Origin of the sequence: Leucobacter sp. USHLN153 (assembly GCF_037145615.1) — a bacterium.
Taxonomy (GTDB): domain Bacteria; phylum Actinomycetota; class Actinomycetes; order Actinomycetales; family Microbacteriaceae; genus Leucobacter.
In genome coordinates, this window is record NZ_JBBCXE010000003.1 from 172,563 (window position 1) to 229,945 (window position 57,383).

Annotated in this window: 51 protein-coding genes and 1 tRNA gene (2 of these 52 cut by a window edge); 24 read left to right on the forward strand and 28 right to left on the reverse strand. The window is 68.0% G+C overall.

The annotated features are described in order from the left end of the window. From WFH00_RS06605 to WFH00_RS06615, 3 genes are all read right to left on the reverse strand, one after another. On the reverse strand, positions 1-1,232 hold the 5' portion of the coding sequence (locus tag WFH00_RS06605; protein ID WP_336659915.1) for an amidohydrolase. 418 nt of this gene lie to the left of the window's left edge; the window shows 1,232 of its 1,650 coding nt (coding positions 1-1,232); it begins with the start codon at positions 1,230-1,232; its stop codon lies beyond the left edge, outside the window. Between the two features lie 11 nt (positions 1,233-1,243). Beyond that, positions 1,244-2,926 carry a thiamine pyrophosphate-dependent enzyme gene (locus WFH00_RS06610; RefSeq protein ID WP_336659917.1) on the reverse strand — a complete coding sequence of 561 codons (1,683 nt, stop codon included), beginning with the start codon at positions 2,924-2,926 and terminating at the stop codon, positions 1,244-1,246. An 85-nt stretch (positions 2,927-3,011) separates the two neighbouring features. Further along, entirely contained in the window at positions 3,012-4,343 is a 1,332-nt protein-coding gene (locus WFH00_RS06615) for an MFS transporter (RefSeq protein WP_336659919.1), read from the reverse strand. Between the two features lie 157 nt (positions 4,344-4,500). Here WFH00_RS06615 and WFH00_RS06620 point away from each other — a divergent pair, with 157 nt between their 5' ends. After that, on the forward strand, positions 4,501-5,694 hold the full coding sequence (locus WFH00_RS06620; protein WP_336659921.1) for a PucR family transcriptional regulator: 1,194 nt from the start codon (positions 4,501-4,503) through the stop codon (positions 5,692-5,694). A 140-nt stretch (positions 5,695-5,834) separates the two neighbouring features. Here the strand turns inward: WFH00_RS06620 and WFH00_RS06625 are convergent, their stop codons facing one another. From WFH00_RS06625 to yczE, 3 genes are all read right to left on the reverse strand, one after another. Beyond that, positions 5,835-7,202: a M20/M25/M40 family metallo-hydrolase gene (locus tag WFH00_RS06625; protein ID WP_336659922.1), complete on the reverse strand. Its 1,368-nt coding sequence runs from the start codon at positions 7,200-7,202 to the stop codon at positions 5,835-5,837. 45 nt (positions 7,203-7,247) lie between these two features. Beyond that, positions 7,248-8,045: an alpha/beta fold hydrolase gene (locus WFH00_RS06630; RefSeq protein WP_336659923.1), complete on the reverse strand. Its 798-nt coding sequence runs from the start codon at positions 8,043-8,045 to the stop codon at positions 7,248-7,250. Between the two features lie 147 nt (positions 8,046-8,192). After that, a complete protein-coding gene (gene yczE / locus WFH00_RS06635) occupies positions 8,193-8,846 on the reverse strand; it encodes a membrane protein YczE (RefSeq protein ID WP_336659924.1) in 654 nt (217 codons plus the stop codon). A gap of 333 nt (positions 8,847-9,179) precedes the next feature. On the opposite strand from yczE, the gene WFH00_RS06640 reads away from it, so the two are divergent. Continuing rightward, a complete protein-coding gene (locus WFH00_RS06640; protein WP_336659925.1) occupies positions 9,180-9,632 on the forward strand; it encodes a CoxG family protein in 453 nt (150 codons plus the stop codon). A gap of 12 nt (positions 9,633-9,644) precedes the next feature. Here the strand turns inward: WFH00_RS06640 and WFH00_RS06645 are convergent, their stop codons facing one another. Beyond that, on the reverse strand, positions 9,645-11,075 hold the full coding sequence (locus tag WFH00_RS06645) for a glucose-6-phosphate dehydrogenase (protein WP_336659927.1): 1,431 nt from the start codon (positions 11,073-11,075) through the stop codon (positions 9,645-9,647). Positions 11,076-11,150: 75 nt separating this feature from the next. Here WFH00_RS06645 and WFH00_RS06650 point away from each other — a divergent pair, with 75 nt between their 5' ends. Together WFH00_RS06650 and WFH00_RS06655 are read left to right on the forward strand one after the other, a co-directional pair. Continuing rightward, on the forward strand, positions 11,151-12,947 hold the full coding sequence (locus WFH00_RS06650; protein WP_442918806.1) for a glycoside hydrolase family 15 protein: 1,797 nt from the start codon (positions 11,151-11,153) through the stop codon (positions 12,945-12,947). 145 nt (positions 12,948-13,092) lie between these two features. Then, on the forward strand, positions 13,093-13,311 hold the full coding sequence (locus WFH00_RS06655; protein ID WP_336659930.1) for a DUF2945 domain-containing protein: 219 nt from the start codon (positions 13,093-13,095) through the stop codon (positions 13,309-13,311). A 78-nt stretch (positions 13,312-13,389) separates the two neighbouring features. Here WFH00_RS06655 and WFH00_RS06660 read toward each other — a convergent pair whose 3' ends face one another. From WFH00_RS06660 to aztA, 4 genes are all read right to left on the reverse strand, one after another. Further along, positions 13,390-13,788 (reverse strand): DUF779 domain-containing protein, encoded by a 399-nt coding sequence (locus WFH00_RS06660; RefSeq protein WP_336659932.1) that lies wholly within the window; start codon positions 13,786-13,788, stop codon positions 13,390-13,392. 85 nt (positions 13,789-13,873) lie between these two features. Next, positions 13,874-15,397 carry an acetaldehyde dehydrogenase ExaC gene (gene exaC, locus WFH00_RS06665; protein ID WP_336659933.1) on the reverse strand — a complete coding sequence of 508 codons (1,524 nt, stop codon included), beginning with the start codon at positions 15,395-15,397 and terminating at the stop codon, positions 13,874-13,876. A 76-nt stretch (positions 15,398-15,473) separates the two neighbouring features. Then, positions 15,474-16,781 (reverse strand): GAF domain-containing protein, encoded by a 1,308-nt coding sequence (locus WFH00_RS06670; RefSeq protein ID WP_336659934.1) that lies wholly within the window; start codon positions 16,779-16,781, stop codon positions 15,474-15,476. 275 nt (positions 16,782-17,056) lie between these two features. Then, positions 17,057-17,731 (reverse strand): zinc ABC transporter ATP-binding protein AztA, encoded by a 675-nt coding sequence (gene aztA / locus WFH00_RS06675; RefSeq protein WP_336659935.1) that lies wholly within the window; start codon positions 17,729-17,731, stop codon positions 17,057-17,059. A gap of 55 nt (positions 17,732-17,786) precedes the next feature. On the opposite strand from aztA, the gene aztB reads away from it, so the two are divergent. The 4 genes from aztB to aztD all read left to right on the forward strand — a co-directional run bounded on the left by aztB (position 17,787) and on the right by aztD (position 22,109). Further along, positions 17,787-18,653, forward strand: a complete 867-nt coding sequence (aztB, locus tag WFH00_RS06680; protein WP_336659936.1) for a zinc ABC transporter permease AztB — start codon at positions 17,787-17,789, stop codon at positions 18,651-18,653. A gap of 62 nt (positions 18,654-18,715) precedes the next feature. Beyond that, entirely contained in the window at positions 18,716-19,945 is a 1,230-nt protein-coding gene (locus WFH00_RS06685) for an ABC transporter (RefSeq protein ID WP_336659937.1), read from the forward strand. 3 nt (positions 19,946-19,948) lie between these two features. Then, the gene (gene aztC, locus WFH00_RS06690; RefSeq protein WP_336659938.1) at positions 19,949-20,866 is read left to right on the forward strand and encodes a zinc ABC transporter substrate-binding protein AztC; all 918 of its coding nucleotides are present in this window, start codon (positions 19,949-19,951) and stop codon (positions 20,864-20,866) included. A 28-nt stretch (positions 20,867-20,894) separates the two neighbouring features. Then, positions 20,895-22,109 carry a zinc metallochaperone AztD gene (gene aztD, locus WFH00_RS06695; protein WP_336659939.1) on the forward strand — a complete coding sequence of 405 codons (1,215 nt, stop codon included), beginning with the start codon at positions 20,895-20,897 and terminating at the stop codon, positions 22,107-22,109. Positions 22,110-22,269: 160 nt separating this feature from the next. On the opposite strand, the gene nrdF is transcribed toward aztD, so the two are convergent. From nrdF to WFH00_RS06735, 8 genes are all read right to left on the reverse strand, one after another. Next, positions 22,270-23,238 (reverse strand): class 1b ribonucleoside-diphosphate reductase subunit beta, encoded by a 969-nt coding sequence (gene nrdF, locus WFH00_RS06700; RefSeq protein WP_336659940.1) that lies wholly within the window; start codon positions 23,236-23,238, stop codon positions 22,270-22,272. A 68-nt stretch (positions 23,239-23,306) separates the two neighbouring features. Next, positions 23,307-25,412: a class 1b ribonucleoside-diphosphate reductase subunit alpha gene (gene nrdE / locus WFH00_RS06705; RefSeq protein WP_336660229.1), complete on the reverse strand. Its 2,106-nt coding sequence runs from the start codon at positions 25,410-25,412 to the stop codon at positions 23,307-23,309. A 62-nt stretch (positions 25,413-25,474) separates the two neighbouring features. Continuing rightward, positions 25,475-25,876, reverse strand: coding sequence for a class Ib ribonucleoside-diphosphate reductase assembly flavoprotein NrdI (gene nrdI, locus WFH00_RS06710; RefSeq protein WP_336659941.1), 402 nt, complete (start codon positions 25,874-25,876; stop codon positions 25,475-25,477). A 132-nt stretch (positions 25,877-26,008) separates the two neighbouring features. Continuing rightward, positions 26,009-26,242 (reverse strand): glutaredoxin-like protein NrdH, encoded by a 234-nt coding sequence (nrdH, locus tag WFH00_RS06715; RefSeq protein WP_336659942.1) that lies wholly within the window; start codon positions 26,240-26,242, stop codon positions 26,009-26,011. A gap of 249 nt (positions 26,243-26,491) precedes the next feature. Continuing rightward, positions 26,492-26,872, reverse strand: coding sequence for a hypothetical protein (locus tag WFH00_RS06720; protein WP_336659943.1), 381 nt, complete (start codon positions 26,870-26,872; stop codon positions 26,492-26,494). Between the two features lie 59 nt (positions 26,873-26,931). Continuing rightward, entirely contained in the window at positions 26,932-27,390 is a 459-nt protein-coding gene (locus tag WFH00_RS06725; protein ID WP_336659945.1) for a 23S rRNA (pseudouridine(1915)-N(3))-methyltransferase RlmH, read from the reverse strand. A 121-nt stretch (positions 27,391-27,511) separates the two neighbouring features. After that, positions 27,512-28,735: a pyridoxal phosphate-dependent aminotransferase gene (locus WFH00_RS06730; RefSeq protein WP_336659947.1), complete on the reverse strand. Its 1,224-nt coding sequence runs from the start codon at positions 28,733-28,735 to the stop codon at positions 27,512-27,514. 41 nt (positions 28,736-28,776) lie between these two features. Next, a complete protein-coding gene (locus tag WFH00_RS06735; protein WP_336660230.1) occupies positions 28,777-30,645 on the reverse strand; it encodes an ABC transporter ATP-binding protein in 1,869 nt (622 codons plus the stop codon). Positions 30,646-30,971: 326 nt separating this feature from the next. On the opposite strand from WFH00_RS06735, the gene mvk reads away from it, so the two are divergent. The 6 genes from mvk to WFH00_RS06765 are packed head-to-tail and all read left to right on the forward strand — an operon-like array spanning position 30,972 to position 37,519. Then, the gene (gene mvk, locus WFH00_RS06740) at positions 30,972-32,012 is read left to right on the forward strand and encodes a mevalonate kinase (RefSeq protein ID WP_336659948.1); all 1,041 of its coding nucleotides are present in this window, start codon (positions 30,972-30,974) and stop codon (positions 32,010-32,012) included. Then, the gene (gene mvaD / locus WFH00_RS06745) at positions 32,009-32,983 is read left to right on the forward strand and encodes a diphosphomevalonate decarboxylase (RefSeq protein ID WP_336659949.1); all 975 of its coding nucleotides are present in this window, start codon (positions 32,009-32,011) and stop codon (positions 32,981-32,983) included. The genes mvk and mvaD overlap by 4 nt, the downstream gene beginning before the upstream one ends. Further along, the gene (locus WFH00_RS06750; protein ID WP_336659950.1) at positions 32,980-34,074 is read left to right on the forward strand and encodes a phosphomevalonate kinase; all 1,095 of its coding nucleotides are present in this window, start codon (positions 32,980-32,982) and stop codon (positions 34,072-34,074) included. Before mvaD ends, WFH00_RS06750 begins: the two co-directional genes overlap by 4 nt. Beyond that, on the forward strand, positions 34,064-35,251 hold the full coding sequence (gene fni, locus WFH00_RS06755) for a type 2 isopentenyl-diphosphate Delta-isomerase (protein WP_336659951.1): 1,188 nt from the start codon (positions 34,064-34,066) through the stop codon (positions 35,249-35,251). Before WFH00_RS06750 ends, fni begins: the two co-directional genes overlap by 11 nt. A 58-nt stretch (positions 35,252-35,309) precedes the next feature. After that, a complete protein-coding gene (locus WFH00_RS06760; RefSeq protein ID WP_336659952.1) occupies positions 35,310-36,377 on the forward strand; it encodes a hydroxymethylglutaryl-CoA reductase in 1,068 nt (355 codons plus the stop codon). Continuing rightward, positions 36,374-37,519: a hydroxymethylglutaryl-CoA synthase gene (locus WFH00_RS06765; RefSeq protein WP_336659953.1), complete on the forward strand. Its 1,146-nt coding sequence runs from the start codon at positions 36,374-36,376 to the stop codon at positions 37,517-37,519. Before WFH00_RS06760 ends, WFH00_RS06765 begins: the two co-directional genes overlap by 4 nt. A 201-nt stretch (positions 37,520-37,720) precedes the next feature. Here WFH00_RS06765 and WFH00_RS06770 read toward each other — a convergent pair whose 3' ends face one another. Further along, entirely contained in the window at positions 37,721-38,143 is a 423-nt protein-coding gene (locus WFH00_RS06770) for an organic hydroperoxide resistance protein (RefSeq protein ID WP_336659954.1), read from the reverse strand. Positions 38,144-38,340: 197 nt separating this feature from the next. Here WFH00_RS06770 and WFH00_RS06775 point away from each other — a divergent pair. Both WFH00_RS06775 and WFH00_RS06780 read left to right on the forward strand, forming a co-directional pair. Next, positions 38,341-38,414: transfer RNA gene (locus tag WFH00_RS06775), tRNA-Met, on the forward strand. A gap of 168 nt (positions 38,415-38,582) precedes the next feature. After that, positions 38,583-39,389, forward strand: coding sequence for a purine-nucleoside phosphorylase (locus tag WFH00_RS06780; RefSeq protein WP_336659955.1), 807 nt, complete (start codon positions 38,583-38,585; stop codon positions 39,387-39,389). Between the two features lie 47 nt (positions 39,390-39,436). Here the strand turns inward: WFH00_RS06780 and WFH00_RS06785 are convergent, their stop codons facing one another. From WFH00_RS06785 to WFH00_RS06810, 6 genes are all read right to left on the reverse strand, one after another. Next, positions 39,437-40,105, reverse strand: a complete 669-nt coding sequence (locus WFH00_RS06785) for a PRC-barrel domain-containing protein (RefSeq protein WP_336659956.1) — start codon at positions 40,103-40,105, stop codon at positions 39,437-39,439. A gap of 44 nt (positions 40,106-40,149) precedes the next feature. After that, positions 40,150-40,785 (reverse strand): hypothetical protein, encoded by a 636-nt coding sequence (locus WFH00_RS06790; protein WP_336659957.1) that lies wholly within the window; start codon positions 40,783-40,785, stop codon positions 40,150-40,152. Between the two features lie 127 nt (positions 40,786-40,912). Continuing rightward, positions 40,913-41,212 (reverse strand): MTH1187 family thiamine-binding protein, encoded by a 300-nt coding sequence (locus tag WFH00_RS06795; RefSeq protein WP_336659958.1) that lies wholly within the window; start codon positions 41,210-41,212, stop codon positions 40,913-40,915. A gap of 72 nt (positions 41,213-41,284) precedes the next feature. Next, positions 41,285-42,823 carry a DHA2 family efflux MFS transporter permease subunit gene (locus WFH00_RS06800; RefSeq protein WP_336659959.1) on the reverse strand — a complete coding sequence of 513 codons (1,539 nt, stop codon included), beginning with the start codon at positions 42,821-42,823 and terminating at the stop codon, positions 41,285-41,287. A gap of 114 nt (positions 42,824-42,937) precedes the next feature. Continuing rightward, complete coding sequence (locus WFH00_RS06805) at positions 42,938-44,068, reverse strand: ABC transporter permease (RefSeq protein ID WP_336659960.1); 1,131 nt, start codon at positions 44,066-44,068, stop codon at positions 42,938-42,940. Further along, positions 44,065-44,979, reverse strand: a complete 915-nt coding sequence (locus tag WFH00_RS06810; protein WP_336660231.1) for an ABC transporter ATP-binding protein — start codon at positions 44,977-44,979, stop codon at positions 44,065-44,067. Before WFH00_RS06810 ends, WFH00_RS06805 begins: the two co-directional genes overlap by 4 nt. 164 nt (positions 44,980-45,143) lie before the next feature. Between WFH00_RS06810 and WFH00_RS06815 the strand changes: the two genes are divergently transcribed. The 4 genes from WFH00_RS06815 to WFH00_RS06830 all read left to right on the forward strand — a co-directional run bounded on the left by WFH00_RS06815 (position 45,144) and on the right by WFH00_RS06830 (position 49,142). Then, positions 45,144-46,604: a sensor histidine kinase gene (locus WFH00_RS06815; RefSeq protein WP_336659961.1), complete on the forward strand. Its 1,461-nt coding sequence runs from the start codon at positions 45,144-45,146 to the stop codon at positions 46,602-46,604. Further along, a complete protein-coding gene (locus WFH00_RS06820; protein ID WP_336659962.1) occupies positions 46,601-47,479 on the forward strand; it encodes a response regulator transcription factor in 879 nt (292 codons plus the stop codon). The genes WFH00_RS06815 and WFH00_RS06820 overlap by 4 nt, the downstream gene beginning before the upstream one ends. Before the next feature lie 134 nt (positions 47,480-47,613). Next, positions 47,614-47,952: a DUF3817 domain-containing protein gene (locus WFH00_RS06825; RefSeq protein ID WP_336659963.1), complete on the forward strand. Its 339-nt coding sequence runs from the start codon at positions 47,614-47,616 to the stop codon at positions 47,950-47,952. A gap of 608 nt (positions 47,953-48,560) precedes the next feature. Beyond that, complete coding sequence (locus tag WFH00_RS06830) at positions 48,561-49,142, forward strand: hypothetical protein (RefSeq protein WP_336659964.1); 582 nt, start codon at positions 48,561-48,563, stop codon at positions 49,140-49,142. Between the two features lie 155 nt (positions 49,143-49,297). On the opposite strand, the gene WFH00_RS06835 is transcribed toward WFH00_RS06830, so the two are convergent. Then, complete coding sequence (locus tag WFH00_RS06835) at positions 49,298-51,883, reverse strand: MMPL family transporter (RefSeq protein WP_336659965.1); 2,586 nt, start codon at positions 51,881-51,883, stop codon at positions 49,298-49,300. Between the two features lie 103 nt (positions 51,884-51,986). Between WFH00_RS06835 and WFH00_RS06840 the strand changes: the two genes are divergently transcribed. Then, entirely contained in the window at positions 51,987-52,568 is a 582-nt protein-coding gene (locus tag WFH00_RS06840) for a TetR/AcrR family transcriptional regulator (RefSeq protein WP_336659966.1), read from the forward strand. 152 nt (positions 52,569-52,720) lie between these two features. Here WFH00_RS06840 and WFH00_RS06845 read toward each other — a convergent pair whose 3' ends face one another. Next, positions 52,721-53,323, reverse strand: a complete 603-nt coding sequence (locus tag WFH00_RS06845; RefSeq protein ID WP_336659967.1) for a TetR/AcrR family transcriptional regulator C-terminal domain-containing protein — start codon at positions 53,321-53,323, stop codon at positions 52,721-52,723. A gap of 245 nt (positions 53,324-53,568) precedes the next feature. Between WFH00_RS06845 and WFH00_RS06850 the strand changes: the two genes are divergently transcribed. The 3 genes from WFH00_RS06850 to WFH00_RS06860 all read left to right on the forward strand — a co-directional run. Continuing rightward, positions 53,569-54,789, forward strand: coding sequence for an MFS transporter (locus WFH00_RS06850; protein ID WP_336659968.1), 1,221 nt, complete (start codon positions 53,569-53,571; stop codon positions 54,787-54,789). Between the two features lie 213 nt (positions 54,790-55,002). Beyond that, the gene (locus WFH00_RS06855; RefSeq protein ID WP_336659969.1) at positions 55,003-56,667 is read left to right on the forward strand and encodes an amidohydrolase; all 1,665 of its coding nucleotides are present in this window, start codon (positions 55,003-55,005) and stop codon (positions 56,665-56,667) included. Positions 56,668-56,750: 83 nt separating this feature from the next. Beyond that, a protein-coding gene (locus WFH00_RS06860; RefSeq protein WP_336659970.1) for an alpha/beta hydrolase crosses the window boundary here: on the forward strand, positions 56,751-57,383 show its 5' portion. It continues 261 nt past the right edge of the window; the window shows 633 of its 894 coding nt (coding positions 1-633); its start codon is at positions 56,751-56,753; the stop codon falls past the right edge of the window.

The following is a 57,383-nucleotide window of genomic DNA, read 5'->3' on the forward strand; positions in this document are numbered from 1 at the left end:
CCGGCCTGCGGCGTCACCGCGACGCCGAGACCGCCGGCGCGCTCCACCTGGTCCGGGCGCGCAATGCCGAAGTGCTCGACGCGGCAGGGCACGTCACGACGGCCGTAGCGATCCTGCGCCTCCTCGATGAGGTCGAGTGCGAGGTCGATCGCTGCGTCGCCGATCGCGTGCAGCGCCAGCGGCCAGCCCGCCCGATACGCCCCGAGCGCGCGCTCGCGGTACACCGCGGGCTCGTCGAGCAGGTATCCCGTGTTGTGGTCGTGGCCGCAGTAGTCCTCGGTCACGGCGGCTGTCGCGCCGAGCAGCGAGCCGTCGAGGAACACCTTCACGTGGCCGAAGCGCACGAGGTCGTCCCCGAAGCCGGCGCGAACGCCCAGGTCGAGGCCCGCACCCTCTCCTTCGCCCGCGAAGTCCGCCGCGTGGCCCGAGAGCGGGCGCAGCGCGTCGATCGCGGGCATGAGCTGGGCGCGCGCGTGAAGCCTCCCCCGCTCCGCTGCCGCCTGATATGCGGTGACCTCAATGGGGCTGTGGCCGATCCACCCCCCGCCGACGCCAGCCTCAGAGAAGCTCGTGATGCCCTGAGCCGCGTACCGGCTCGTTGCTGCTTCCAGCGCCTCGACGAGCCGCTCGGTCGAGTACGGCAGCAGCAGCCCCTGCACGAGGCCCTGCGCTGCTTCTTCGACGAGGCCGGTCGGCGCGCCCTCCGCGTCGCGCACCACCACGCCGCCCGTCGGGTTCTCGAAGCCCGGCTCGAGCGCGCCGACGAGGCGGAGCGTCGCCGTATTCGTGATCGAGGCGTGGCCCGAGGTGTGGCGCAGATACATGGGGCGATCACCGGTGATATCGTCAAGCCGCGCGATGTCGGGGAATGCTCCGCCGTGGTGCGCCTGGTTGAAGCCGGTGCCGTGCACCCACGCATCGGAATCGCCGAGCGCATCGAGCCGCGCGACCTCGGCCTCGATCTCCGCGTAGAGCGCATCAAGACCGCGCAGCACGCTGAGATCGATGGACGCGAGACCCAGCCCCCACCATGCCGTGTGGCAGTGGGCGTCGATGAGGCCGGGCGTCACGCAGGCGTCGCCGAAGTCGAGCGTGCGCGCCGCGTCGAGGCCCGCGATCTCCTCGTCGAAGCCGACGATGCGGCCGTTGATCACGCCGACGGAGGTCGCGGTCGGACGCGCGGGATCCATCGTGAGGACCTCGCGGGCAGTGAGGATCAGGTCAAGTTGCATGGTGATTCCCTTCACGCCGCGATTTCGTCTGCCGCCGGGGGCATGACGCTGTCATCAATCACCAGGTGGAGGAGCGCCGGGGCGTCGGCCGCAAGCGCGCGATCGAGCGCGGCCGCAAAGTCCTCGGTGCGCTCCACGCGCTCGCCGTGGCCGCCGAGCGCCGTCATCCACGCGGCGAAGTCCGGGTTCGCCATGCGCGTGCCCGAGGGCCGCCCCGGGTAATGCTTCTCCTGGTGCTGCACGATCGTGCCGTAGATCCCGTTATCCACGACGATCGTGAGCGGCTTCCCGCCGTGCGCGACCGCGGTCGCGAGCTCCTGGCCGTTCATCATGAAGTCGCCGTCGCCACAGACCGCGACCACGCGCCGGTCGGGGAACGCGAGCGACGCCGCGACGGAAGCGGGAACGGCGAGCCCCATCGCGCCGTTTCGCGCGCCCACGAGGCTCGCGGGAGTCACGTGCCGCACGAAGCGGTGCGCCCAGATCGTCGCGTTGCCCGCGCCGAACGTGAGCACGGCCTGGCCCTCGAGTCGGTCGTCCAGTTGCCCGAAGGCGATGCCGAGGTCGACGCCCGGGTGCTCGGTGCCCTCGGGGATCCCGGACACGCCCGCGACGCCCGGCACGGACGCGTCGGAGCGGTGCGCTGCCACCCGCTGCTGCACCTCGGAGCGGGCACGCATCCATGCGTCGTCGCGTCCGCCCCGCGCCTCGGCGGGCGCGATCGTGGCGAGGGTCGCGACGAAGTCCTCGGGCACCGCGAACAGGTGCTGATCGATGCGGCCGGCGTGCATCGTGGCTTCGGGGTCGACGGAGACGAGCACGGTCTCGGCATCGAAGCCGAGGCGGTAGCCGTCGCTCATGACGTCGGATCGGCCGCAGCCGACGAATACGAGGAGGTCTGCCTCGGCGTACCCCGCCGCCACCGCATCGGCGCGACCGTAGCCGAGCCACCCGGCCCAGGCGCCGCCCTCGTGGGGCACGGCGTCGTATGCACGCCAGTCAGCGAACACCGGAATGCCCGCGGACTCCGCGAAGGCGAGGAGCTCGCGGCCCGCGCCGCTCTGCCAGCCGTCTCCGCCGACGACGAATGCCGGGCGTTCGGCCCGGGCGAGACGCTCCGTGAGCTGCGCGGTCTCGCTCGCGGCGAGCTGAGGGCGCGGCACTGCGACCGGCTGGGCGGGCGCGGCGTCGGTGAGGCGCACGAGCACGTCTTCGGGGAGGCCGACCACGACGGGGCCGGGGCGGCCGGAGGCCGCGATCCGCATCGCCTCAGCGACGAGCTCGCCCGCACGATGCTCATCGTCGATCGTCATGACCTTCTTCGCGGTCGAGCCGAACCAGCCCGTGAGGCTGAACTCCTGGAATGAGTCGCGCTCGCGGTCGGCCACCGGGATCAGGCCAACGAACAGCACGAGCGCCGTTGCGTCCTGCCACGCGGTGTGCAGCGCGATCATCGCGTTCGCTGCACCCGGCCCGCGCGTCACCATCGCGACGCCCGGGCGACCGGTGAGCCGGCCCTCGGCGAGCGCCATGAAGCCCGCGCCACCCTCCTGGCGGCACACCACGGTCTCGATCGACGAGTCGTAGAGGCCGTCGAGGACATCGAGGTAACTCTCGCCCGGGACCGCGTAAACGCGCGGCACGCCGTGCGCTTCGAGGGTGCGGACAATGAGGTGGCCTGCCGACTGTGGCATGGGCGGTCCTTCCGGGACGAGGTTGAGAATGAAACGCGAAGGGCGGGCCGGCGCTGCGGGAGCGCGCGACCCGCCCCTCTCGCGGTTAGTGCTTGAAGCCCGGGAGCTTCACGCTGAGACGCGGCGCGACGGCGCCGGCGAATGCCGAGAAGAGGCTCAGGAAGATGAGCATCGCGGCGGCGGGCCACCAGTGGTTCGCGGCGGCCGCCACGAAGCCGGTCGCGAGCAGCGGGATGAAGCCGGAGAGCATGCCCGCGACGTTCTGCGCGAGGCCCACGCCGGTGTACCGGGTCTTCGCGGGGAACAGGCCCGTGAGCACCGTGCCCGAGGCCGCGTAGGGCAGCGACAGCGCGGCGACCGCGAGCGTCATCGCGAGAACGACGAGCACCGGGTTACCCGAGGAGAGGAGCAGGAAGCAGGGAACCGCGAGCACCGCAGACGCGACGCCGCCCCAGAGGATGACCTTGCTCGCGCCGTACTTCGCGCCCAGCGAACCGCCCCAGAGCAGGACGAAGATCTCGACGAACGCGGCGACCATGCTGCCGAGGAGCATTAGCGAGGAGGAGTAGCCGAGCACGTTCACGCCGTAGTACACGCAGAACGCGGTGACGAGGTAGAAGCCGCCGACGCCGAGGAGGGCCGCCGCCATGCCGACGATGATCTGCTTCCAGCTGTGCTTGAAGGTGCTCGCGATCGGGGTCTTATCGACCTCGCCCGACTCCTCGAGCTGGCGGAATACCGGCGACTCCTCGAGCTTCGAACGGATGTAGACCGCGATGATGAGCAGCGGGAACGCGATGAGGAACGGGATGCGCCAGCCCCAGGAGCTGAAGCTGTTCTGCGAGATGAGGAGCGTCATCACGAAGAAGCCGCCCGACGAGAGGATCGTGCCGATCGGTGAGCCGATCTGCGGGATCGCCGCGTACTTCGCGCGGAGGTGCAGCGGCGCGTTCTCGACGACGAGCGTCATCGCGCCCGACCACTCGCCGCCCACGAAGAGGCCCTGCAGCACGCGCAGCAGCACGAGCAGGATCGGCGCGGCGATGCCAATCGCGGCGTAGGTCGGCAGTGCGCCGATGAGGCCTGTGACGACGCCGATGCCGACGATGGTGATCATGAGGACCTTGCGGCGGCCGATGCGGTCGCCCATGCGGCCGAAAATCATGCCGCCGATCGGGCGGGCAGCGAGGCCGACGCCGAACGTGGCGAACGACGCGAGTGCGGCCGCGGTCGCATTGTCGCTCGTGAAGTACTGAACGTTGAACACCAGCGCTGCTGCGGCGCTGAAGAGGAAGAAGTCGTACCACTCGAGAGCGGTTCCGATCAGCGCACCGAGCGCGACCTTATTCGCGTCCTTCACGCTCAGTTCTTGCGTGGCGCCGTATTCGATGCTCGCCGTGGGGGGTGTGTGGCTCATGCGTTCTCTCCGTCGAGGATGAGGTATCCGGGCAGTGCAGCGCGCGGGATGCGCGCGGCGTCGGTTACCGATCTTTCCAGGGAATACGCACACAACGAGTCCCGTAATGCCCTTGATTTTTGCCACAGATCTGTGCATGTGCACATACACTGGCGGGATGGAATCTCACTCTCTCGCGGTGCAGGACGCGCTCAGCGACACCCCGACCGAGGCAGACCGCCCCCGCTGGCTGGAGCTGCTCGAGGAACTGGACCCCGAGCTCCTCACCCAGCGCTTCCTCGCCCGCGTCGGCACCGTGCCCGGCTACGACCCCGCGCCGATCCCCCATTCTGAGCTGCACCGCACCGGTGTGCTCTCGTTCATCTCACTCATCGACGGACTGCGCTCCGGCGGCTTCGACGGTCCGGTCGCCGTCGCCACGGACGTCGGGGTGTCACGCGCGCGGGCCGGGGTGCCGCTCACGGCCCTCATGACCGCGATCCGCCACGACTTCACCGTGCTCTGGGAGGCGCTCACCCAGGCGGCGAGCGCCTCGGACGCCGAGCTCATCGTGCGCCACACGAACATCGTGCTGCGCACGGTCGACGACTACGTGCACCAGACGGAGGCGGCGTACCTCGCCGAACAGCAACGGATGCACGACGAGCAGGCGTCACTGCGGCAGAGCCTCATCGCGGCGCTGTTCCAGGATCCGCCTCCTCCTCCCGAGCGTCTGCGGATGATCGCGCTGGATCTCGGCCTCTCCTCCGGCGCCGCGTCGCCCTCTCCTCTGCGCGTGTTCGCCGCGACGGGCGACGATATCCGTGCACTGCGCGTCTTCGTTTCCGAGTACGAGCGGGCGGGCGGCCGCATCTTCACGCATCACCTCGGCGACGCGCTTATCGCCATCTTGCAACCGGTCGAGCTGCCCGGGTCGCGGCTCACGGAGGTTGCAAGCGGGGCTTCCGACATGCGGGTCGGGATCGCCACGGCGCCGAACGGTGTAGCCGATCTGCGGCGGGCTGCGTCTGCAGCGCGGGAGCTCGCCCACCTGTTCCACACCGAGGAGACGGGCGCGATGACCTGGCGGCGCGGGTGGGCGCGATTGGCGTCGAGACAGCTGCTCGCTGCGGGGACGCCGCCACTCGCGGATGTGAGCGCGGCGCTTGAGCGGTGCACTCCGGCGGAACGAGCCCGCCTTGAGGAAGCCGCCCGCAGTTACCTCCGCACCGGCAGCATCGGTGCTTCAGCCGAGGCGCTGTACTGCCACCGCAACACACTCGCGAATCGGCTGCGGCGCTTCGCCGATCTCACCGGCGTCGACCCGCTCATCCCCGAGGACGCGGCCCGCCTCGTCGTGGGCTGGGCGTAGCGCGCGCGGTCGCGGTCCGCCCCCTCCGCTCAGCCCTGCCGCTGCGCGGCAGTGGGTTCGAGGCAACTTTCAGCGCGTGTCACGGCTCGCAGCTGAGCGACACGCGTCGCAACCTACCCCGATCGCAGGGGTTCGCGGGGTCAGGCGACGCGGTCGCGGACGATGTGACGCAGCGCCTCGAGCGACAGCGTCACCGACTCCACGTCGATCCGCTCATTGTTGCTGTGCACGCCCTCGCGATAACGCTCGTAGCTCCACCCCGGCCCGAGCAGGCCGAAACCGTAGGCGGGGATGCCGAGCTCGCGCAGCACGCGGGCGTCGGATCCGCCAGCAGCCATGATCGGCACGACCGGAGCGTCGGCCACCGCCTCCACCGCCCGCTCGATCGCCGCGAACAGCGGGGTGTCCGCGGGCGAGGTCGTCGCCGCCCAGCCGCGCAGGTGCTGAATCTCCACCTGGGAGGCGAGCGGACCGAGCACGACCGTGAGCAGGTGGTCGACCTCCTCATCGGTGGTGCCGGGGAGCGTGCGAATGTCGAGGTCGATCGTGCCGACCGCCGGGATCACGTTGTGCGTCGCCCCGGCGCGCAGCACCGTCGGCGAGATGGTGACGCGCGACACGGCATGCGCGTAGCCCGAGATCCCTCCGAGGTGCGGCAGCGCGGCGTCGAGGCGCACGGGGTCGCGGAGGCGCTCGGCGAGCGCGGGATCCTGAATGCGCGCATCGATGAAGCGATTCCACAGCGGGCCGAGCTGCGCCGCGGGCATCACCTCGCCGAGACGCTGCAGCACCTCGCCGACCCGGTATGACGCGCTCTTCGCGCCGTACGGAATCGACGCGTGCCCGGGTTTGCCGTGAATCACGAGTCGGCGCCCGGCCGATCCCTTCTCCGCGATCTCGATCGCGACGTGCCGGCCCATCCGCATCCCGCCGGACTCCGACAGGGCCTCGGTGACGCGAACGACCTCGGGGTGCTTGCGGACGAGCCAGTGGATCCCGTACTCGCCGCCGCCCTCCTCGTCGGCGACGGCGATCAGCACGAGGTCGCCGCGCGGGGGCTCCGGGGCGAGCGCCGCGTCGCGCACCACGCACGCGAATGCGGCGGTGAGGTACAGCATGTCGACAGCGCCGCGACCCCAGATCTCGCCATCGATGAGGTCGCCGCCGAACGGGTTGCGGATCCACCCCTCCTCGTCGACCGGAACGACGTCGAGGTGCCCGAGGAGTCCGAGGGACGGGGCATCGGGATCCGTGCCGCGCACGCGCGCCACGAGAGAGGCGCGGCCGGGTGCGGATTCGAGCACGTGCGTCTCGACGCGACCCGTCGCGACGGCCTCGGCGAGGAAGCGCTGCAGCACGCGAACGCTGCGGATCTCCTGGCCCGAGCCGACACTGCCATCGTTGACGCAGGCCTCGCGAATCAGCGACTGCAAGAGCGCGATCGTGTCTGCGGCGGACGCCCCCAGCTGCGCCCCCTCACCCGCGGCTGCCTCGCCCTGCTGCGACACTGACTGCACCCTCCTCGCTCGGGCAGCGCCCGTTCCCGTTCCAGCCTACTCGGCGCCCGCGGTCAGGAACTCGATGCCGAGCCGCTTGAAGTCGCGGGAGCCCGGCGCGTTGAAGTGATGGCGGCCCGGGATCTCGGCGAAGGAACCGTTCGGAAGGCGAGCCGCGAGCTGCTTCGAGTCCTCGAGAATGAGGTCGTCCGAGCCCGTCGCGACGAGCACCGGTTGTTGCGGGGCGTTCCCCATGTCGGGGTTCTCGTCGCCGAAGCGCATGCCGCCCGCGAGCGCGATGAGCGCGGCGAGATCGTTCTCGGGGACCCGCTCTGCGAGGCGCACGTAGTTCTGCGTCGCGCGATCCTCAACCGGAGTGCCGTGCTCGAGAAAGGCCCGGGCCTGCTCGAGATCGAGACGCCCGAGCGGCCGCCCGTCGGGGATGCCGCCGAGCACCGCCCGCTCGACCCGGCCGACGAGGTCGGCGGCGACGTGCCAGCCGACCCGCGCGCCGAGCGAGTACCCCAGGTACAGCACCGGATCGATCATGTAGGTGTCGAGAATGCCCTCGATGTCGGAGACGAGAAGCGGCATCTGGTAGTCCTCGGGTTCCACCGGCTTCTCGCTGCGCCCGTGGCCGCGCTGATCGACGCCGAGCACGCGGAAGCCCTCGCGGACCAGCTGCCCGACCCAACCGGTCTCCACCCAGTTGTCGCGACAGCTCGACGCGAAGCCGTGCACCGCGAGCACGACCGGCGCATCCTCGTCACCCCACGTATAGGTGGCGAGCTTGAACCCCTCCTGCGACATTACGTAGACCGGCTGCGGCATTTCAGGAATCAGGGGGAGAGACATAGGTCTATTGTGCTCCTTGATTGCGCGGCCCCGCCGATCAGCCATCCCTCACAACCAGCCGCAGATGACCGAATTGAACTTCTTGTCGACGCGGTACAAGTGGGCCGGGGGGCATCCCGTTCGCAATCCGCGCGCCTGCGCGCGTCCTCAACGGTCGCGGAGCGTCACCGTGAACCGGGCGAGGAACCACTGCGTGATCGGGCCGATTGTCGCGGCGTAGAGCACCGTTCCGACGCCGACCACGCCACCGAGGAGCCACCCGAGCAGCACGACGACAACCTCGATGCAGGTGCGCACCAGCCGGATCGAACGCCCCGTCACCCGGGAAAGCCCCGTCATCAGCCCGTCCCTGGGCCCCGGGCCAAACTGCGAACCGATATACAGGGCACCCGCGAACCCGTTGAGCACGACTCCCGCGACCAGGAGCAGAATATTCCAGCCGAGCGCGGAGAAATGCGGGACCCACGGCAGCGTGACATCGACCGCGGGGCCGACGAGAAGCGCATTCAGGATCGTACCGAGGCCCGGTTTCTGTCGCAACGGGATCCAGGCGAGCAGCACGACGAGGGAAAGCAACACGACGATCGTGCCGAAGCTGATCGGGATGTGCGAGATGATGCCAGAGTGGAGCACATCCCACGGGATCATCCCGAGCCCCGCGGAGATTACGAACGCCATGGAAGCGCCGAACAGGTATAGCCCGACGATCAACTGCGCGAACCGCCGCACGAATCTTCCGCCCGTAATCTGCTGCAACGGCCCGACGTTCGCCAGCTCGCGACGCGAGGAACTCGAGGCCACCTGGGACGCCCTTTCGATGAATGAAAAGATGGTCGGTCACGAACAAGATGGCGCTCAGCACGTCGGTTCGTCCGAGACTTCCAGCTTACTTTCACGGAGTCCTCTGAGCGCCTGCACCTCGGCGATGCAGCATCGAGAGGTCACGAACGTCAGCTCACTGACATCGAGCTTGTGGTTCCGGTGCAGTCGACGCGACGTACCGAGATCGACTGCGCGACGACCGTCTCCCGGAAGATAATCGACACTCATCGCCGGACGTCGACTACATACGCATAAGCGTCTTTTCGCTTTACTGCACGACGACACGAGAACCGCGAGGGGTCCGACGAAGCAATGATTGAGGTTAACGAGCACATCGAGGTTCCAGGGGATCCCGACGCAACGTGGGCGCTACTGAAAGACCCGCACACCGTGGCCGCGTGCGTACCGGGGTGCAAGCTCGTAGCGCAGCGGGAAGACGGTTCGTATGACGCGCTCGTCGCGGCGAAGTTCGGCACCTTCCGGGCGCAGCTCCGTGCGGTCGTGTGGCTCACCTTCGACGACGCGACGCGCACGGGGTCCCTGAAAAGCATGGGGGCCGGGCAGCAGAGCAGCACACAGCTCGGCGCCGACGTCGCGTTTCGCGTCACCCCGAACGACGCCGGCGGATCCGCAATCGACGTCACCGGGCAAGTGACGGTCACAGGAAAGTTCGCCGGAATCATGCAATCCGGCGCCTCGATCTTCATCAAGCGGGTAACGAAGCGCTTCGCCGAGAAGCTCACCGCGCGGGTGCTCAGCCGGTGACCATCGAAGCGTTCACCGAGCTACTGGTGGGATCGCGGGGTGACGCTCGGGGGCCGCGCTACGGGACTTCGTCAGCAGCCCCGGCACCGACAGCGGCTCCGGGCCCTCAGAACCCGCCGCGTACTCGTGCATCTCGACGTGATCCCGCGCCCACGCGTCACGCACCGGCTGCAGGATTCGCCAGCATTCTTCTGCCGAGTCAGCGCGAACCGAGAGGGTCACGTTTCCGTCGAGGATCTCCGAGAGCACCTCGGAGTACGCCCGGAGCTGCCCATCGCCCAGGCGACTCGCAAGGGTATCGCGGTGGATCTGAAACGGGTCGACTCCGCCGGTCACGTTGAGTTCGAGATGCAGTTGGTCGGGGCCGAGCGTGAACGTCAGTCGGCCGCCATCGGGGACGCTACCCCCGAAGCCCTCGGCGAGGTGACGCACCGGCCGGAAACGAAGCGTGATCTCGGATCGATTCTTCCCGAGCGCCTTTCCGGACCGCAGCCGGAACGGGACTCCCGCCCAGCGCTCAGTGCGCACCTCGCACACCACGTCGGCATAGGTCTCAGTGCGGTTCGACGGATCAACGCCGGGCTCGTCGACATAGGAGACGACGTCACTGCCGGCGATGCTGCCCGCGGTGTAGCGGCCGCGACGCGACGCGGTGACGGGATCGTCTCCCCAGATATGGGTGGCGCGGAGCGCGGCGGTTTTCGCGGATCGCAGCGACACTTCGTCGAGCGCGGCGGGCGGTTCGAGGGCGATCAAGCTGAGCACCTGCAACAGATGACTCTGGATCATGTCGACCAGCGCGCCCGCGTGATCGTAGTAGCGCGCGCGGTCTTCGAGGGCAAGCGTCTCATCGAAGCGGATTTCCACCGACTCGACGTGCTCGGCGTTCCATACCGGGGCGAAGATCCGGTTGGTGAGGCGGACGCCGAGGATGTTCAGCAGGCTGGAGCGGCCGAGAAAGTGATCGACCCGAAAAACGCGCTCCTCGGGGACGAGGTCGAGCAGGCGGCGATTGAGATCCTTCGCGCTCTCCTCATCACCGCCAAACGGCTTCTCCAGCGCCAGCACGGTGTGATCGGGGAGATCAATCGATTTCAGGGCCTCGCAGCACCGCTTCGTAATCGCGGGCGGGAGTGCGAAGTAGATCACGAGAGGCCCGCCGATCCCCGCGATGAGCGACCGCATACTTTTCGCATCGGTCACGTCCGCACGCGTGTAGCTCGTCTCGCCGACCCGCGATGCCGCCGAGGTCGCGCCCGCTTCGGCGAATCGCGACGCCACCGTTTCGCGCCACTTCTCGGCGCTCCACTCGTCTGACCCCGCACCGAGGAGAGCGATGTTGCGATCCGGCTCGCGTTCCAGAAGCGCGCCGAGCGCGGGCAGCAGCAGGCGAGAAGTGAGGTCTCCAGAGGCCCCGAGAATCAATAGCGTCGTGGTCACCATCCCTCCACCGTATGCTTCATGGCCGGCAGATCTAGCCCCTGGCACACGCGACGGCGCGGTGACAGTATGGGACGGATGGTGACCCCTATCGAGGACTACGCGCTGCTGAGTAACTGCCGCACCGCTGCCCTTGTGTCCCGCGACGGGTGCATTGACTGGCTCTGTCTTCCCCGCCTGGATTCCCCCTCCGTCTTCGCGGCGCTGCTCGGAAATCACAACGACGGGACCTGGCATCTCCGGCCGTCCGATCCTGATGCGACGGTCACGCGCCACTATGACGACGACACCTTCGTGTTGATCACGCGCTGGGAAACCGACGCGGGAACGGCGGAAGTGCACGACTTCATGCCGGTGGGGCGCGATCCGCACGTTGCCATCGACCGCACCGACGTCGTCCGTCGCGTGGTGGGCATCTCCGGGACTGTCGAGTTCGTCGAGGATCTCCGCATCCGTTTCGACTACGCGCGCGCGATGCCCTGGGTGCGCCAGACCGGAACGCCGACCGAGCCGGCCCTGGTGGCCACTGCGGGGCCGGATGCGCTGGTGCTCCGCGGCGTCCGCCTCACCGCGGACGACCACAAGCACGTCGCCCGGTTCACGGTCGCCGAGGGGGACGTGGAGGACCTGACACTGACGTGGTTCCCGTCGTTCCGGCCGGTTCCCGAGCCGCTGCGCGTGCAGGAGGCGCTCGACCGCACCCGAGAGTGGTGGCAGAGCTGGGCAGACCGGATCGAGCACGACGGTGAGCACCGCTCGGGCGTGGTCCGTTCCCTGTTGGTGCTGCGCGCCCTGACGAACCACGACACCGGCGGCATCGCGGCGGCAGCGACAACGTCCCTACCCGAGGATTTCGGGGGTGCTCGCAACTGGGACTACCGCTTCGTGTGGCTGCGCGACGCCGCGCTCACCCTCGAGGCCCTCTTGAGCCACGGGTTCACGCAGCTCGCCGACGACTGGCGCACGTGGCTCTTGCGCGCGGTGGCCGGCGACCCGGCCGATCTGCAAATCATGTACGGGCTGGCGGGCGAGCGGAATCTGTTCGAGCACGAGCTGCCGCACCTCGCCGGGTACGCGGGTTCGCAGCCGGTTCGGATCGGGAACGAAGCCGCGCTGCAGTACCAAGCGGATGTCGTCGGCGAGGTGGTCGTCACCCTCTCTTCCGCCCGCAAAGCGGGGCTCAACGAGTCCGAGTTCTCGTGGCCGCTCGAGCTGCACCTGGTGCAGTACGCTGCTGAGCAGTTCGAACGGCCGGATAACGGCATGTGGGAGATCCGCGGGGAACCGCACCAGTTCACGCACTCACGCGTCATGATGTGGGCCACGTTCGACCGGGCGATCCGCGCCGTCGAAGAGCACGGCCTCCGCGGGCCGCTCGACAAGTGGCGCGAGTTACGGCAGCGCGCCCGCGACGAGATCGACACGCACGGCGTCTCGAACGCGCACTTCACCCAGTACTACGGCACGGACGCCGTCGATGCGTCGCTGTTGCTCCTCCCCCAGGTCGGCTACTGCGCGCCTGATGATCCGCGCATGCTCGCGACGGTCGAGCGCCTCGAGCGCACCCTGATGCGCGACGGGCTGCTGCTTCGCTATCGCACCGACTCCGGCGTCGACGGGTTGCCCGGCGACGAGCACCCTTTTCTGGCTTGCTCATTCTGGCTCGTCGAGCAGTACGCCACGACGGGCCGGCTCGACGATGCACGCGAGCTCATGAACCGGCTCTGCTCCTACGCCAACGATCTCGGGCTGCTCTCCGAGGAGTATGACCCGAAGAATCACCGGCAGGTCGGCAACTTCCCTCAGGCCTTCTCACACCTCGCCCTGGTCCGCGCCGCCGACGCGCTCGCGGGAATCGGAAGGCAACCGCGGTGAGCGGGGCGCAGGGGTGGCGGATCGCTCCCGCCGCCGGGGTTTCGGTTTCAACGAGGACCGGGGCGCCGACCGGCCTGGCTTCGCGACTGCTCGCCTCGGCGACTTCGCGCCTCGAGAACGTACGACAGAAGAAGGGACCACCAAGGTGAGTGAGCAATTCGCGGTCGGGGACCACGTCAGCTGGAATTCTGAAGCGGGACGCGTCAGCGGGCACATCACCCGAGTGCACACGAGCGACTTCGACTACAAGGGGCACACCCGTCGGGCGAGCAAGGACGAGCCCCAGTACGAAATCAAGAGCGACAAGACCGATCACATCGCGGCTCACAAGGGCAGCGCGCTTCGGCGCCTCTCCGACGATTAGGGATTTGGCGGCAACGCTGGCCAGTGTTGCAGCGCGGCTTGGTGTGACGTGCGCCAGCGAGGGGTGACGTGTGTGCCGCTACGCCTCCGGGGCCGGCATGAGCCCGAACGCGACCAACTCAGCATCGGTGAGCAGGCGTGAGCGGATCAGGAAGCGCTTGCCCGTCGGGCCCTCGACGCTGAAGCCCGCGCCGCGGCCGTCGACAACATCGATCGTCAGGTGCGTGTGCTTCCAGTACTCGAACTGCGACGCCGACATATACACCTCGATCGGCTCGTCGAGCCCGACATCGAGGTCGCCCAAGTGCACGTCAGCAGGGCCCGTCAGAAACATCCCCACGGGGTAACACATCGGGGAGGAGCCGTCGCAACATCCGCCGGACTGGTGAAACATGAGCCGTCCGTGACGCGCGGTGAGATCGCGTAACAGGGCCGCGGCCTCCTCGGTGACATCCACGCGATTGAATTCTTCGGACATGACGTCCTCCTTCGTTGTTTCCAGGATGCGCCGCCGGGCGGGGCGAGGGAAGCCCCCGCTCCGCCCGATCCGCCACACCTCGGGATCAGAAGAATCCCTGCGGGCCCTCCGCGTACGAGACGAGAAGGTTCTTCGTCTGCTGGTAGTGATCGAGCATCATGCGATGGTTCTCGCGGCCGATGCCCGACTGCTTGTACCCGCCGAACGCCGCGTGCGCGGGGTACTGGTGGTACGTGTTCGTCCACACGCGCCCCGCCTCGATCGCGCGGCCGGCACGGTAGCAGGTGTCGGCAATGCGGCTCCAGACGCCGGATCCGAGGCCGTACAGCGTGTCGTTCGCGGTCGCGATCGCGTCGTCGTACGTCTCGAAGCTCGTCACAGACAGCACCGGGCCGAAGATCTCCTCCTGGAAGATCCGCATCGAGTTCTTGCCCTCGAATACGGTCGGGGTGACGTAGAAGCCGTCCGACAGATCGCCGCCGAGGTCTGCGCGCTCGCCGCCCGTGAGCACCTTCGCCCCCTCGGATTTACCGATGTCGATGTAGGACAGAATCTTCTCGAGCTGATCGTTCGAGGCCTGCGCGCCGATCATCGTGTCAGTGTCGAGCGGGTTGCCCTGCTGGATGCGCTTCACGCGCTCCACACCGTCAGCGAGGAACCCGTCGTAGATCGAGCGCTGGATGAGGGCGCGCGACGGGCACGTGCACACCTCGCCCTGGTTGAGAGCGAACATCGCGAAGCCCTCGAGCGCCTTCTCGTAGTAGGAGTCCTTGTCGCGGGCGACGTCTTCGAAGAAGATATTCGGACTCTTGCCGCCGAGCTCGAGCGTCACCGGGATCAGGTTCTGCGAGGCGTACTGCATGATGAGGCGACCCGTCGTCGTCTCTCCCGTGAAGGCAATCTTGCGGATCCGCGGGTGCGACGCGAGAGGAGCGCCCGCCTCGATGCCGAAGCCGTTCACGATGTTGAGCACACCGGCGGGCAGCAGATCACCGATCAGCTCGACGAGGAACAGGATCGACGCCGGCGTCTGCTCCGCGGGCTTGAGCACGACACAGTTGCCCGCGGCGAGCGCCGGAGCGAGCTTCCACGTCGCCATGAGGATCGGGAAGTTCCACGGAATGATCTGGCCGACAACGCCCAGCGGCTCGTGGAAATGGTACGCGACCGTATCCTCGTCGAGCTGGCTGATGCCGCCTTCCTGAGCGCGCAACGCCCCGGCGAAGTAACGGAAGTGATCGATCGCGAGCGGGATGTCGGCGTTCAGCGTCTCGCGGACGGGCTTTCCGTTCTCCCACGTCTCCGCGACCGCGATCTCCTCGAGGTGCTCCTCCATCCGATCCGCGATCTTATTGAGGATCACCGCGCGCTCGGCGGGGCTGGTGCGCTTCCAGGATTCGAACGCCTTCCAGGCGACATCCACCGCGCGGTCGATATCTTCGGCGGTACCGCGGCCGACCTCCGTGAAGCTCTTGCCCGTCACGGGACTGGGGTTCTCGAAATACTCGCCCTTCACCGGGTCGACGAATTCGCCCCCGATGTAGTGGCCGTACCTCGGCCGGTAATCTGCGACGGCCCCCGGCTGTCCGGGCTGACTGTAGACGGTCATCACTGTCTCCTTCGACACGAATCTTCCGCGGGAGGTCACCGCGGATGCCCTGACGCTACGCCGCCGCGGGTTGCATTCAGTTGCGCGCGCTGAGGGTCTCGAGGCGTGCGACGATGCCGGTCCGCCTTGGGGAACGCGCGGGGAGCATGCGCAGGAGCTGCGCGAGCGCTTCGACGTCGTCGGAGCCGAGGTCCGACTCGACATAGTCGAGGAGCGCTTCAGCACTCGCCTCGGACAGGAGCGTTTCGCGAAGCGAGCGGCGCATTTCGCTGCGCAGCTGGTCGATGCCAGGCGCGAGTGAGCCGGGGAGGACCTCACCGGTGAACATCGACAGAGCGATTCGGTGAGCACCCCGGTCGAGCAGCTCGAGCAGCTGCTGCGCGTCGGTGTCGATCGGTGGGATGCGATAGGGGCGCGACTCCGGCACCAGCTCGGGTGCGCGGGTTTCGAGCACACGACGCAGCCGCACCATCTCGGGGCGCAGAGTACTGATCGCTCGAGCGTCGCCGTAAACGAGCTCCGCGAGACGCGCGGCGGTGAGTCCCTGTCGGTGCACAGAGAGCATGAGCAAGATCTCCGCGTGACGCAGGCTCAGCGCGATCGACTGCTCACCGCCCTCGAAGTGCAGGGTGAGCAGTGCGAGGTCGCGCCCGAGGACGCGGAGGCACGCGCGGTCCGTGAGCGGGTGGGTGCGGCTCGGTTTCACTGCCGCGGGGGCGGTGCCCGCGCGCATCTTCGCCACGAGGAGCTCGTTTTCGACGGCGCGCGCCGTCGCGTCGACCAGCATCTGCGCGTGGGGGGTCGCTGCCTCCTCTCCCCCGGTCACGTCGATCACCCCGAGCAGGCATCCTGATTGAGCATCACGAATGGGTGCAGCGGTGCATGACCACGGGCGCGCGAGGCGATTGAAGTGTTCGGACCCGCGCACCTGGACCGACCGCCCGAGGGCGAGGGCCGTGCCCGGCGCCGCAGTGCCGACGCTCTCCTCGGCCCAGTTGGCGCCCGCGATGAAGCCCATGGCCCCCACGCGGTCCCGCTGCTCACGGTCGCCTTCGACCCAAAGCAGGCGCCCGGATGCGTCGCCGATCGCCACCACGACGCCGGCATCGTCGTGCGATCCCGGAAGGAGAAGGCTCCGAATAAGCGGGAGCGCTTCCGCCAGCGGGTGGGCGGATCGATACGCGTCGAGTTCGGCGCCCGCGAGATCGAGCGAGGGAAGAGCGTCCGCGGCAACCGATCCGCTGACCGAGCGCGACCATGAGGCGCTGACGAGAGGCCGAACAGCGACGAGTGCATCAAGATTGCCGGCGAGCAGCTCATCATGCGCGCGCTCGATCACCGCGCGAGACACCCGATCTGGTCGAGTAAGCCACAGAGACGGCATCGCACCTCGTCATCGTCGAAAGAGGAACTGTCTGTCGCCAGTATAGGTCGAGCGCACACGGCCGCTCCCGACGGTCGCGCCTTCGGGTGACATACCCCGTTCACCTCGGCAAGGAGCTGCCGTGCAACTGGAAGCACGAGAAGAAACCCGGAGCCGCAATTCCTTGCCGGCACGTCGATCGTCGTCAGCGACGGCCCACGCGCGTGCTCCGTGTTCAAGCGGCCCGCGAAACGGCGTGTTCGCATCGAGGTGGACCTGGGAAAAGTTCCAGACTCTCAGGATGCAGCGATTCCCTGCGCGACCGCGCCGTCGACACGACCATCGGCGAGACGGATCACGCGGTCTGCGACATCGATCACCGATTCATCGTGCGAGACGCACACGACCGCGACGCCGCGGGCCGCTTCATCCCTCATGACACCTCGAATCCGCTCGCTGCTCGCAGAGTCCAGCGCCGTGGTCGGCTCATCGAGGAGAAGAATGTCGGCCTCTCGCACGAGCCCCTGCGCGAGCAGCGTCCGCTGCTGCTGACCACCCGAGAGTGAGGAGAATGGCACTTTCGCGAGACCAAGGATGTCCAGCCGATCCAGCGCGCGATCCACGGCCTCCCGTCCACGCCGATCCATGGCTCGCCAGGTTCCGAGGCGACCCCACACCCCCACGTTGACGACATCGCGAACCGTGACGGGCAGCCCCGGGGGAATCGCGGCTCGCTGTGGGACAAAAGCGAGGATGCCGTCGATCCGTCGCTCACCCTCATCCGCTTGCTGAGTGCCAGCGATGACTTCGAGGAGAGTGGATTTTCCCGCCCCGTTCGGTCCGACGATCACCGCGAGCTCGGTGGAGCGAAAGTCCGCGTCGACACCGGCCAGGGCATCGCGCGCCCCGAAGCACACACGAATCCCTGCCAACTCGACCACCGGCGTCCGAGTGCGTTGCGAAGAGTCCATGGCTCTAACTTACCAATTTGATAATGAGTATCATTTGCGTCTAGGCTCGAGAAACGTGGCTCTCCCCTACCTCGCTGGTAACCCGCTCGCGCTCGACTTCCTCCAGCGCGGGCTGCTCGGTGGCGCGCTCGTCGCGATCCTGTGCGGCGTGGTCGGAACCTGGGTCGTGATCCGCGGGATGGCCTTCCTCGGCGAGGCGCTGGCACATGGGATGCTGCCCGGGGTCGCTCTCGCCACGGTGCTGTCAGCGCCGGTGATCCTCGGCGGTGCCCTCAGCGCCGTCGTGATGAGCCTGGGTATCGGTGCGCTGCAGCGGCGCGCACGCCTCTCGTACGACACCAGCATCGGAATGCTTTTCGTGTCGATGCTCGCGTTGGGGGTCATCATCATCTCGCACTCGGGCTCCTTCGCGTCAGACGCGACGGCGATCCTGTTCGGCGACATCCTCGCGATCGGCTCGGCCGACCTCGTGCTCCTGTTCGCGGCTGCGGCCATCGGCGTCATCGTCACCGCGGCGTTCCACCGCTCATTCGTCGCGCTGGCGCTGGACGCCAGAATCGCCACGGTCCTGGGGCTACGTCCCCGGTTCGCCCAGGCTGCGCTCGTGGGCTTAGTTACCCTCGCTGTCGTGGCCTCGTACCAGGCGGTGGGATCGATGCTCGTCGTGGGCCTCCTGCTGGCTCCGGCCGTCGCGGCCAGCCACTGGTCCACACGCATCGCCAGCAGGATGGCATTCGCCTCGGCGTTCGGGGTGACGGCCGTCCTCCTCGGCCTACTCGCATCCTGGTACCTGGCGACAGCGGCCGGCGCATCCGTGGCAGCAGTCGCGATCCTGCTGGCCTGCGTCTCATACGCGATACGGGCAGCTCTCGACCTGATCTCCCAGCGCCCACCCCGCGCGCTGGTACCGACCTCGCAATGACGCGATGCTCGCCCTGGCCCTGCTGCGGCGACAGTTTCTGCACGAACGAAAGAAAGGCATCCGTGCGATCTCGCATCACCCCGCTCGCCCTCCTGGGCGCGGTCACCCTCACACTCACCCTGGTCTCCTGCTCCAGCTCAGCCCCCGAATCCACGGACGACGCCGGTGCCACCGGCGACGGTCACGGAGCCGTCGCCGGAGCAGCCGAGGTCGCCGAGCCGCAACTCGCCCTCACTGCGATCAGCCCGGACGGTGGGGTCTCGCATCTCGACCTGCTCGACGAGAGCACCACCGACCTCGGCCAGATCGGCGCCCCCTCCGCCATGACGACGGACGGCCGCTATCTTTTCGCCGAGACCGCCGAGGGCATCGACATCGTCGACAGCGGCGTGTGGACGTGGGACCATGTCGACCACTTCCACTACTACCGGGCGGATCCCCGCCTCGTCGGCGTCGTCGACGGTGCGGGTCCCACCGCCGTCGCCACCACCAACCTGTCGACCACCGGAGGAACCGGGATCTTCTTCGAGGACTCCGGCGACGCCGTCCTGCTCGACACAGAAGCCCTGTCCAAGGGCGAGGTGAAGGAGCGGTTCCGTCTCGAAGGAGATCCCCATCACGGGCTCGTCGTCCCGGTGGGATCGTTCGCCCTTGTCTCCGTCGCCGACGACGGAGTCGGGACCAAGGTCGTCGGACACACCTCCGACGGCGAGCCCGCCGGAGTGGAAGCCGAATGCCTGAACCCGGCTGGCACCGTCGCCACGCGAGTGGGTGCTGTCATCGGCTGCGAAGGCGGGGCGCTGCTCGCCAGCGTCGAGGGGGATCAGCTCATCATCGAAGAGATCCCGTACCCGCGGGGTACGACCGCTCCGCGGGCGATGCATTTCGACAACCGCGAAGGGCGTCCGACTGTCGCTGCTCTCGCCGGCGACAAGGGCATCTGGATGCTCGATACCCGAGAGCGAGCGTGGACGTTCCTGCCCGCTCCGACCTCGCTCGTGCATGTCACCGCCGTCGACGACGAGGACGACTCCACCCTCGCCCTCGCCGCAGACGGTCGAGTGCTCGTTCTCGACAACGCTGGCGCGGTGATCGCGGAGACCGAGCCTCTCGTGAGTGACTCGCTCGCTGCGGGCGCATCTCCCACCCTCATCGCCGATCAGCAGCGCGCGTACCTCAGCGCCCCCGCGGAGAAGCGTCTCTACGAAATCGACTACTCCGACGGCGCTCGCATCGCACGCACCTTCGACACGACCGCCGAACCGATGTTCGTCGCCGAGACGGGGCGCTGATCCATGCGAAAGACACGCTTCCTCGCCTCCCTCGCGCTCGGCGCCGTCGCACTGGGCGGCCTGACCGCCTGCGCCGACCATCAGGACGACGGTCCGCTTGTGGTCGTCTCCACCAACATCCTCGGCGACGTCGTCGGCGAGCTCCTCGGCGACCAAGCCCGGGTGGTCACGCTCATGAAACCGAACGCCGATCCTCATTCGTTCGAGATCTCCGCACAGCAGGCGGCGATGCTACGCGACGCCGACCTGCTGGTCTCCAACGGACTGGGCCTAGAGGAGGGCCTTCAACAGCACCTAGACAGCGCCCGCTCGGAGGATGTCGCGACCTTCGCCGCCGGCGATGTGATCGAGGTGCTCGACTATCAGGAGGGCGACGCTGCAGGCATGCCCGACTCCCACTTCTGGACCGACCCCGCCCGGATGCTTGATGTCGTCGACGCCCTGGAGCCGGTCCTCTCGAAGATCGACGGCGTCGACGCGTCACTGCTCGACGAGAGCGTCACCGCGTATCGGAGTGAGCTCGAGCAGCTCGACGAGGAGATGACGGCGGCGTTCGCGTCGATCCCGGCCGAGCGTCGAGCCCTGGTCACGAATCACCATGTCTTCGGCTATCTCGCCCAGCGCTTCGACTTCGAGGTCGTCGGCGCCGTAATTCCCGGAGGTACCACGCTCGCAGCTCCGTCCGCCTCTGACCTCGCCGACCTCGTCGGAGCGATCAACGATGCGGGCGTCCGGACGATCTTCGCCGAGTCGTCTTCGCCTGACCGTCTGGTCCAGGCGCTCGCCAGCGAGGCGAACGTGCATGTCGACGTCGTCGAGCTGTTCACCGAGTCGCTGACCGAAGCGGATGAGGGCGCCCCTGACTACCTGACCCTGATGCGCGTGAACACCGAGCGCATCACAACCGGTCTCACTCGCTGAGATCCCACACAAGAAGAGAGAAGCATTCATGCAGAAATCAAACCTTCGACGCTCGCTCACCGGCGCTCTGGCGCTCGGTGCCGTCGTCGTGCTCGCGTCCTGCGCCGCAGGGGGTGACGCGCCCGCCGCTGCCGGAGGCGAGTCATCCGCCGAGAAGGCAGGATCACGCGTCGCCCTGGCCTATGAGGGCGGAATCCTCGTGCTCGACGGTGTGACGCTGGAGACCGTGGCGGATCTCGAATCCGAGTCCTTCACGCGTTTGAATGCCGCGGGCGATGACCGCCATGTGATGGTCACCATGAGCGAGGGGTTCCAGGTCCTCGACACGGCCGCCGGGTCAGCGGACAAGCCCGAGTTGACCGATGTCATCTTCGACGCCGACACCCCCGGACACGTCGTCCGGCACGCGGGGAAGACCATCCTCTATGCGGACGGCACCGGCGATACCACGATCTTCGACACCGCCGACCTCGCGACCTCGGACGGACTCCCCGAGATCCAGACCGTCGCCGGCGTCGAGGCGCACCACGGAGTCTCGGTCATCCTGGAGGACGGGACCTTCCTCACCACGGTGGGCAATGCAGACAGCCGCAACGGCATCTCCGTCGGCGACGCGTCCGGCACGGAGATCGCGACCTCGGATCAGTGCCCGGGTGTGCACGGCGAGGGAACGGCGAAGGACGAGGCTGTCGTATTCGGCTGCGACGACGGCGCACTCGTCTACTCGGACGGCGAGATCACGAAGCTCACCGCCCCCGATCAGCCGTTTGGCCGCATGGGCAACGCCTACGTGAGCGAGACCAGCCCCATTGTTGTGGGCGACTACAAGAACGACGTCGACGCCGAAGGCTACCTCCTCGACGCCGTGACCCTGATCGACACCGTGGACAAGACCCTCGACGTCGTCGACCTTCCCGATGGAGTCGAGTACACGTTCCGCGACATCGTGCGCGGTCCGAATGACCTGGCTTACATCCTCGCCAGCGACGGAGCGATCCACGTCCTCGACCCGGAGACCGGTGAGATCGCCGACACCTTCCCCGTCGTGGAAGCGTGGGAGGGCCCCGCTCAGTGGCAGGACCCGCACCCGGCGATCGTCGTGACCGGTGACATCGCCTACGTCACCGAGCCCGCCTCGAACAGCATCCACGCCGTGGACCTGACGACGGGCGACGTTCTCACGACCGCGAAGCTCGACGTGACACCGAACGAGATAGCGCCGGCCGCTGGATCCGGCAAGTAGTTACCAGCGACATACGAGAAAGCGGGCTCATCTCCGGTGGGCCCGCTTTCTCGTGTGACGGCCCCAGGCTCAGTGCTCGTCGTAGTGGTCGCCGTGCAGCGCGTGACGATGAGTACCGTGCACGTAGTCGACGTGATTGCCGTACGTCACGGCCTCTTTTTCAGAAGTCCCAATCCTCGTCTTCGGTGGCGACTGCCTTGCCGATGACGTAGCTCGAGCCCGAGCCCGAGAAGAAATCGTGATTCTCGTCCGCGTTGGGCGAGAGGGACGAGAGAATGGCCGGGTTGACGTCGGTCATTTCCTTGGGGAACATCGGCTCGTAGCCGAGGTTCATGAGTGCCTTGTTCGCGTTGTAGTGGAGGAACTTCTTGACGTCCTCGGTGAGACCGACCGGGTCGTAGAGATCCGCCGTGTACTTGATCTCGTTCTCGTAGAGGTCGTACAGCAGCGAGAAGGTGTAGTCCTTCAGCTCCTGGCGGCGCTCCTCGGTCTCGTTCTCGAGCGCCTTCTGGAACTTGTAGCCGATGTAGTACCCGTGCACGGCCTCATCGCGGATGATGAGGCGGATCAGGTCAGCCGTGTTCGTGAGCTTCGCGTGCGAAGACCAGTACATCGGGAGGTAGAAGCCCGAGTAGAAGAGGAAGGACTCCAGGAGCGTCGACGCGATCTTGCGCTTCAGCGGATCGTCGCCCTCGTAGTAGTCGACGATGATCTGCGCCTTCTTCTGCAGATTCGGGTTCTCCATCGACCATCGGAATGCGTCATCGATCTCCTGCGTCGAGCACAGCGTCGAGAAGATCGACGAGTAGCTCTTCGCGTGCACCGATTCCATGAACGCGATGTTCGTGTAGACGGCCTCCTCGTGAGGAGTGATCGCATCGGGGATGAGCGACACCGCGCCAACAGTGCCCTGAATCGTGTCGAGCAGCGTCAGACCCGTGAAGACCCGCATCGTGAGCAGCTGCTCCTGCGGCGTCAGCGTCGCCCACGACTGCACGTCGTTCGACAGCGGCACCTTCTCGGGCAGCCAGAAGTTGTTCACCAGGCGGTTCCAGACCTCGAGGTCTTTATCGTCCTGGATGCGATTCCAGTTGATCGCCTGGACGGCGTGCCCCAGCTTGAAGTTCATCGGGTTCTCTCTACTCCGGTGTCGAATCAGTAAATCTCAGCGCCGCTCGGCGCGCAGGTGTGCTCGCCTCACAGCATGCAGCTGACGCACTCTGACATGTCCGTACCCTCCAGCGCGAGCTGACGGAGCCGGATGTAGTAGATCGTCTTGATGCCCTTACGCCATGCGTAGATCTGCGCCTTGTTGATGTCGCGCGTCGTCGCCGTGTCCTTGAAGAACAGCGTCAGCGAGAGACCCTGATCGACGTGCTGCGTCGCAGCCGCGTAGGTGTCGATAATCTTCTCGGGGCCGATCTCGTACGCGTCCTGGTAGAACTCGAGGTTCTCGTTCGACATGAACGGGGCCGGGTAGTAGACGCGGCCGAGCTTGCCTTCCTTGCGGATCTCGATCTTCGACGCGATCGGGTGGATCGAGCTCGTTGAGTTGTTGATGTACGAGATCGAGCCGGTCGGCGGCACCGCCTGGAGGTTCTGGTTGTAGATGCCGTGCTCCATGACGCTCGCCTTCAGCGCGCGCCAGTCCTCCTGCGTCGGGATCGCGATGCCGGACTTCGCGAAGAGCTCGCGCACCCGCTCGGTCGCGGGCGCCCACTCCTGCTCGGTGTACTTGTCGAAGAAGACACCCGAGGCGTACTGCGAATCCTCGAACCCGCCGAACACGGTGCGGCGCTCGATCGCGATGCGGTTCGAGGCCTGCAGCGCGTGGAACAGCACCGTGTAGAAGTAGATGTTCGTGAAGTCGATGCCCTCTTCGGAGCCGTAGTGCACGTGCTCACGAGCGAGGTAACCGTGCAGGTTCATCTGCCCGAGGCCGATGGCGTGCGACTGGTCGTTGCCATCCTCGATCGAGCGCACCGAAGAGATGTGGCTCTGGTCGCTCACCGACGTGAGCGCGCGGATCGCGAGCTCCACCGTGCCGCCGAGGTTGCCGCCGTCCATCGCCGCTGCGATGTTCATCGACCCCAGGTTGCAGGAGATGTCCTTGCCGATCTGGGAGTAGCTGAGGTCCTCGTTGTAGGTCGTCGGGGTGTTGACCTGCAGAATCTCCGAGCAGAGGTTCGACATGTTGATGCGGCCCTTGATGGGGTTCGCACGGTTCACCGTGTCCTCGAACACGATGTACGGGTAGCCCGACTCGAACTGCAGCTCCGCGATGGTCTGGAAGAAGTGACGCGCGTTGATCTTCGTCTTCTTGATGCGCGCGTCGTCGACCATCTCGTTGTACTTCTCGGTGATCGAGATGTCACCGAACGGCACTCCGTAGATGCGCTCGACGTCGTAGGGGGAGAACAGATACATGTCCTCGCCCTTCTTCGCGAGCTCGAAGGTGATGTCGGGGATCACGACGCCGAGCGACAGCGTCTTGATGCGGATCTTCTCGTCGGCGTTCTCACGCTTCGTGTCGAGGAAGCGCATGATGTCGGGGTGGTGCGCCGAGAGGTACACCGCACCAGCACCCTGGCGCGCACCCAGCTGGTTCGCGTAGCTGAAGCTGTCTTCGAGGAGCTTCATCACGGGGATGATGCCGGAGGACTGGTTCTCGATCTTCTTGATCGGGGCACCGGTCTCGCGGATGTTGGAGAGCAGCAGCGCCACGCCGCCGCCGCGCTTCGACAGCTGCAGCGAGGAGTTGATGCCGCGGGAGATCGACTCCATGTTGTCCTCGATGCGGAGGAGGAAGCAGGAGACGAGCTCACCGCGCTGCGCCTTGCCGAGATTCAGGAAGGTGGGCGTTGCCGGCTGGAATCGACCCGAGATGATCTCGCGAACGAGACCACGCGCGAGCTCGCGGTCGCCCTCGGCGAGGCCAAGCGACGACATCACCACGCGATCTTCGAACCGCTCCAGGTAGCGCTTGCCGTCGAACGTCTTGAGCGCGTAGGAGGTGAAGAACTTGAAGGCGCCGAGGAACGTCGGGAAGCGGAACTTCATCGCGTACGCCTCGTTGGTGAGTTCCTCGATGAACGGAACGCCGTACTGCTCGATCAGCGCACTCTCGTAGTACTCGTTGTCGATGAGGTACCGCATGCGCTCTTCGAAGTTGTGGAAGAACACCATGTTCTGGTTGACGTGCTGCAGGAAATACTGCCGAGCCGCCTCGCGATCCTTGTCGAACTGGATCTTGCCGTCTGCGTCGTACAGATTGAGCATCGCGTTCAGCGCGTGGTAATCCATGTCGCTGATCTTCGAGGATTCGAGGCTGGGCTCCACCACTGCGCTCGGTGCCTCAATGCCGGTTACTGTCGGGACCAAAACTGTTCCAATCCTTCTTGGACGGCTGTGACGTCGTCCGGTGTTCCAAAAAGTTCAAAGCGGTAGAGGAAGGGCACTTGGCACTTCCGGGCGATGATGTCGCCCGCGATACCGTAGGCCTCACCGAAGTTCGTGTTGCCCGCCGCGATCACTCCCCGCAGATTCGATCGGTTCTCCTCGACGTTGAGGAACTTGATCACCTGCTTCGGCACGGCCCGCGTCTCCGGCCCCCCGCCGTAGGTGGGAAGGAGGAGCACGAACGGGTCGTGCACGATCAGCGGGGCGTCTCCGGAGTGCAACGGGATGCGGATCGCCGGTCGGCCGAGCTTCTCAACGAATCGATGCGTGTTACCCGAAACGCTGGAGAAGTAGACGAGATCAGCCATGAGTACAGCTTTCGTTCGGCGGGATGCGCCGCTGGCTTCGGCGCTGCGAGCGCCTGGTCGTGACACCGACGAGCACGGAGCGGATCCGCTGAACCGGGCGAGTACGATTCGTGCACTCACCCGGCGGACGACTTACGCGAGGCGGCCCGCGAGCTCCGTGATCTTGTCAGGGCGGAAGCCCGACCAGTGCTCGTCGTCAGCCACCACCACGGGTGCCTGCAAGTAGCCGAGACCCTTCACTGCCTCGAGCGCGGTCTCGTCAGCGGTGACATCGAGCACGTCGTACTCAATGCCCTGCTTGTCGAGCTCCCGATAGGTCATGTTGCACTGCACACACGACGGCTTGGTGTAAACGGTGACTGCCATCTCACGCCCTTCTCTCAAAACTCCCTCGCCCCTTCCGAGGCACTACATCTAGTGAACCACACCGGGGCCAACCACAACATGCAGTAGTTACACCAATGTAGTTTTGCACCTGCTTTCCACCGAAAGAGTGGCCGTTCTGGGGAGAACTTTCGGCGTGGTTACGCCCCTCGCGGTCCGTTATCCACAAGCGCTCCATGGTGGAAAAATATTGCATCCACGACCTTTCTCGGCGTGTCGGCGGAGCCCGCTTTACGCGAGCGAAATCGGCCATAATAACTCCCTCCCGTCAGGCTGAAACCAGCGCATTACGAGCATCGCGTCGGGGGCTGCCAGCGCACCCTCGGAGTGCACCCCGCGCAGCACCACTCGGAGCCGTTCGCCGGGGAGCACCGTTCGCGGCAATGAGAGCCCGAGCATTCCGTCGCCTGCCAGCGCCGCCCGCACCGAGTACATCGGCGCCCCGCCGACGCTCTCGAGCTCGATCACACCGCTCTCCGAGCGCTGCACCACTCGCCACGGGACGACCACGGCCTCCTCCGCGCGCCTGCCGAGAGGCGCCGCACCCGAAAGCTGCCGCGAGCGCGGGCGTGCGGGGGGCTGCAACCGAGTAGCGAGGCGGAACGGGTTCATGATTCCAGGATGGTGGGGACCACCGACATTGCTGGGGAGTGATGGAGCTGCGGGTCCGCTCACACGTGATGGTAGGAACGCCCCGCCGAGATCTCCTGCGATCGATAGAGCTGCTCCACGAGCATCAGTCTCACCAGCTGGTGCGGAAAGACGAGTTTCGACAGGCTCCACACGAAGTCTGCACGCTCGCGCACCCGCTCATCGACGCCGTACGCGCCCCCGATGATCACGCTCACCGCCCGTCCCCCGTCGAACGCGCCCCGCAGGGTGCGCGCAAGAGTCGGAGAATCGACGTTCCGGCCTCGCTCGTCGAGCAGCACCACGTACGCGTCACGATCGAGCTTCGCGAGCAGTCGATCGGATTCCTCCGCTCTCGCCGCCTCGCCGTCACGCGGAGAATGCGGGAGGAGCTGCCACGAGGTATCGAAGGGCTTACGCAGGCGCTTCTCGTAACGGGCGATGCCGTCGGTGACCCAGGGTTCATGTTTCCGGCCGACTGCAAAAACGCGGACGCTCACGAACGCACCGCCGACCCGTGGCCGAGACGGCCCCGGCGCTGGCGTCGCAGCGAAGCCCAGAAATGGGCTTCGCCCTCAGCTCCAGCGCGCATGCTCTTACCGACGGCGAGGATGCGGACGCTCACGCGCGCCTCGACTCCAGGAACTCGCCGATGCGCCCGATGGCGTCGGTGAGCACCGGCACGGACGGGAGGGTCACGAAGCGCAGGTGATCCGGAGTCGGCAGATTAAAACCGCGGCCGTTCGTCACCAGCACGTGCGTCGCGCGCAGCACGTCGATGACAAACGCCTGATCATCGACGATCGGATAGACCTCCGGGTCGAGCCGCGGAAAGAGGTACATCGCCCCGCCGGGCATCTCGCACGTCACACCCGGAATCTCGGTCAGCAGCCGGTGCGCGGTGTCCCGCTGCTCGCGCAAGCGTCCCCCCGGCGCGCACAGCTCGGAGATCCCCGACCAGTTCGACGCCGGATCGAGCGCGACCGGGATCGCGTGCTGCGCGGGCACGTTCGCGCACATCCGCATGTTCGCGAGCAGCTGCAGCCCCTCGAGAAAGCTGCTGGCGCGGGCACGATCCCCCGAGATCGCGAGCCACCCCGAGCGATATCCCGCGACGCGCTGCGCCTTCGACAGCCCGCTGAAGGTAAGGCACAGCGTCTCGCGCACGTGCAGCGCCGCGTGCTCATGCCGCGCCCCGTCGTAGAGGATCCGCTCGTAGATCTCGTCCGCCATCAGCACGATGCCGTGCCGCTCAGCGAGCGCCGCGAAGCCCCGCACCAGCTCGGCCGAATACACAGCGCCAGTGGGGTTGTTCGGGTTGATCAGCACGATGCCCTTGGTCGCGGGCGTCACGAGCCGCTCGATCGCCTCGAGGTCGGGCATCCACCCGTTCGACTCGTCGCAGGGGTAGTGCACGGCCTGCCCGCCCGAGAGCGTGACCTGCGCGGTCCACAGCGGGTAGTCGGGCGACGGCACGAGGATCTCATCGCCATCGTCGACGAGCGCCTGCAGTACGAGCGAGATCATCTCGCTGACGCCGTTGCCGATGTAGACGTCGTCGGGCGTGACGCCCGCGACGCCCTCCTCGGTGTAGTAACGAGCGACCGCCTCGCGCGCCGGCACGATGCCGCGGGAGTCGCTGTAGCCCTGGGCTTCAGTGAGCACCTGCTGCAGCCGATCGACGATCTCCGGCGGCGCTTCGAAGCCGAAGGGTGCGGGGTTGCCGATGTTGAGTTTCACGATGTCGTGACCGGCTCGCTCGAGTCGCTGGGCCTCCTGCAGGATCGGGCCGCGCACGTCATAGCGCACCCCCGCGAGCTTGCGTGACTGACTGATGGTGCGCACGGAGACGATTTTACGGCGCTGCGGCGAGCGCGAGGTCCGCCTTACCGCTGTTGCGCATAGAGGCGCGCATACGCCCCGTCACGCTCGAGAAGCTCAGCGTGCGTGCCGTACTCGAGGATGCGCCCCGCCCCGACCACATAAATACGGTCCGCGTCCACGATCGTCGAGAGCCGGTGCGCGATCGCGATCGTTGTGCGGCCGCTCCGGGCATCATCGAGCGCACGCTGCACGATCCGTTCGTTCACGGTGTCGAGCGCGCTCGTCGCCTCATCGAGCACGAGCACGCGCGGATTCTTCAGCAGCACTCGGGCGATCGCGATCCGCTGCTTTTCACCGCCCGAGAGCCGGTAGCCGCGCTCGCCCACGATGGTGTCGTAGCCCTCGGCGAAGCTCTTGATCGTGTCGTGGATATTCGCCAGCCTCGCCGCGGCTTCGAGCTCACTGTCACTCGCGTCGGGCTTCGCGTATCGCAGGTTCGCGGCGATCGACGCGTGAAAGAGGTACGGCTCCTGCGTCACGACACCGATGCGATCCATCAGCGCCTCCTGCCGCAGCTCGCGCACGTCGTCATCGGCGTAGCGCACGACCCCGGAGGTCGCGTCGTACAGGCGCGGGATGAGCGAGCCGATGGTCGTCTTGCCGGATCCGGACGCTCCGACGAACGCGACGAACTCGCCCGGTTCCACGTGGAACGACACGCGATCGAGCGTGGGTCGGTCCGCGGGGCCGGCGTCCGGGTAGCGGAAGGAGACATCGGTAAAGGAGACTCGGCCAGCACGCCCCGCCTCGTCGGAGGGCTCGCGCGCGTCGGGAGCATCGACGATCGCGGGTTTTAGATCGAGGTACTCGAAGATGCGCGCGAACAGCGCCTGCGAGGTCTGCAGATCGAGCGCGATGCGCATGAGCGCGACCAGCGGGAAGAGGAGGCGCGACTGCACCGTCGTGAATGCGACGATCGTGCCCGCGGTGATTCCGGGATCGAAACCCTCCGACTGCCCGCGCGCGATCAGCCACCCCGAGAAGAGGTACACGATTGCGGGTACCGCCGACAGGAACACCTGCACGAGCGCGAAGAAGAGCTGACCGCTCATCGTCTGGCGCACCTGTAGGTCGATCTGGTTGCGATTCTCGGCGGCGTAGCGCTCGGTCTCGGCCTGCTGCCGCGAGTAGGTCTTCGCGAGCAGCACGCCCGAAATCGACAGCGACTCCTGCGTGATCGCGCTCATTTCGGAGAGTGACTCCTGCGTCCGGCCCGCGATCCGCGCCCGCACCTGCCCCACGCGGCGCTGCGCGATGACGAGCACCGGCATGATCACGAGCGCGATCAGGGTGAGCTGCCAGCTGAGCAGCAACATTGCGACGGCGGCCGCGACGACCGTGACGGTGTTGCCGATGATGTTCGACACGGTGTTCGTGAGCACGTTCGCGACCCCGCCCACGTCGTTCTGCAGGCGCGACTGGATCACGCCGGTCTTCGTCCGGCTGAAGAACCCGAGCTCCATCGACTGCAGGTGCGCGAAGAGCTTCACGCGTAGATCGCCCATCACGCGATTGCCGACTCGCGCGGTGAAGAGCGTCTGCACGATGCCGAGCCCCGATGACAGGATGAAGACGCCGATCATCGCGGCCACGAGCCAGGTGAGCACGTTCAGGTGCGGTCCGCCGCCGTCGAGCGGAAACAGCCCGTCGTCGAACACGCGCTGGGTGAGCAGCGGGGGCAGGATCGCGAGCGCTGCCGAGACGAGTACGAGCACGACGATGACCGCGAGCTGCCAGCGATACGGCTGGAAGAGCTCCGCGATTCGGCGCCCGAGATTCTCGATGCGGGGCGCTTCCTCGTTGAGTTCGCGCTGACGTTTGGCGTCGCCGCCCGAGACGCGAGAACCGCGCGCGACCGGACCTCCACCCATGCTCATGCTTCGGAGAATAGCGCTCCCCGGGAAGGGCGGGCGACGGGGTGCGGGCGGACGGGCCACTGCGGTATGCGGCGGCAGAAACCCAGCCACCCAGCGTCTCGTCAACCCCTTCTCGTCCACCTACAGCAGATTCGGGGGCGGATCCTTCGCCTGATCTGGGTTTCCGTCTGCCGCTGAACCACTGAACTCGAGCCCCTCGGGTCGCATCTCGCGCCAGATCGTCATATCCTGAGACGTCTGACGCGTGAGGGACGGAGAGGTCCGGCCCTCTTTCTGCGTGCCCGAGCGCGGCTTTCGCCTCGCCGACCGAACGGATTCGAATGTCCCGAGCCCCACACGCGGAGTCGCGCGACGCAGCCGCGTCCCCGGTTCGCCAGACGGCCGAGCGCCGCGGTGTCGGCGTCTCGCACGCCAAGGCGATCCTGTTCGGCGAGCACGCGGTCGTGTACGGCGCACCGGCGATCGCGATTCCCGTGACGAGCCTGACGGCGGAGGCCGTGATCGAGACGGGCCCTCCGGGGCTCGGGATCGCGAGTGCTCTCTTCACCGGCCCGGTCTCGGCAGCTCCGGCCCGGCTTGCCCCGGTGGTCACCGCACTCAAATCGTCGCTCGAGCGCGCGGGACTCGTGGGCGCCATCGCCGCCAACGCCGCCAGTGCCACCGACGATGAGTCCGCGCGCCCCGGCTTCCTCCTCAGTATCACCAGCACGATTCCGCACGAGCGCGGACTCGGTTCGAGCGCTGCGGTCTCGGCCGCGATCGCCCGGGCGGCGTTCGACCTCGCCGGCGTCGACCTCGACAGCGAGGCGCTCTTCGATCTCGTGCAGACGTCAGAGCGCGTCGCCCACGGAACGCCGAGCGGCATTGATGCCCGCACGGTCGCCGCGAGCGGGGCGATCCGCTTCAACCGTGGCGCCGTCGCGCCGATCCGCATCGGTACCCCGCTCACCATCGCGTTCGCGGATTCCGGTCACCCGGGCTCGACCGCGCAGGCCGTGGGCTCGGTGCAGGCGCTGCGCGAGCGCGCTCCCGAGTCGACCGACGCGCTGCTCTCGCGCCTCGCCGAGATCGCCGAGCAGTCGATCGACACGCTCGCCGAGGGTAATCGCACCGCCATCGGCGCCGCGATGAGCGAAGCCCACGCGATCCTGCACAACGTCGGCGTGAGCTCCGATCACCTCGACGCCATCGTCGCCGCGGCCTGCGATGCGGGTGCCGCGGGCGCAAAGCTGACAGGCGGCGGTCTCGGAGGCTGCGTGATCGCGCTCGCCGACTCCCCCGCTCACGCCGATGCCGTCGGCGACTCGATGCGCCGCGCCGGCGCCATACGCACCTGGACCGTGGAGGTTCCCGCCGCATGACGACCGCGACCGCACGGGCTTACCCGAATATCGCCCTCGTGAAGTACTGGGGCAAGCGCGACGAAGAGCTGATTCTGCCGGTCGCCGGCAGCCTGTCGCTCACGCTCGACGCGTTCCCGACAACGACGACCGTGACGCTCGGCGAGGCGAACGATGCTGACGCCTTCACCCTGAACGGCGCGGCAGCCTCCCCCGACGCCATCGGGCGAGTCACCCGTTTCCTCGACCGCGTGCGCGAGCTCGCCGGTTCCGAGGCGCGCGCGAGCGTCACCTCCACAAACGAAGCTCCGACGGGCGCCGGGCTGGCCTCCTCCGCCTCGGGTTTCGCGGCGCTCGCGACGGCCGCGGCGAGCGCGTACGGCCTCGACCTCGATCGCCGCGATCTCAGCCGCCTCGCGCGCCGCGGTTCGGGATCCGCCTCCCGCAGCCTGGTCGACGGTCTCGCGGTGTGGCACGCGGGCGACGACGCGGAGTCGTTCGCGGAGCCCGTAACCGGCCCCGACATGCGCATGGTGATCGTCACGGTCGACACGGCGCAGAAGGCGGTCTCGAGCCGGGCGGCCATGCGCCGCACCGCGCTCACCTCCCCCTTCTTCCCGGCTTGGATCTCGTCGACTGAGGAGTCGCTCGCCGCGATGCTCGAGGCGTGCGCCGATGGCGACTTCACGCGGGTCGGCCGCATCACCGAGTCCCACGCGCTTCGGATGCACGCCGTGATCCAGTCGTGCGATCCGCCGATCCGCTACCTCGCCCCTACGAGCGTCGCGATCTTCGATGCGGTGGCGGCACTCCGCGACCAGGGACTCGAGGCGTACTCGACGGCGGACGCCGGCCCGAACGTCGCGGTGATCGTGCGGCCCGAGCAGGCGGAGGAGCTGCGCGATGCCCTGCACGGCTTCGGCGAGGTGCGCCTCGTCGGCCCGGGGGCGGGCGCGGAGCTGGTGTCGGGCGGCGCGAGGAGCGCCTCGTGATCGAGCAGCGCGCCCCCGGCAAGCTCTACATCGCGGGCGAGTACGCCGTCGTCGACCCGGGGCAGCCCGCGGTAATCGTCGCGGTCGACCGCTACCTCACCGTGCAGCTCAGCGAAGGATCGGAGATGGGCCGCGTGCGCTCGAGCGCATACGGCCGCACCCCGCTCGTGTGGATGCGCGACGACGCGAGCGACCGCATCGTGCTCGAGCACCAGCCCTACGACTACGTGTTCGCGGCGATCTCCGCGGTCGAGCAGCTGCGTTCCGAGCGCGGCCTCGCCCCCCGCTATTACGACCTCGACATCAGCAGCGAGCTCGACGACGTCAGCGGCCGCAAGTTCGGCCTCGGCTCCTCCGCGGCCGTGACGGTCGCGGTCGTCGCGGCGCTCAACGAGTTCTACGGGCTCGCTCTCACAGATTCCGAGCGCTTCAAGCTGGCGCTGCTCGCGACGATCGAGGTCGCACCGACGGCTTCGGGCGGAGACCTCGCCGCGATCACCTTCGGCGGGTGGATCCGCTACGCGTCGCCCGACCGCGGAGCCCTCCGCACGCACCGCGCCGCGCACGGTATCGGCGCGACCCTCGATTCGCGAGCGCAGTGGGCGGGCAGCAGCGTGACGCGCCTGCCCGACCCGGATGGCCTGCAGCTCCTCGTCGGCTGGACCGGCTCACCCGCCTCGACCGAGCGGCTCGTCGAGCAGGTGCGCACCTCCGAGAAGCGCCAGCCGCTGCAGCCCTACCCCGAGTTCATCGACGACAGCCGCGTCTGCGTCGACGAGCTGGTCGAGGCGTTCGCGCGAGGCGGCGCAGGAGCCACCGCGGTGATCGCCCGCGCGCGACGCATGCTGCAGCGACTCAGCACCTCGTCGGGAATCACCATCGAAACGCCGCAGCTCGAGGCCCTGTGCGATATCGCCGAGCGCCACGGGGCGGCGGGCAAGCCGTCGGGCGCGGGCGGCGGCGACTGCGGTATCGTGCTGGCAGGCGCGGATCTCGCGACCGACCCGATCGTGCGCGAGTGGGAAGCGAACGACATCCGCCGCTTGAGCCTTGCGCCCCACGCCGCTTCGGGAGGCATCGATGCGTTCTGAGTCACCCGCAGTACACGCGGTGGCGAGCGCGCACTCGGCAACCGCCCCCGCACCCGCACCCGCCGACGAGTCCCGCGCGGCGCGCAAAGACGAGCACGTCGACCTCGCGCTCCTGCAGCGGGGCGACGCGGCGGCGCACAACGAATTCGACGACCTCGACTTTGTGCATCAGGCGCTCGACGGCGTCGACGCGGAGCGGGTCGATCTCGGTGTGCGGATCGCCTTCCGCTCCGGCGAGCAGCACGCCGCCGGGGAGTGGCGGTGGGAGACCCCGTTCTACGTCAACGGCATGACGGGCGGCACGGAGCGCACCACGCGCATCAACCGGGAGCTCGCCATTGCGGCGCGCGAAACCGGGCTCCCGATGGCGTGCGGTTCGGTTTCGGTCGCGCTCGACGACGCCGATGCCGCGCGCGGCTTCGGCGTGATCCGCCAGGAAAACCCGGACGGGTTCGTGATGGCGAACCTCGGCGTCGGGCGCCCCGCCTCCGACGCGCCACGCGCCGTCGAACTGCTCGGTGCCAACGCGCTGCAGGTGCACGTGAATGCGGTGCAGGAGACGGCGATGCCCGAGGGCTCGCGTGATTTCTCGTCTTGGCTGTCGTCGGTCGAGCGGCTCTCCGCGGCCTCGCCCGTGCCGGTCATCGTGAAGGAGGTCGGCTTCGGCCTCAGCCGCTCAGCGCTTCGCCGCCTTGCCGACATCGGCGTCGGAATCGCCGACGTCGCGGGCCGCGGGGGCACTGACTTCTTGAAGATCGAGAACGCGCGCCGCGTCGCCGGCGAGTACGCGATGCTCACGGGCTTCGGCCAGTCGGCGCTCGCGAGCCTGCTCGACGCGCCCGCGGACGCGCCGACGCTCCTCGCCTCGGGCGGCGTGCGGACGCCGTTCGACGTGGTGAAAGCGCTCGCGGCGGGCGCGCAGGCAGTCGGTGTCGCCGGATCCTTCCTCGCGGCCATCGGCCACGATGGCGAGCCGGGGGGCGCCGAGCGCCTCATCGCCCTCGTCGAGGACTGGAAGCTCCGAACCCGCGCGCTCTACGCGCTGCTGGGTGCCGCCACCCGCGACGAGCTGCTCCGCACCGACCTCATCATCCGCGGCCGCCTCCGGGAATTCTGCGCGGATCGCGGCGTTAACCTCAGGGGGCTCGCGCTCCGATCCGAGGCGGGCCGCGCATGATCCGAACCCGCGCGGCAGGCCGCTCGCCGATCCACACCCCTCACTCACGAAGGAAGCCATGAGCGTTCCCGAACACGAACACCGCGAGACCGTCACCGAGATCCCGACTAGCTGGGTCGGGCCGATCCGCATCACCGGGTCCGCCGTCTCCGGTGAGGTCTCCGTGCCGCTCGCGACGTACGAGACGCCGCTGTGGCCGTCCGTCGGCCGCGGCGCCCGCATCTCTCGCGCTGTCGAGGGCGGGATCCGCACCGTCGTCACGGGCGAGCGTATGACGCGATCGGTGCTCTTCACGGCTCCCGGCGCCGTCGGCGCGCAGCTCGCGGCGCAGGCCATCGAGTCACGGTTCAGCGAGCTGCAGGAGGTGGTCACGAGCGGAAGCCGCCACGCGCACCTGATCGAGGCGCACTCCGAGATCGTCGGCAACCTACTGTTCGTGCGATTCGCCTTCACCACCGGCGACGCCTCGGGCCACAACATGGTGACGAACGCCGCCGACGCGCTCATGAGCCGCATTCTGTCGTGGGGCCCCGACATCTCCTACGGCTCCATCTCGGGCAACTACTGCACCGACAAGAAGGCGACCGCGGTGAACGGCGTGCTCGGGCGCGGGCGCAGCGTCGTCGCGGAGATCCTGATCCCGCACGACCTCGTCGAGAGCGGCCTCCGCACCACCGCCGAACGCGTCGTCGACATGGTGGTGCGCAAGAACCTCGTCGGCAGCACGATCGCCGGAGCGATCCGCTCGGCCAACGCGCACTACGCCAACATGCTGCTCGGCTTCTACCTCGCCACGGGGCAGGACGCCGCGAACATCGTCGAGGGATCGCAGGGGATCACCTACGCCGAGAACCGCCCCGAGGGGCTGTACTTCTCGTGCACCGTGCCGCACCTCATCGTCGGCACCGTCGGCAATGGCAAGCACCTGCCCCACATCGAAGAGGCGCTGACTCGGATCGGCTGCCGCGAGGATCGGGAGCCGGGCGAGAACGCCCGACGGCTCGCCGAGCTCATGGCCGCGACCGTGCTGTGCGGTGAGCTGTCGCTCATCGCCGCGCAGACGAACCCGGGCGAACTCATGGCCGCGCACCTGCGGATCGAACGGAAGGAGACGCCGAGCGCATGACCGCTATCGGCATTCACGACATCGAACTCGCGAGCACGCACCACGTGCTCGACCTCGCCGCGCTCGCGGCGACCACGGGCGTCGACCCCGACAAGTACCGCATCGGCCTCGGGCAGGACGAGTTCAGCGTGCCCGCGCCCGACGAGGACATCGTGACGATGGGCGCGACCGCCGCCCTCGCGGTGCTCGACCGCAACGGGCTCGAGGGTGTGCGGACGCTCCTCTTCGCGACCGAGTCCGGGATCGACCACTCGAAGGCGGCCGGCGTGTTCGTGCACCAGCTGCTCGGGCTGCCCCCGCAGGTGCGCGTCGCCGAGATCAAGCAGGCGTGCTACGGCGGAACGGCGGCGATCCAGGCCGCGATCGGCATCGTGCAGCGCAACCCGCGTGAGCGCGTGCTCGTGATCGCGAGCGACGTGGCGCGGTACGCGCTCGACTCCCCGGGTGAGCCCACGCAGGGTGCAGGTGCCGCCGCGATCCTCATCGCCGCCGACCCCGCGCTCATCGAGATCGAACCGGCGACCGGCCTGTTCTCCGCGAACGTCGACGACTTCTGGCGGCCGAACGACTCATCCACCGCGATCGTCGACGGCAAGCTGTCGATCTCGGCGTATCTCGACGCGATGACCGGCGCATGGGACGACCTCGCGGCCCAGGGCGGGCCCGCGATCAGCGCGATCAACCGCCTCATCTACCACCAGCCGTACACGAAGATGGCCCGGAAGGCGCAGGCGCGCCTGGCCGAGTACACGGGCGTCGAGCTCGGGGACGCGGGCCTCGCGGAAGGTGCCGTGTACAACCGGCGCCTCGGCAACGCGTACACGGCATCGCTCTACGCGGGTGTCGCGTCGGTGCTCGACCACGAGAGCGGGCTCACCGGCAAGCGCCTGGGCCTGTTCAGCTACGGCTCGGGCAGCGTGAGCGAGTTCTTGACCGGCGTGGTGCAGACCGGCGCCGAGTCCCGCACCGACCACTTCACGTCCGTGCTCGACTCGCGCGTGCCGCTGAGCGTGCCGGAGTACCGCGAGCTGCACGCGCGGGCGCTTCCGAGCGATACCGACGTGGTGACGCCGCGTGTGACCGCCGCACCATTCCGTTTCGCGGGGATCGAGGGGCGCGCGCGGCGATACGAGCGCCGCTAGGGGCTTTCGAAGCGGGGGCGGATCGCGCTGCGCCGATCCGCCCCCCCGCTTGCCGCGCCCTGCTTGCAGCCTTAAGCCGCAGTTCCCCGCGGTTGCCCGGGCCCGTGTCTCTCCGCGGCTGCCCGCTCACGGGACGCGAGTGGCCGCTTCCGCGCCCGCAAACGGCCACTCGTGTCCCATGCATGCCGGGGCGCGCAGACCTTAGTCGTCGGACGCGGAGATCTTCACCTCGATGTTGCCTCGCGTCGCGTCGGAGTAGGGGCACATCTGGTGCGCGGCGTCCGCGACTTCCTGCGCCTGAGCGTGATCGAGGGTGGGGAGCACCACCTCGAGCTCGACCGACAGCTTGAACCCGCCGCCGTCCTTGTCGTTCAGGTGCACGCGCGATCCCACGCTCGATCCCGTGACGTCGAGCTTCTTCTCGCGCGCGACCGCCTGCACTGCGCTGTGGAAGCACGCGGCGTATCCGGCGGCGAAGAACAGCTCGGGGTTCGGAGCGCCACCCGCGCCGCCGATCTCCTTCGGCATGCGCACATCGGTGTCGATCAGGCCGTCGACGGTCTTGACGTGTCCGTTGCGGCCGTCTCCGGTCGAGAGTGCCTCGGCGGTGTACAGGATGCTCATGAACTCCCCTTTCTTCGGGCGCACCGAATGCGCGCCATTTCGCAGCGTACGCCCGTCGGCTGTGGAATGACAGCCCCGTTGACAGCGGACCCCGCCCGCGTCGTCCGCGCCGTCCGCCTCGCCCGCCTTGCCCGCCTCGCCCGGGCTCCGGAGCGATTCGCCGCCTGCGCGGAGGAGAGGATACGCTGGCGGTGTGCCGCGGGGTGGAGCAGTTCGGTAGCTCGCCGGGCTCATAACCCGGAGGTCGTGGGTTCAAATCCCGCCCCCGCAACGAGAAGGTGCCGTACGGCATCGTGAACGCCCGGATCCCCTGAGTGGGGGCCGGGCGTTCGTTGTTGGTGCCACGTTTCGACTGACGGTTCTCGAAGCGGCCATGCCGCGATCCGTCGGTGCGAGTGGCGCGGCCCCCAGCGCGACCGCAGCGTTTAAGCTTGCATCCATGTCTGTCGATCACGTTGATCCCCAAGCCCTCGCCGATGAAGCCGCCGCCGCCATTGCGCGCATCTCGGGCGTTCCCTCGCACGACATCGCCCTCACGCTGGGCAGTGGCTGGGCCGCTGCGGCCGACCGCCTCGGCGAGACCGTCGCGCTGATTCCGGCGACCGAGGTGCCCGGCTTCACCACGACCGGAATCCCGGGGCATACCGGCACGCTCCGTTCGGTGCGACTGGCCAGCGGCAAGCACGCGCTCGTCATCGGGTCGCGCACGCACCTGTACGAGGGCAAGGGCGTCGATGCGGTAGCGCACGGTGTTCGCACCGCGGCCGCCGCGGGCGTGCAGACCATGGTGCTCACCAACGGCGCGGGCGGCATCGATCCGCAGTTCGCGGTCGGCGAGGCGGTGCTCATCAGCGATCACATCAACCTCACCGCGACCTCCCCGCTGCGCGGCGCCGACTTCGTCGACCTCACCGACCTCTACTCGTCGCGATTGCGCGCAGTCGCGCAGCGCGTTCGGCCCGAGCTCGGCGAGGGGGTCTACGTGCAGCTTCCCGGCCCGCACTTCGAGACGCCGGCCGAGATTCAGTACCTGAGCCGCATCGGCGGCCAAGCGGTGGGCATGTCGACCGCACTCGAGGCGATTGCGGCCCGGGCGGCGGGCCTCGAGGTGCTGGGCATTACGCTCATCACGAACCAGGCCGCGGGGCTCGGCGCTCCGCTCGACCACCTCGAGGTCCTCGAAGAGGGCAAGGCGGCTGAGGGGCGGCTCGCAGAGTTGCTCACGGAGCTCGTCGCCGAGCTCTAGGCTCGGGATCGGTGGCGGGGGCGCGCCCCGCCACCACCCTTAATCTTCTACTGCCTGCGGCCGTCGCGGACGGTCGGGTCGTCGTCGTCCTGATCGACGGGGACCACCACGTCCTGGTCGACCGTCACGATGTGCCTGCGCAGGATGACGCGGTCGGGCATTGCGCCGCGCGAATCCGCGTCGACCCGACCAGGATCTCCGTCGTAATCTCGGTCCCGAGCCGCTCCGACATCCGCTCCGCGGTCCGCGTCGTGATCGATCCCATCGACTGCGGCGTGCGCGCCGGCGCTGTCGCGGGCGGCACCCGGGCCCGACAGGAGGACGGGGTCTGGACCTGCGTCGTCGACCTGGTCTCGGCCTTGATCGCGCGAAGAGTCTTGCGCATCGCGATCCTCATCGTCGCGTTCCGCCCGCTCGTAGTACTCCCACAGTTCGTCGCGCTCCGCGTCTGACAGCGTGTCACCGGCGTCGATGCGGGGCGCGTGCTTGACCGTGGCTTTGTCGATCGGCACTCGGAGGGTGTGCCCGTCGAATTCTGCGTCGCGCACCGGCACGAACGTCTCCGAGCTCCCGAACAGGCCCGTCGCGACGCTCACGAACATCGGTTGCCCGCCCTCGTGGTCGACGTAGACCTGTTTCACGACGCCGATTTTGTCACCCTCGGGGTCGAGCACCTGCGCGTCGAAGAGGCTATTGATGGAATTCTGATCGATCATGTCGTGGGTTCCTTTCGCTGATGCCTGCGTGGTGTGTGAGGCGCTCAGCGCCCGAGACCCACGTGGTCGATGCGGCGGTGGTAGCGCATGCCGGCGATGCCGCCCAAGATCGCGCCGCCGAGGCTCACCAGCACGACAACGATCGCCGTGACGATGCCGGTCACCGTGAGCGTGCCCTCATCGATCGGGATGCGCGGGAACCCGTTCAAGTTTCCGAGCACATTGAACTGCGATCCCGCGATCGCGGTCACGATGGCGACGATGATCGCGATCACGATGGCCCAGATCCATACGGCGAGCCCCTGCTTCGCGCCGGAGAAGCGCGCCATGCGGCCCGCGACATACCCGCCGCAGTAGTAACCGATAAAGAGGATCACGGCGAGCGCGATCGCCCCGACGATGCCCACCGTGTCAGCGTTCGATGCGAGGTCGTCCGCCGCTTTGTCCACCTCGCCGTCGACGGCCCCGAGTCCGACACCCGCGCCGATCGCACTCACGAGAGCTGTCAGAAGCACCGCCATACCCATCGCAGCGAGCCAGCCGAAGAACGCGGCGCCCCACTTGATGCCGCCGAACTCCTCTTTCTCGCGGTCGATGACCGCCTCCCGCTGCGTGGGCCCTCGCTCTACCGAAACCGCGGCGGGCCGGCTCTCGTCAGCTGGATTCTGAAGACTGCTCATGGTCGTGCTCCCCTCGTGTCGGTGCGCCGCCACCCTCACGGGATGCGGCGTTCACGACTCAAGGTTCGCGCGGCTAGGTCGATCCCGCGCGGGGGTTGACCTCTCAGTTTCAGGAGTTTGGGAGAGGTTACGACGCGTCGATCGCCGCTTCGAGGCGCTCGAGCTTACCGTCGAGTTCACCGGTGTGGCCGGGGCGAATGTCGGCCTTCATCACGAGCGACACCCGCGACCCGAACGGCAGCACGGCCTCGGTCGCGCGCTTCACGACGTCGAACACCTCGTCCCACTCGCCCTCGATCTCGGTGAACATCGAGGAGGTGCGATGCGGCAGGCCGGAGGCGCGCACCACCTTCACGGCCTCGGCGACGGCGTCCGAAACGGAGGCGTTGCCGGTGCCGCTCGGCGCTACGGAGAATGCGAGGATCATGATGCTCGGGGTCCTTTCGGGTGGGGTGGGTGCGGGCGTGCGTGTTGGGATGTGTGCTGGCGCGCTCGCTGCTTAGGCGTCGGCGGGTATATCGACGGGATGGGTGCGCGTCTTCTCGGGGCGGGGCGCGAACCACAGCGAGATCACGGCTCCGAGCAGGATGGCGGCGACGGGGAGGAGCAGCGACTGCCCCATGGCAGCGGCGAAGCCGTCGTGGAGCAACTCGGGCAGCGCGGCCGCGCCCCCAGCGCCGCCCTCGTGCCCGCCGGCGCCTCCGGCTCCGCTCACACCGCTCGCCGCATCGCCTCCGAGCTCAGCCGTGATGCGCCCCTGCATGAGCGCCGCGATCGCTGCGGAACCGAGAACGGCCCCGATCTGCCGGCTCGTGTTGTACACGCCCGACCCTGCCCCGGCCAGCTCGGGAGCGAGGCTGAACGTGGTGATCGACGCGAGCGGCCCCCACATGCACGCGTTTGCGACGCCGAGCACAGCGCTCGGAACGAGGAGGAGCCAGAGCGGCGTGTCCGGGCGCAGCAGGAAGAAGTACAGAAGGGTTCCGATGCCCACGAGCGTGAGGCCGAAGGTCGCGATGCGCCGCGGGTCGGTTCGGTCGATCAGCTTTCCGACCGGTCGAGCGAGGGATGCGGAGAGCAGCGCCATCGGAACGAGCATCAGTGCCGACTGGGTGGGAGTGAGCCCGCGCACCAGCTGGTAGTAGAAGATGAGGGGCAGGCTCATACTCGTGACCGACAGCCCGACCATGGTGATCGCCGTCGAACCCACCGAAAAGTTGCGGTCCCGGAAGATCTCGAGCGGCAACAGGGGCTCGCCGCGCTGCACGCGCTGCCACACCACGAAGAGCACGAGCACCACGACGCCGAGCACGATCAGGCTCCACACCGAGATCGGGCCCCAGATCACGCCCCAGTCATAGCTCTCGCCCTCCTGAATGCCGAAGACGAGCATGAACATGCCGGCTGCGCTGAGCAGGACGCCGATCCAGTCGAGCTGGTGAGCATGCGTCTCGAGCCGAGGCACGAACCGCATCGCGAGCACAAAACCGACAATGCCGACCGGGACGTTGATGAAGAAGATCCACTCCCAACCGAACCCATCGAGCAGCACACCGCCGAGGATCGGGCCGACGAGCGTCGCGACGCCGGCGGTGATGCCCCAGACGGCCATCGCCGAACCTCGATTGCGGGGCGAGAAGATGCGCGTAATGACCGCCATGGTCTGCGGCGTCATCACGGCCGCGCCGAAGCCCTGGAACACTCGCGCGATGATGAGCGCCTCGATGGTGCCCGACAGCCCGCAGGCGAGCGACGACAGGGTAAACACGGTCAGACCGACCAGGTACACCCGTCGCGGCCCGAAGCGATCACCGAGACGGCCGGTGATGAGCAGGGGCACTGCGTAAGCGAGTAGGTAGGCGCTCGTCGCCCACAGCGTCGCCACCATCGTCGTGTCGAGCCCCTCCATGATCGAGGGATTCGCGACCGACACGATGGTCGTGTCGACGAGGATCATGAAGAACCCAAGGACGAGCGACCAGAGGGCTGCCCAGGGTCGAATTTCGGGACGAGAAGTTGCAGGGTGTTCGGAGCTCACCTGACGAGACTACTCCGGGCCTCCGACATCGAGAGCGGGGTGGCGCTCGACGGAAAATCCGCTATCAGCGCCACCCCGCAATCCGGGAACCCGGGGAACCCGGGAACCCGGCGCTTATCCCTTCAGTGCTTCGCCAATCTTGACTCGGCTGCCGATACGCAGAATCGAGTTGCTGTAGATCCGCGACCCGAGCGTGATGACGATTGCGATCGAGACGGCAAGGATGCCGAGGGACGCGATCGGCTCCCACCACTCGGCCGTGCCGAGATAGAGGCGCATCGGCATGCCCACGGGCGCCGAGAACGGCACGTAGCTCATGATGGAAAGGATCGTCGGGTTGTCGTAGAAGACAATGACGCCGACATAGGGCAGCATCACGAGCATCATGACGGGGCTCGTCACCGATCCGATGTCTTCCTGCCGCGAGACGAGAGCGGCGAGGGCACCGTACATCGCAGCGAGCAGCACGAAACCGAATGCGAAGAGGATGCCGAACCAGATGAGTGCGGTGCCGAGCTCGCCGAGCAGCAGATCCTGCCCCGTCGCGAGCATGCCCACGGAGGCCAGCGCGGCGATCGCTACGACCTGCGCGAGGGCGAGGATGCTGTTGCCGAGAATCTTGCCCGCGAGCATCGTGCGAGCGGAGACGGTGGCGAGCAGGATCTCGACGATGCGCGTCTGCTTCTCCTCGACCACGCTCTGGGCAATGGTCGTGCCGAAGGTGATGGCACTCATCATGAAGACGACGCCGAAAGCGATGGCGATGACGTAGGCGAGCGCCGGATTATCGGTCGTGGGCGCGAGTAGCTCGACCTCCGGCGACGCCGAGAGCGCCTGCAGCAGGCTCATCGGCGCGCTGTCTTCCGCGAGAATCATGAGACCCACGGGCGTATCGCCTCCCGGAATCACCGCCGCGTCGACGTCGCCGTCGAGCACTGCCTGCTCGGCCTCCGCGCGATCCGCCGCCTCAGTCACTTCGAAGCCATTACCGTCGAGAGGCTGCACCGCCTCCGTAGCGCCGCCGACGACCGCGACCTTCGTATCCCCGTTGAAGCCGCCGTTCTTGGCCATGAAGCCGCTGAACAGCACCGAGCCGAGCACCAGCAGCAGGAGTACGCCGGTGGAGATGAGGAACGCCTTGCTGCGCAGCCGGGTGGTGATCTCGCGCTCAGCAACAAGCCATGCGGCCTGCGGGCCGCTCACGGGGCGCGACGAGGATCGCACGGTGTTCGTTGTCGTGGTCATCGCACGACCTCCTTGAAGATCTGGGCCAGTGAAGGGGTAATCGGGGCGAAGCGCTGTACCGTGACGCCGGCACCGCTCCGTTGTGCGTGCTCCACCGCGCCCGTGAGCACACGTTGCGCGGCGTGCTCATCGGCAGCGTCGAAGCGCACGAAGCCACCATCGAGGTGCGTGACCTCGATGCCCGGCCGCTCCCGTACCCATCCCGCATCGGCGGTGGGACCGGCGAGCTCGAGTTCGAAGCTCGAGCCGGAGTGCTCGGCGCGGAGGCCCTCTCGAGAGCCCGCAGCGAGGATCTTGCCACCGCCGATGACCACGACGTCATCGCAGAGCCGCTCGACGATATCGAGCTGATGGGACGAGAAGAGCACGGGTACCCCACGCGCGGCATAGTCGCGCAGCACCCCGAGCACGACCTCGACCGCGATCGGGTCGAGCCCCGAAAACGGTTCGTCGAGCACGAGCGCGGTCGGATCATGCACGAGCGCTGCGGCGATCTGCGCGCGCTGCTGGTTGCCGAGTGACAGACTCTCGAGCGTGTCGTTTCCTCGCTCACCCAAACCGAGGCGCTCGATCAGGCTCTCCGCCGAGCGCTTCGCCGCCTGCGCCCCGAGCCCGTGCAAGCGTCCGAGGTACACGAGCTGCTCGAGCACCCGCATCTTCGGGTACAGACCTCGCTCCTCGGGCATGTAGCCGAAGCGAGCGCGATCCGCCGGCGTGAGCGCGGTGCCGTCGATGCTCACCGTGCCGGCGTCCGCGGTCAGCACTCCAAGGATGATGCGCATGGTCGTGGTCTTGCCCGCACCGTTACCTCCGACGAAGCCGGTCATGCGGCCTCCCGCGACGGTGAAGCTCACGTCGTCGAGCACGCGTCGCTCGCCGAAGCTCCGCGAGACGCCTGAAATGTCGATCATGTCGATCCCTTCCTTCAATGCTTCCAGCTTGGCGGGGACCTCCGACATCGCGCCTCCCCCGCAGGGATGATGCTGGATCGCGCTGCGCCTGCCGCGCTCCCCCTCTCGGCGGAGATTCGTCACCCGCGCCCCGCGATGTCGGAGGTGCGCCCTACGCTGGAACAATGACTGATCAGGCAGAGTGGAGTCGGCCCGCGCCGGACGCGCAGGGGCTGCGCGCTGACGCGGGCCTCGCGGTGCTCCTCGCCTTCGCCGCTCTCATGACCGCGCTCCTGTATGCGCGCACGGGGATGTATCCGAGCACGGCGTCTGCCTGGGTGTGGGCGGTCGGCCTCGGGCTGGCGACTCTCCCGCTCGCGTTCCGGCGCCGCTATCCGGTGCCGGTCGCCGTGGCGGTCTCCGTCGGCTTCTTCATCTGCGGGCAGTTCGGTGTTCCCGAGATCCTCATCATCAATATCAGCCTGTTCTGCGCGCTCTACACGGTGGGCGCGTGGGAGCGGCGGCGAGCGCTCGCAGTGTGGTCTCGTCTCGGCATCGGGGTCGCCATGATCGGGTGGCTCGTGATCTCGCTCATCGTCTCGTCGTCGCAGGAGGACGCCTTCCCGGGCATCTCGCGCTCGGGCATTTTCTCGGCGTTTGCGACATTCGCCGTCATCCAGATCATCACGAATCTGCTGTATTTCGGCGGCGCATACTTCTTCGGTGAGCGTTCGTGGCGGGCCGCGCGAGTTCAAGCGCTCCTCGCGGCACAGGGTCGCGAACTCGAACTCGAGCGGCAGACGAGCGCGGCCCAGGCGGTCGCGCTCGATCGCATCGCCATCGCACGCGAGTTGCACGACGTGGTCGCTCACCACGTCTCCGTGATGGGCATACAAGCGGCGGCGGCGCGCCGTCTGCTGTCGCGGGATCCGGATCGCGCCGCTTCCGCGCTCGAAGTCGTTGAGCAGAGCGCTAACGCGGCCGTGACAGAGCTCCGTGCGCTCCTCGGCACACTTCGCGACCCGGGAAACGAGGGATCCGCGCCAACGACCGTCGGCGTCGCCCACCTCCCGACGCTGGTCGCTGAGTCCCAGAGCTCAGGCACGCCCACGACGTTCATCGTCGCGGGCGATCCACGGCCGGTGCCGATGCTCGTCGACGTCGCTCTTTACCGGGTGGTGCAGGAGGCGCTGACCAACGTGCGCAAGCACGCGGGCCGAGGCGCCGTGGCGGAGGTGCGTCTGCGATTCACTCCGGATGCCATCGAGGTGGAAGTGAGCGACGATGGGGTGCGGCAGCAGCTGACGCCACGGCACACGGGCTCCGGGCTCGGCCTCCGTGGCATGCGGGAGCGCATCGGTGCGGTGGGCGGCACGGTCACGGCGGAGCGGCGGGAGCGTGGTGGGTTCCTCGTGCGTGCTCGAGTGCCGACGCCGAATGGAGTTCCCGCAGACACAGGTGCGCGTTCGGGAGTCCCAGCAACTGCCGAGCGCGAGGGTTCCGACCTCGAAGCGCTTTCTGCGACCGCCGGTTCCGCGACGCTGCTACCCGAATCGGCTCGCGCCTCGGGCCCAGTCACCGTCGATGTCGTGTTCACCTCCCCATCTTCCACCGGCTCTTCCCGCTCAACCGAAAGGCCCGCATGATCCGCGTTCTTCTCGTCGATGACCAGGCGCTCGTGCGGTCCGGCTTTCGCATCATTCTTGAGTCGGAGCCCGATATCGAGGTGGTCGGCGAGGCCGAGAATGGTGAGCGCGCGGTCGAGCTCGCCTCAGAGCTCGCTCCTGACGTGATCTGCATGGATGTCGAGATGCCCGTGCTCGACGGGATTTCCGCGACAAGGCGCATCCTCGGTGCTCCAGCGAGCGTCAGGGCTGGCGCCGGCGATCACGCCGTGCGTGGCGCCGCCGCGATGGGCTCTCGTGACGATGGTGACGCGAGCGCGTCCGGCGTTGCCGCCGCGCCGGCGGTGCTGGTGCTCACGACCTTCGGCCACGAAAAGTACCTCTTCGATGCACTCGCGGCGGGCGTCAGCGGGTTTCTCCTGAAGACGTCGCGGGCGGAGCAGTTGATCGACGCCGTCCGCTCCCTCGCGGCGGGGGACGCGCTCCTCGGCCCGGACGTCACCCGAGCGGTCATTGAACGCGTCGCAGCGGATCGCGCCAGCGCCGCCGGCACGCACGATCCGGCCAGCACTCACTCGACCGATGCTGCCGAAGCCGCGGTTGCCACGCTGGGCGACCGCGCTCGCCCTGGTTCGCTGGTGGCCGAGATCGCTGGCAGCACGGTGGCCGCTTCGGCCGCCGCGGATCCTGCCCGTGCCGCGATGAAAGACGCCGGCCTGACGGAGCGCGAGCGCGAGGTGCTCGCGCTCCTCGCCGAGGGGAAGTCGAACGGTGAGATCGCCGCAGACCTCTACTTGGGCGAGGCCACGATCAAGACGCACGTTTCGAACGTGCTGCAGAAGCTCGGCGTGCGCGATCGCATCCAGGCGGTCGTCTGGGCGCATACCCGCGGATAGCCGGGCCCTCTCGCCCGCGAACACGCGGTAGCCGTTACCCACCGGAGCCATGAGCGCCGCGCCGCGAGGAGTGATCAAATCGAACTGGGAACGCGCCAGGGTGGCTGCGATTTCGCATCGATAAGATCGGCCGCATGACGAATGCCACTGGAATGGGCCGCGCCTACGTTTGGATCGCATTCATCGAGGCCTTCACCTGGGCAGGGCTCCTCGTCGGAATGTTCTTGAAGTACATCACCGAGACCACGCCGATGGTGGTGACAGTATTCGGGTCGCTGCACGGCGCCGCGTTCATCGCATACGTCGGGATCACGATCGCCACGGCGATCCGCATGCGCTGGTCGTGGATCGTGGCGCTGGTCGCGCTCGCCGCGTCAGTGCCGCCGCTGTTCACCATCCCGATGGAGATCTGGCTGCGCCGCACCGGCCGCCTGAGCGCTCCGCGCCTCGCGGCCGCGCGGGCGTCCGCCTAACTCCCCTGCTCCGCCGCCGCGCTGCGCCCGGCTGCGCTCATGGGATCGGGGTAGATTGCGACGCGTGTCGCGGCCCCTTCCCGCCCGACACCCAACGCAAGTTACCCCGCTCGCATTAGGGGGGGGTGGGCGGCGACTCGCTGGGTGCGGTGCTGTTGAAGCGTGCACAGGGTGCGGCACGGGGCCGACGGCAGCAACTTTTCCACATTGGCTTTGGCGACGGCGTCCACAGGGCATGCCGCCGCCAAACTGGCGTCGTGACGCGTCGAATGCCCATCCCACAGCAGCCCGGCGCCTACCGCGTTGCGGAGCTTCGTGCCGCGGGCGTGCCAGCACATCGGCTTCGCGCAGCAGACGTGCGACGTGTTGAGCGAGGGATCGTGCTGCACCCCGATTTCAGTTACGACCAATTCGACTACCGTCAAAGGTGTATCGCGGTGGGGATGTCGCTGAAGGCAGAGCACTTTCTGTCGCGGCGATCCGCTGCGGCGATCTGGGGGATCCCGGCCCCGCAACCATCCGGCGGCCGTATCGATGTTGCGTCATTCGGTCCTCACCGCGCGCCACAACTACGTTCAATCGCAGGACACCGGGTCCGGAATGGCACCGTGACCTGGGCCTCGACAGACGGTATCACAACGCCCGCGCCCGCAGATATCTGGTGCCAGCTCGCGGCCGTCGTCTCCCTTACCGAGCTTGTTGCGGCAGGAGACTTTCTACTCTCGGGGTCGCGCATCGTGAACGGGCAGGGCCAACGTACCTCACCGCTCTGCGACCTCAAAGCTCTCTCGGATGCGAGGAAGCGGCACCGGAACACGCTGGGGGCGCCGTTGCGACACCGAGCGATCGCGCTGCTTCGCGCGCCCGTCGATTCTCCGCAAGAGTCCTTCCTTCGACTGACGATCATCGACGCAGGGTTCGAAGAACCGATCGTGAACTGCCCTGTTTCCACTCGCGACCGGGTGTTTCACGCTGATCTCGGCTACCCCCAGCTCCGAATTGCGATCGAGTACGAGGGTCGGCACCATTTCAGTGGCTTACAGCAGGCGGAGTTTGACCTCCACAGGCGCCGGCTGATGGCTGAAGCGGGGTGGACGGTGATCCAAGTCACGCACAAAGACATTCTCGATCCGCGCGCGTTTCTCCGCGCGCTCGCTGCGGCGGTCTCCAAGTCGCGCGCACGCCACTGATTCTGCTCGAATAGCGTTGAACCGTCCTTCGTTGCCCACGGGTCTGCCCACGTGGAATCGGGGTAAGTTTCGGCGTGTGTTGCGGCGATCTGCCGTGCGACACGCGTCGAAACTTACCCCGATCGCAGGGGTTGCGGGGCGGCGGGGCGGGGCGCCTACCCGTGGTGCACGGGGTGGCGGCGCTCCAGCGCTGAGCCCTCCACGTCGACGTTCGGGATGATGCGGTCGAGCCACCGCGGCAGCCACCACGCACCGCGTCCCACCAGGTGCATGAGCGCCGGCACGAGCAGCATGCGCACGACGAACGCGTCGAACAGCACGCCCAGCGCGAGTCCAAAGCCCATCGACTTGATCATCACCGAGTCCGACGCGATGAAGCCGCCGAACACCGCCACCATGATGATCGCCGCCGCGATCACGACCGTGCGCCCCGCCCGGAAGCCCTGCGCCACCGCGAGCCGCGCGGGCGCCCCGTGCGCGTACGCCTCGCGCATGCCCGTCGCGAGGAAGAGCTGATAGTCCATCGCGAGCCCGAAGAGAATTCCGACGAGGATCACCGGAAGGAAACTGAGGATCGGCCCTGGGTTGTGCACGCCGAGCACATCGCCCAGCCAGCCCCACTGGAACACCGCGGTCACGGCGCCGTACGTCGCGAATAGCGACAGCACGAAGCCACCCGTCGCGATGAGCGGCACGACGAGCGAGCGGAACACCATCACCATGATGAGGAACGACAACCCGACGACCACCGCGAGGTAGAGCGGCAGCACGTCCTGCAGACCCTCCGAGATGTCGATGTTGATCGCAGCCTGGCCCGCGACCCCGAGCTCGATGTCGCCGTCGACGGGCGGCAGCTCGCGCAGTTCGCGCACGAGCGCCTCGGTCGAGAGGCTGTTCGGGCCCTCCACGGGCACCACCTGGAAGGCCGCCAACCGCTCGTCGTCGGAGACCGCGACGGGGGCGACGGCATCGACGTCGTCGAGAGACGCGAGCTTGCTGGCGACCGCGAGCTGCGCGTCGAGTACACCGTCGTCGTCGAGCCCGTCCGGAAGATCCGCCGTGATGAGCAGCGGACCGTTGACGCCCTCGCCGAAAGCTCCGTTCGTCAGCGTGTACGCCTGGTACGCGGTCGAGCCTTCGGCCTCCGATCCGCCGTCGGGCAGGCCGAGCCGCATCGACATCGACGGGATCGCGACGACGAGCAGCACGACCGTGGTGACCACCGCGGTGAGGATCGCGCGCGCGTTCGTCATGGGCTTCACGCCGAGGTTCGCATCCGGAGCCGAGACAGCCTCACCCGCGGTCACGCCTGCCGCCGCAGCGGAGACAGCGTCACCCGCGGTCGCGCTCGCTGCCGCCGCCGCTGCGGCCCGAGCCCGTGCGCGCTTGCCGAGCAGACGCGTGCCCGCGAGCCCGAGCAGCGCAGGGGTCAGCGAGATCGCGATGAGCACGGCGACCGCAACGCTCACGGCACCCGCCGTGCCCATCAGCCCGAGGAACGGGATGCCCGTGATGTTGAGCGCGAGCAGCGCCACGATCACGGTCGTGCCCGCGAAGACGACGGCGTTGCCGGCGGTGCCGTTGGCGAGGCCGATCGACTCGACGACCCCCGCGCCCTGCAGCAGCTGCTTGCGGTGGCGGTACAGGATGAAGAGCGAGTAGTCGATGCCGACCGCGAGCCCCAGCATCACCCCGAGAATCGGCGTGACCGAGGCCATTTGCGTCACGCCCGAGAACGCGAGGGTCGCCATCGCGCCGATGCCGACGCCCACGAGCGCGGTGACGATGGGGAACGCGGCGGCCAGGATCGAGCCGAGCACCACCACGAGCACGATCGCCGCCAGCACCACGCCGATCGCCTCGCCGACGCCGAGAATCTCGGGCACGCCCTGTGAGATGTCGGTCGAGATCGCCACCTCGACGCCGTCGATGTCGGCGCCATCGAAGTGCTCGACGACGGCGTCCTTCGTCTCCTGCGACAGGTCGAGGCGCGGCTCGGTGAACGATACGTTGACAAGCGCGGTCGCGTCATCGTCGGCGACCACTCGAATGTTCTCCGCGTACGACGCGAGCTCGGCACCCTTCTCGAGCTTCTCCTGGTTGGCGTCGAGCTTCGCGACCCCCTCGTCGAGCTTCTTCTGCTGCGCGTCGAGTTCCGCGTTCCCGGCGTCGAGCTGCTGCTGCTGGGCCTCGAGCGCCGCGAGCTGAGGCGCGCGCTGCTCATCGGGCATTTCGATCGCGGCGAGCTGCGCGTTCGCGGCGTCGAGCTGCTGCTGACCGGCGAGCACCTGCTGGCGTGCGGCCTCGAGCTGCTGCTGGCCGGCCTCGATCTCGGCGCGGCCGTCCTCGATCTTCTGGCGGCCGTCCTCGATCTCCTGCTGCTGGTCTCGGAGCTGCTGCTGCGCATCGAATGGATCGATGACGTCGGCGACGTGGGGCAGATCCTTCGCCTCTTCGGCGAGCTCGGAGATGGCGGATCGCTGCGCGTCGGTCAGCGGAGTCCCGTCCTCTGAGTGGAAGACGACCGTCCCGGACGCGCCGCTGAAGTCGGGCAGCGACGCCTCGAGCTCCTCGAGCACCTTGCCCGACGCGGTGCCCGGCACGTCGAAACTCGAGCTCAGTCCCTTGAACCCGAGCAGGAAACCGCCGCCGGCAACACCGAGGATCACGATCCACGCGACGATCACCGCCCACGCGCGCTTCGCGGCAAACGTTCCCAGACGGTGAAGCAACTCGGCCATGCACTCTCCCTTAATTCGAGAGGCGGCTGCTCGGCCGCCATCATCGTCGACCAGCACGGGTAAGATAACACGGACCGTCTCGTCTTTACTGGGAGGAGCTGCCTTGCGCGCCACCACGCGATCCGGCCCAGTGCGGAGCGAAGCTGCGCGCCGGGCGATCCTTTCCGCCGCCGTCGAACTGCTCGCCGAGCGCGGATACGATCAGCTCGCGATCGAGGCCATCGCGTCGCGAGCGGGGGTCGGCAAGCAGACGATCTACCGCTGGTGGGGTTCGAAGAGCGCGATCATCGCCGAGGCTCTGCTCGAGGGCATGATCCTGCGCGAGCGGCTCGACGTGCCGAACACGGGCGACATCCGCGCGGATCTCGGCGCGTGGTTGCGTGAGATCGGTGATGTGCTGTTGAGCAAGCAGGGGCAGGGCCTCGCGCGATCCCTCATCGCCGCCGCGACCGACAATGCCGAGGTGGGCCAGCGGTTGCGGGATGCGATCGCCGGCTCGGGAGCGCTGTCGACGCGGCTCACGGCGGCGATCGAAAACGAGTCGCGCCTCGCCGCGGACGCGCCCATCGACGAGATCGCCGAATCACTCGTCGGCGCGTTGCTGCTCCGGGCGCTCAGCCGCTCGCAGCTCGACGACGACGCGATCGAGGGGCTGATCACCGTCGCCCTCGGCCACGCCGGCTAGCGCTGCCGCCGTTGCCGACGCCGACGCACGTGCGATCGGGGTAAGTTGTGACGCGTGTCGCCATGTTCAGCGGCCCGACACGCGCTGAAAGTTACCTCGATCGCAGGGGTGGAGGGGTTCAGAGGCGGGCGCGGCGGCGGGGGCGCGTAGCGCTACGCGACGCGGGCGCGGATGCCGGCGAGGAGCAGGTCGAGACCGCGGTCGAACAGGCGGCGGTTTCGCTCGGCACCGCTCGGGTGATCCGCCATCAACCCCTGCAGCACCTCGCCCGCGCTCGCGGGGTCGAGAATCGTCGCGGGCGAGAGCGTATCGAGGGCGGCTCCGAACGTAAAGGCGTCGATCACTTCGATGGTGGTCAGGATCTCACCGCGCGGCAGCCCCGCCTCCACGAGCGCCTCGGCGAGCGCGTTGTAGAAGCGCATCACGTCGGGCTCGTCGATCACCGAAGTGAGCATGTACTGGAGCGCTCGCGGGTGATCCGCGTACATGCGCCAGGAGCGCTCGACCTCCGCGCGGATCCGCGACTCCCACCCGGCGTCGGCCGGCACCGCGGCGAGATAGCGCGGCACGAGCACCTCGCGCATGGCGCGGATCACGCCGTCTCGTCCGTTCACATGGTGGTAGAGGGACGAGACGCTGACGCCGAGTTTCTGAGCAAGCGGCACGAGTTGCAGTTCGCGGCCCGACTCCGCGAGCTCGATCGCGGCGCGTCCGATGATCTCGCGGCTCAGTCGAGCCGTTCTCGGTCGTGCCACGTGCGTCTCCGGTCTGGGTCGGGGCCTGGATCGCAGGCCGGGTAGGTGCGGGGCGGGCCCGGCAGTGCTGGGCTCGCCCGTAGGGCTGGGCCTACCAGCGCGGCACGCGTCCGGGCGCACGGCTTCGGGCCGATCCGCACCCCTGTTTGACAGATCCTCCCACACGGAGGAACATGTACGCAGCAAAACCGAAACAGATTCGGTTTACGACACCACCGGCGCCGTCGCCGGAGAATTGAGCACCGTTGACTACGCCCGCGATCGAAGCAGATCCCCGGTTCCCCCTGACGCTCCGCAACGGCAGCGCCACCTTCATCATTGCGCTCGCGAGCCTGATGATGGCGAACCTCGCACCGTTCATCATCACCGCGCTCGGCAGCATGGGCTTCGACCCGGTCGCCGCCGGCAACATCCTCACCTGGGCGCTGCTGGCTTCGGCGGTCGTCGGCCTCGGCACCGGTCGCGTCGCCTCCGGCCGTCTGCGCCGCCCGCTCGCCATCGCGGGCCTCGTCGTTGCGGTCATCGCGTTCGGCCTCGCCACCTTCGTGCAGTCGGCGCCGGTTGCGGTCACCGGCCTCATCGTCGGCGGCGCGGGCGTGGGCACGGCCATCTCGACCTCGGGCGCCGCGATCGCGGCACTGCGCAACCCCAACCGCGTCTCGGCGACGAGCGGCTTGGTGAACCGCGCGCTCATCACGGTGATCCTCGCGGTCATTCCGCTCGTCGGCATCTCGCACGGCAGCGTCTTCGGCACGCTTGCTCTGATCTCGCTCGTGGGCCTCGCGCTCGCGGTCTGGCTCCCCGAAGCACCCGAGCACGCGGCGCCCGTCGACGTCACGAGCAGCCTGCAGATCGCCGAGCCGCGCCGCATCACGATCGCCGGCGTCGCGATCCTGTTCCTCTTCCCGATCTGGGGCACGAGCGAGGATGCGATCTGGACAATGGCGCCGGTGATGGGTGACGTGCTCGGGATCGCCGAGCAGCCCCTCGGCTTCACGCTGAGCCTGGCCGCGGGCGGCGGGATCCTGGGCATGGTCGTCGCCGCGATCATCGGCGACCGCTTCGGCCGCGCCTGGCCGCTCACCATCGCGCTCATCATCGGCGGCGCGCTGAAGGTGTGGACGGGCCTCACCACCGATGCCACCACTTTCGCCGTGCTCATCATCGCGGTGAGTTCGATCTACGCCTTCGCCTTCGCACTCTTCATCGCGACCGCGGCCGGTCTCGATGCGCGCGGCCGTTGGTCCGGGCCGCTGCTCGGCGCCTACCTCGTCGGCTCGAGCTTCGCGCCGCTCATCGGCGGGCTCTTCATCGAGTGGTTCGGCGTCGCCGGCTTCACCCTCATCACGGGCATCGTCAGCTTCGCGGTCATCGTGCCGGTCGCGCTCGTTGCGCGCGTATCGACCGGCGCCGAGCGGGCGCTGGCGCGAGCGTCGGCGTTGCAGCCCGAGGTCGCGCGGGTCTGAGTGCGGATCGCGCGGCCTTCACGGCGCCGCGCGATCCGGCCCGTCAGCGAACCACCACCCCTACAACCCCTGCGATCGGGGTAAGTTGTGACGCGTGTCGCCATGTGCAGCGGCCCGACACGCGCCGAAAGTTACCCCGCACGCAGAAGTACAGCAGTCGCAAGCCAACCGAACCGCAGCCAGTCGAACCGAACCGAACCGAAAGCGAGCCTCATGTCCGCCCCCATCACCGTGTACCGCAACGCCGCCATCTTCACCGGGTCTGCCGATGAGCCGACGCAGGAAAGCTTCGCCGTGCAGGACGACCGCGTGCTCGCCGTCGGGAGCTTCGACGCTGTGAACACCGCCGCGCGGGAAGCGGCGGGCGCAGCCGACTCCGAGGTGCGGGAGATCGACCTCGCCGGCGCCTTCGTCACCCCCGGCATCATCGAGGGGCACGCGCACATGATGATGCTGGGCGAGGCGCTCGGCAAGGTGCAGCTGCGCGACGCCGAGACCGTGGCAGAGGTGCAGCGCCGGCTCGCGGAGGCGCGGCGGGCGCAGCCCGACGCGTCGATCCTCACCGGTGTCAGCTGGCGATTCGACATCTTCGAACCGGGTGAACGCCCCACCGCAGCCATGATCGACGAGGTCGTCGCTGACGTTCCGGTGGTGCTCGATGCGAACGACTTGCACTCCGTTTGGGTGAACACCGCCGCGCTCGAGGCGATGGGCATCACGCGAGAGACCCCGGATCCGGTGGGCGGAGAGATCGTACGCGATGAGAACGGCGACGCGACGGGCTTCCTGCTCGAGACGGCGGCAGTGAAGCACGCGTGGGGATACCTGGAGGAGGTCGCAACCGACGAGGATCGCGACCGCTTCCTCGACAACGCGTTCTCGGCCTACCTCGCGACGGGAGTCACCGGCGCGACTGAGATGTCGCTGGGTCACGCGGACCTCGAGGCGTATCGCCGCATCCTCGACCGCGACGGCCGACTCCCGTTCCCGGTGAACGCGCACTGGCTGCTCACGGCGTCGGGTGATCTCGAGACGGATCTCGCCGAGATCGCGGAGGTCGTGCGCATCCGAGACGAGATCGCGGAGACCTACGGCGACACGTGGCTTCGTATTGCGGGCGTCAAGTTCATCCTCGACGGTGTGATCGACGCGTGCACCGCCGCGATGCGCGCGCCCTACGCGAACGGCGCCATGCCGGGTCCGATCTGGGAGCGGGAGTTCGCGCTGCCCGTCGCGGTCGCAGCGGATGCCGCTGGGTTGCAGTTCGCGCTGCACGCGATCGGCGACGAGGCGAGCACCATCGCGCTCGACATGATCGCGGAGGCAGAGCGCGTGAACGGCCCCAACCCAAACCGCCGCCCCCGCGTCGAGCACCTCGAGTACGTGGCCGACGACACGATCGCGCGCATGGCCGAGCTCGGCGTCACCGCCTCGATGCAGCCCGTGCACTGCGACCCCGCGGTGCTCGACAACTGGCAGGCCGTGCTGGGCGACGAGCGGGCGACCACCGGATTCCCGTGGCACAAGTTCCGCGAGGCCGGCGTGCACATCGCGCTCGGCACCGACGCACCGACCGCGCCCCACGAAGCGCCCGACAACCTGTTCATCGCGCTCACCGCGAAGTCGGCACTTGAGCGCGACCGCGCGCCGTATCAGCCTGAGCGCGTCTTCACGCCTGAGCAGGCGCTCGAGGCGCTCACGCTGGGAACGGCCTACGCGACCCGTTGGGAGAGCGAGCTCGGTAGGGTCGCCGCGGGGTATCGCGCGAACTTCGTGGTGTGGGGCGTGAACCCGCTGACCGAGGCGCCTGAACTGCTGCTCGGCGCCGAGGCGGTTCTGACGGCGGTTGACGGCCAGATCGCGACCCCCGCCGAGTAGGGCGAAGCGAGCGACGCCCCGCGATCCTGCCCGACTCAGCCGACTCCCTGGCGCGCGCCCAGTGCAGCCGACAGAATGGGGCAATGAGTAACGAGGAGGCACGCGCCGAGACCGGCGTGGAGTGCGAGCGGGTCGATTTCTCGTTCACCGACGAGCACGGTGTCGAGATCCAGTGCTATGAGTGGCGGGCGACGGATCCCCTGGGCGTCGTGCAGCTCGCGCACGGCGTGGGCGAGCACGCCCTGCGCTACGAGGCGTTCGCGCGGCACCTGGTCGGGGCGGGATTCACCGTCGTTGCGAACGATCACCGCGGACACGGTGAGACCGGTCGGCGTCAGCACGCGGGCGATCTCGCGCGCCTCGGCAAGCTGGGACCGGGCGGTCTGCTCGCGGCCGAGGCGGCTGTGAGGCACCTCGCCGGCCTCGCCCGGGAGCGGCACTCGGGCCTTCCGCTCGCGCTCTTCGCGCATTCCTGGGGGTCGCTCATGGCGCAGCGGATCCTCAACGAGCACCCCCGCACGTGGGACGCGGTCGTGCTCTCGGGGTCGGCCTTCCGCACCTTCCGCCACATGGAGAGCGGGAACCTCAACGCGGCGTGGGTGAAGGAGCAGAAGACCGGCTTCGAATGGTTGAGTCGCGTCGAGCGCGTCGGCGAGGCGTTCGTGCGGGATCCCCTCTGCTTCGAGGCCGACATTCTGAAGCTCTTCGGTGTCGCT

Bases quoted from the DNA above. Each gene is read 5' to 3' on its own strand.
- WFH00_RS06610 (WP_336659917.1), bottom strand. From the start codon at position 2,926: ATGCCACAGTCGGCAGGCCACCTCATTGTCCGCACCCTCGAAGCGCAC.
- WFH00_RS06615 (WP_336659919.1), bottom strand. From the start codon at position 4,343: ATGAGCCACACACCCCCCACGGCGAGCATCGAATACGGCGCCACGCAA.
- WFH00_RS06620 (WP_336659921.1), top strand. From the start codon at position 4,501: ATGGAATCTCACTCTCTCGCGGTGCAGGACGCGCTCAGCGACACCCCG.
- WFH00_RS06630 (WP_336659923.1), bottom strand. From the start codon at position 8,045: ATGTCTCTCCCCCTGATTCCTGAAATGCCGCAGCCGGTCTACGTAATG.
- WFH00_RS06640 (WP_336659925.1), top strand. From the start codon at position 9,180: ATGATTGAGGTTAACGAGCACATCGAGGTTCCAGGGGATCCCGACGCA.
- WFH00_RS06645 (WP_336659927.1), bottom strand. From the start codon at position 11,075: ATGGTGACCACGACGCTATTGATTCTCGGGGCCTCTGGAGACCTCACT.
- WFH00_RS06650 (WP_442918806.1), top strand. From the start codon at position 11,151: ATGGTGACCCCTATCGAGGACTACGCGCTGCTGAGTAACTGCCGCACC.
- WFH00_RS06660 (WP_336659932.1), bottom strand. From the start codon at position 13,788: ATGTCCGAAGAATTCAATCGCGTGGATGTCACCGAGGAGGCCGCGGCC.
- exaC (WP_336659933.1), bottom strand. From the start codon at position 15,397: ATGACCGTCTACAGTCAGCCCGGACAGCCGGGGGCCGTCGCAGATTAC.
- WFH00_RS06670 (WP_336659934.1), bottom strand. From the start codon at position 16,781: ATGCCGTCTCTGTGGCTTACTCGACCAGATCGGGTGTCTCGCGCGGTG.
- aztA (WP_336659935.1), bottom strand. From the start codon at position 17,731: ATGGACTCTTCGCAACGCACTCGGACGCCGGTGGTCGAGTTGGCAGGG.
- aztC (WP_336659938.1), top strand. From the start codon at position 19,949: ATGCGAAAGACACGCTTCCTCGCCTCCCTCGCGCTCGGCGCCGTCGCA.
- aztD (WP_336659939.1), top strand. From the start codon at position 20,895: ATGCAGAAATCAAACCTTCGACGCTCGCTCACCGGCGCTCTGGCGCTC.
- nrdF (WP_336659940.1), bottom strand. From the start codon at position 23,238: ATGAACTTCAAGCTGGGGCACGCCGTCCAGGCGATCAACTGGAATCGC.
- nrdE (WP_336660229.1), bottom strand. From the start codon at position 25,412: ATGGATTACCACGCGCTGAACGCGATGCTCAATCTGTACGACGCAGAC.
- nrdI (WP_336659941.1), bottom strand. From the start codon at position 25,876: ATGGCTGATCTCGTCTACTTCTCCAGCGTTTCGGGTAACACGCATCGA.
- nrdH (WP_336659942.1), bottom strand. From the start codon at position 26,242: ATGGCAGTCACCGTTTACACCAAGCCGTCGTGTGTGCAGTGCAACATG.
- WFH00_RS06720 (WP_336659943.1), bottom strand. From the start codon at position 26,872: ATGAACCCGTTCCGCCTCGCTACTCGGTTGCAGCCCCCCGCACGCCCG.
- WFH00_RS06735 (WP_336660230.1), bottom strand. From the start codon at position 30,645: ATGGGTGGAGGTCCGGTCGCGCGCGGTTCTCGCGTCTCGGGCGGCGAC.
- mvk (WP_336659948.1), top strand. From the start codon at position 30,972: ATGTCCCGAGCCCCACACGCGGAGTCGCGCGACGCAGCCGCGTCCCCG.
- mvaD (WP_336659949.1), top strand. From the start codon at position 32,009: ATGACGACCGCGACCGCACGGGCTTACCCGAATATCGCCCTCGTGAAG.
- fni (WP_336659951.1), top strand. From the start codon at position 34,064: ATGCGTTCTGAGTCACCCGCAGTACACGCGGTGGCGAGCGCGCACTCG.
- WFH00_RS06760 (WP_336659952.1), top strand. From the start codon at position 35,310: ATGAGCGTTCCCGAACACGAACACCGCGAGACCGTCACCGAGATCCCG.
- WFH00_RS06765 (WP_336659953.1), top strand. From the start codon at position 36,374: ATGACCGCTATCGGCATTCACGACATCGAACTCGCGAGCACGCACCAC.
- WFH00_RS06770 (WP_336659954.1), bottom strand. From the start codon at position 38,143: ATGAGCATCCTGTACACCGCCGAGGCACTCTCGACCGGAGACGGCCGC.
- WFH00_RS06780 (WP_336659955.1), top strand. From the start codon at position 38,583: ATGTCTGTCGATCACGTTGATCCCCAAGCCCTCGCCGATGAAGCCGCC.
- WFH00_RS06785 (WP_336659956.1), bottom strand. From the start codon at position 40,105: ATGATCGATCAGAATTCCATCAATAGCCTCTTCGACGCGCAGGTGCTC.
- WFH00_RS06790 (WP_336659957.1), bottom strand. From the start codon at position 40,785: ATGAGCAGTCTTCAGAATCCAGCTGACGAGAGCCGGCCCGCCGCGGTT.
- WFH00_RS06795 (WP_336659958.1), bottom strand. From the start codon at position 41,212: ATGATCCTCGCATTCTCCGTAGCGCCGAGCGGCACCGGCAACGCCTCC.
- WFH00_RS06805 (WP_336659960.1), bottom strand. From the start codon at position 44,068: ATGACCACGACAACGAACACCGTGCGATCCTCGTCGCGCCCCGTGAGC.
- WFH00_RS06810 (WP_336660231.1), bottom strand. From the start codon at position 44,979: ATGATCGACATTTCAGGCGTCTCGCGGAGCTTCGGCGAGCGACGCGTG.
- WFH00_RS06815 (WP_336659961.1), top strand. From the start codon at position 45,144: ATGACTGATCAGGCAGAGTGGAGTCGGCCCGCGCCGGACGCGCAGGGG.
- WFH00_RS06820 (WP_336659962.1), top strand. From the start codon at position 46,601: ATGATCCGCGTTCTTCTCGTCGATGACCAGGCGCTCGTGCGGTCCGGC.
- WFH00_RS06825 (WP_336659963.1), top strand. From the start codon at position 47,614: ATGACGAATGCCACTGGAATGGGCCGCGCCTACGTTTGGATCGCATTC.
- WFH00_RS06835 (WP_336659965.1), bottom strand. From the start codon at position 51,883: ATGGCCGAGTTGCTTCACCGTCTGGGAACGTTTGCCGCGAAGCGCGCG.
- WFH00_RS06855 (WP_336659969.1), top strand. From the start codon at position 55,003: ATGTCCGCCCCCATCACCGTGTACCGCAACGCCGCCATCTTCACCGGG.